The organism is Zavarzinella sp., assembly GCA_041399155.1.
Taxonomy (GTDB): Bacteria; Planctomycetota; Planctomycetia; order Gemmatales; family Gemmataceae; genus JAWKTI01.
Genome location: JAWKTI010000001.1, coordinates 461,374 through 519,044, shown reverse-complemented (window position 1 = coordinate 519,044; position 57,671 = coordinate 461,374). Strand labels below are relative to the sequence as shown.

Annotated in this window: 46 protein-coding genes (1 of these 46 running past the window's edge); 23 read left to right on the top strand and 23 right to left on the bottom strand. The window is 49.4% G+C overall.

Annotated features, from left to right (window positions below):
• The first annotated feature begins 219 nt into the window (after positions 1-219).
• Positions 220-1,326, top strand: a complete 1,107-nt coding sequence (locus tag R3B84_02245) for an HD domain-containing protein (protein ID MEZ6139368.1) — start codon at positions 220-222, stop codon at positions 1,324-1,326.
• A gap of 36 nt (positions 1,327-1,362) precedes the next feature.
• Here the strand turns inward: R3B84_02245 and R3B84_02240 are convergent, their stop codons facing one another.
• Positions 1,363-1,695, bottom strand: coding sequence for a DUF1805 domain-containing protein (locus R3B84_02240; GenBank protein ID MEZ6139367.1), 333 nt, complete (start codon positions 1,693-1,695; stop codon positions 1,363-1,365).
• 97 nt (positions 1,696-1,792) lie between these two features.
• Here R3B84_02240 and R3B84_02235 point away from each other — a divergent pair, with 97 nt between their 5' ends.
• Positions 1,793-2,200, top strand: a complete 408-nt coding sequence (locus R3B84_02235; protein ID MEZ6139366.1) for a polymer-forming cytoskeletal protein — start codon at positions 1,793-1,795, stop codon at positions 2,198-2,200.
• A 98-nt stretch (positions 2,201-2,298) separates the two neighbouring features.
• Here R3B84_02235 and R3B84_02230 read toward each other — a convergent pair whose 3' ends face one another.
• Both R3B84_02230 and R3B84_02225 read right to left on the bottom strand, forming a co-directional pair.
• Entirely contained in the window at positions 2,299-2,856 is a 558-nt protein-coding gene (locus tag R3B84_02230; protein ID MEZ6139365.1) for a hypothetical protein, read from the bottom strand.
• A gap of 216 nt (positions 2,857-3,072) precedes the next feature.
• Complete coding sequence (locus R3B84_02225) at positions 3,073-3,462, bottom strand: DUF4190 domain-containing protein (GenBank protein ID MEZ6139364.1); 390 nt, start codon at positions 3,460-3,462, stop codon at positions 3,073-3,075.
• A gap of 568 nt (positions 3,463-4,030) precedes the next feature.
• Here R3B84_02225 and R3B84_02220 point away from each other — a divergent pair.
• Positions 4,031-5,344: a PQQ-binding-like beta-propeller repeat protein gene (locus R3B84_02220; GenBank protein MEZ6139363.1), complete on the top strand. Its 1,314-nt coding sequence runs from the start codon at positions 4,031-4,033 to the stop codon at positions 5,342-5,344.
• Positions 5,345-5,419: 75 nt separating this feature from the next.
• Positions 5,420-6,106, top strand: coding sequence for a protocatechuate 3,4-dioxygenase (locus R3B84_02215; GenBank protein MEZ6139362.1), 687 nt, complete (start codon positions 5,420-5,422; stop codon positions 6,104-6,106).
• Positions 6,107-6,118: 12 nt separating this feature from the next.
• Here the strand turns inward: R3B84_02215 and R3B84_02210 are convergent, their stop codons facing one another.
• Entirely contained in the window at positions 6,119-7,870 is a 1,752-nt protein-coding gene (locus tag R3B84_02210; GenBank protein ID MEZ6139361.1) for a hypothetical protein, read from the bottom strand.
• Positions 7,855-8,754, bottom strand: coding sequence for a 16S rRNA (cytosine(1402)-N(4))-methyltransferase RsmH (gene rsmH / locus R3B84_02205; GenBank protein MEZ6139360.1), 900 nt, complete (start codon positions 8,752-8,754; stop codon positions 7,855-7,857). Before rsmH ends, R3B84_02210 begins: the two co-directional genes overlap by 16 nt.
• A gap of 156 nt (positions 8,755-8,910) precedes the next feature.
• Here rsmH and R3B84_02200 point away from each other — a divergent pair, with 156 nt between their 5' ends.
• Positions 8,911-9,819, top strand: coding sequence for a sugar phosphate isomerase/epimerase (locus tag R3B84_02200; GenBank protein MEZ6139359.1), 909 nt, complete (start codon positions 8,911-8,913; stop codon positions 9,817-9,819).
• Between the two features lie 39 nt (positions 9,820-9,858).
• Here R3B84_02200 and solA read toward each other — a convergent pair whose 3' ends face one another.
• Both solA and nadD read right to left on the bottom strand, forming a co-directional pair.
• Entirely contained in the window at positions 9,859-10,989 is a 1,131-nt protein-coding gene (solA, locus tag R3B84_02195; protein MEZ6139358.1) for an N-methyl-L-tryptophan oxidase, read from the bottom strand.
• Between the two features lie 205 nt (positions 10,990-11,194).
• On the bottom strand, positions 11,195-11,806 hold the full coding sequence (gene nadD / locus R3B84_02190; protein MEZ6139357.1) for a nicotinate-nucleotide adenylyltransferase: 612 nt from the start codon (positions 11,804-11,806) through the stop codon (positions 11,195-11,197).
• A 209-nt stretch (positions 11,807-12,015) separates the two neighbouring features.
• Here nadD and R3B84_02185 point away from each other — a divergent pair, with 209 nt between their 5' ends.
• On the top strand, positions 12,016-12,516 hold the full coding sequence (locus R3B84_02185) for a hypothetical protein (protein ID MEZ6139356.1): 501 nt from the start codon (positions 12,016-12,018) through the stop codon (positions 12,514-12,516).
• Between the two features lie 547 nt (positions 12,517-13,063).
• Here R3B84_02185 and R3B84_02180 read toward each other — a convergent pair.
• Positions 13,064-13,984 carry a hypothetical protein gene (locus tag R3B84_02180; GenBank protein ID MEZ6139355.1) on the bottom strand — a complete coding sequence of 307 codons (921 nt, stop codon included), beginning with the start codon at positions 13,982-13,984 and terminating at the stop codon, positions 13,064-13,066.
• Positions 13,985-14,210: 226 nt separating this feature from the next.
• A complete protein-coding gene (locus tag R3B84_02175) occupies positions 14,211-15,320 on the bottom strand; it encodes a hypothetical protein (protein ID MEZ6139354.1) in 1,110 nt (369 codons plus the stop codon).
• Between the two features lie 213 nt (positions 15,321-15,533).
• On the opposite strand from R3B84_02175, the gene R3B84_02170 reads away from it, so the two are divergent.
• Together R3B84_02170 and R3B84_02165 are read left to right on the top strand one after the other, a co-directional pair.
• Positions 15,534-17,273, top strand: a complete 1,740-nt coding sequence (locus R3B84_02170) for a CotH kinase family protein (protein ID MEZ6139353.1) — start codon at positions 15,534-15,536, stop codon at positions 17,271-17,273.
• A 97-nt stretch (positions 17,274-17,370) separates the two neighbouring features.
• The gene (locus R3B84_02165) at positions 17,371-18,048 is read left to right on the top strand and encodes a DUF4956 domain-containing protein (protein MEZ6139352.1); all 678 of its coding nucleotides are present in this window, start codon (positions 17,371-17,373) and stop codon (positions 18,046-18,048) included.
• Between the two features lie 112 nt (positions 18,049-18,160).
• Here R3B84_02165 and R3B84_02160 read toward each other — a convergent pair whose 3' ends face one another.
• From R3B84_02160 to tsaB, 4 genes are all read right to left on the bottom strand, one after another.
• On the bottom strand, positions 18,161-18,880 hold the full coding sequence (locus R3B84_02160) for an SMI1/KNR4 family protein (GenBank protein ID MEZ6139351.1): 720 nt from the start codon (positions 18,878-18,880) through the stop codon (positions 18,161-18,163).
• A 136-nt stretch (positions 18,881-19,016) separates the two neighbouring features.
• Positions 19,017-19,322 (bottom strand): hypothetical protein, encoded by a 306-nt coding sequence (locus R3B84_02155; protein MEZ6139350.1) that lies wholly within the window; start codon positions 19,320-19,322, stop codon positions 19,017-19,019.
• 95 nt (positions 19,323-19,417) lie between these two features.
• Positions 19,418-20,113 (bottom strand): metallophosphoesterase family protein, encoded by a 696-nt coding sequence (locus R3B84_02150; GenBank protein MEZ6139349.1) that lies wholly within the window; start codon positions 20,111-20,113, stop codon positions 19,418-19,420.
• Positions 20,114-20,257: 144 nt separating this feature from the next.
• Positions 20,258-20,911, bottom strand: coding sequence for a tRNA (adenosine(37)-N6)-threonylcarbamoyltransferase complex dimerization subunit type 1 TsaB (gene tsaB / locus R3B84_02145; protein ID MEZ6139348.1), 654 nt, complete (start codon positions 20,909-20,911; stop codon positions 20,258-20,260).
• 74 nt (positions 20,912-20,985) lie between these two features.
• Here tsaB and R3B84_02140 point away from each other — a divergent pair, with 74 nt between their 5' ends.
• The 5 genes from R3B84_02140 (at position 20,986) to R3B84_02120 (ending at position 26,954) form a co-directional block, all read left to right on the top strand.
• Positions 20,986-21,609 (top strand): ribonuclease HI family protein, encoded by a 624-nt coding sequence (locus tag R3B84_02140; protein ID MEZ6139347.1) that lies wholly within the window; start codon positions 20,986-20,988, stop codon positions 21,607-21,609.
• Between the two features lie 95 nt (positions 21,610-21,704).
• Entirely contained in the window at positions 21,705-22,577 is an 873-nt protein-coding gene (locus R3B84_02135) for a hypothetical protein (protein MEZ6139346.1), read from the top strand.
• 18 nt (positions 22,578-22,595) lie between these two features.
• On the top strand, positions 22,596-24,704 hold the full coding sequence (locus R3B84_02130; GenBank protein MEZ6139345.1) for a DUF1553 domain-containing protein: 2,109 nt from the start codon (positions 22,596-22,598) through the stop codon (positions 24,702-24,704).
• Positions 24,705-24,726: 22 nt separating this feature from the next.
• Positions 24,727-25,995 (top strand): DUF1501 domain-containing protein, encoded by a 1,269-nt coding sequence (locus tag R3B84_02125; protein ID MEZ6139344.1) that lies wholly within the window; start codon positions 24,727-24,729, stop codon positions 25,993-25,995.
• Complete coding sequence (locus R3B84_02120; protein ID MEZ6139343.1) at positions 25,992-26,954, top strand: hypothetical protein; 963 nt, start codon at positions 25,992-25,994, stop codon at positions 26,952-26,954. Before R3B84_02125 ends, R3B84_02120 begins: the two co-directional genes overlap by 4 nt.
• 91 nt (positions 26,955-27,045) lie before the next feature.
• Here the strand turns inward: R3B84_02120 and R3B84_02115 are convergent, their stop codons facing one another.
• Positions 27,046-28,896, bottom strand: coding sequence for a beta-propeller fold lactonase family protein (locus R3B84_02115; GenBank protein ID MEZ6139342.1), 1,851 nt, complete (start codon positions 28,894-28,896; stop codon positions 27,046-27,048).
• Between the two features lie 343 nt (positions 28,897-29,239).
• Here R3B84_02115 and R3B84_02110 point away from each other — a divergent pair, with 343 nt between their 5' ends.
• From R3B84_02110 to R3B84_02095, 4 genes are all read left to right on the top strand, one after another.
• Positions 29,240-33,439, top strand: coding sequence for a DUF1559 domain-containing protein (locus tag R3B84_02110; GenBank protein ID MEZ6139341.1), 4,200 nt, complete (start codon positions 29,240-29,242; stop codon positions 33,437-33,439).
• A gap of 13 nt (positions 33,440-33,452) precedes the next feature.
• Positions 33,453-33,725, top strand: a complete 273-nt coding sequence (locus R3B84_02105; GenBank protein MEZ6139340.1) for a hypothetical protein — start codon at positions 33,453-33,455, stop codon at positions 33,723-33,725.
• A gap of 109 nt (positions 33,726-33,834) precedes the next feature.
• On the top strand, positions 33,835-35,004 hold the full coding sequence (locus R3B84_02100; GenBank protein ID MEZ6139339.1) for a DUF3293 domain-containing protein: 1,170 nt from the start codon (positions 33,835-33,837) through the stop codon (positions 35,002-35,004).
• A 22-nt stretch (positions 35,005-35,026) separates the two neighbouring features.
• Positions 35,027-35,905: an SMP-30/gluconolactonase/LRE family protein gene (locus R3B84_02095; GenBank protein MEZ6139338.1), complete on the top strand. Its 879-nt coding sequence runs from the start codon at positions 35,027-35,029 to the stop codon at positions 35,903-35,905.
• A 21-nt stretch (positions 35,906-35,926) separates the two neighbouring features.
• Here R3B84_02095 and R3B84_02090 read toward each other — a convergent pair whose 3' ends face one another.
• From R3B84_02090 to R3B84_02070, 5 genes are all read right to left on the bottom strand, one after another.
• On the bottom strand, positions 35,927-38,224 hold the full coding sequence (locus R3B84_02090) for a DUF1592 domain-containing protein (protein ID MEZ6139337.1): 2,298 nt from the start codon (positions 38,222-38,224) through the stop codon (positions 35,927-35,929).
• Between the two features lie 558 nt (positions 38,225-38,782).
• Positions 38,783-40,189: an ATP-binding protein gene (locus R3B84_02085; protein ID MEZ6139336.1), complete on the bottom strand. Its 1,407-nt coding sequence runs from the start codon at positions 40,187-40,189 to the stop codon at positions 38,783-38,785.
• 112 nt (positions 40,190-40,301) lie between these two features.
• Entirely contained in the window at positions 40,302-42,281 is a 1,980-nt protein-coding gene (locus R3B84_02080; protein MEZ6139335.1) for a DUF2075 domain-containing protein, read from the bottom strand.
• 151 nt (positions 42,282-42,432) lie between these two features.
• Positions 42,433-43,305: a hypothetical protein gene (locus R3B84_02075; GenBank protein ID MEZ6139334.1), complete on the bottom strand. Its 873-nt coding sequence runs from the start codon at positions 43,303-43,305 to the stop codon at positions 42,433-42,435.
• A gap of 64 nt (positions 43,306-43,369) precedes the next feature.
• Positions 43,370-43,642 (bottom strand): hypothetical protein, encoded by a 273-nt coding sequence (locus R3B84_02070; protein MEZ6139333.1) that lies wholly within the window; start codon positions 43,640-43,642, stop codon positions 43,370-43,372.
• A 351-nt stretch (positions 43,643-43,993) separates the two neighbouring features.
• On the opposite strand from R3B84_02070, the gene R3B84_02065 reads away from it, so the two are divergent.
• From R3B84_02065 to R3B84_02050, 4 genes are all read left to right on the top strand, one after another.
• Positions 43,994-45,223: a cysteine desulfurase-like protein gene (locus R3B84_02065; protein ID MEZ6139332.1), complete on the top strand. Its 1,230-nt coding sequence runs from the start codon at positions 43,994-43,996 to the stop codon at positions 45,221-45,223.
• Between the two features lie 224 nt (positions 45,224-45,447).
• Entirely contained in the window at positions 45,448-50,757 is a 5,310-nt protein-coding gene (locus R3B84_02060; GenBank protein ID MEZ6139331.1) for a PQQ-binding-like beta-propeller repeat protein, read from the top strand.
• Positions 50,758-50,760: 3 nt separating this feature from the next.
• Positions 50,761-51,204, top strand: coding sequence for a DUF1810 domain-containing protein (locus R3B84_02055; protein ID MEZ6139330.1), 444 nt, complete (start codon positions 50,761-50,763; stop codon positions 51,202-51,204).
• 91 nt (positions 51,205-51,295) lie between these two features.
• Positions 51,296-51,631, top strand: coding sequence for a response regulator (locus tag R3B84_02050; protein ID MEZ6139329.1), 336 nt, complete (start codon positions 51,296-51,298; stop codon positions 51,629-51,631).
• A gap of 108 nt (positions 51,632-51,739) precedes the next feature.
• On the opposite strand, the gene R3B84_02045 is transcribed toward R3B84_02050, so the two are convergent.
• Positions 51,740-52,681 carry a GGDEF domain-containing protein gene (locus R3B84_02045; protein MEZ6139328.1) on the bottom strand — a complete coding sequence of 314 codons (942 nt, stop codon included), beginning with the start codon at positions 52,679-52,681 and terminating at the stop codon, positions 51,740-51,742.
• A gap of 401 nt (positions 52,682-53,082) precedes the next feature.
• Between R3B84_02045 and R3B84_02040 the strand changes: the two genes are divergently transcribed.
• Positions 53,083-53,763, top strand: coding sequence for a YdjY domain-containing protein (locus tag R3B84_02040; GenBank protein MEZ6139327.1), 681 nt, complete (start codon positions 53,083-53,085; stop codon positions 53,761-53,763).
• A gap of 1 nt (position 53,764) precedes the next feature.
• Complete coding sequence (locus tag R3B84_02035) at positions 53,765-54,547, top strand: hypothetical protein (protein MEZ6139326.1); 783 nt, start codon at positions 53,765-53,767, stop codon at positions 54,545-54,547.
• A 12-nt stretch (positions 54,548-54,559) separates the two neighbouring features.
• Here the strand turns inward: R3B84_02035 and R3B84_02030 are convergent, their stop codons facing one another.
• From R3B84_02030 to R3B84_02020, 3 genes are all read right to left on the bottom strand, one after another.
• Positions 54,560-56,053, bottom strand: coding sequence for a hypothetical protein (locus tag R3B84_02030; GenBank protein ID MEZ6139325.1), 1,494 nt, complete (start codon positions 56,051-56,053; stop codon positions 54,560-54,562).
• Between the two features lie 211 nt (positions 56,054-56,264).
• Positions 56,265-57,254, bottom strand: a complete 990-nt coding sequence (locus R3B84_02025) for a hypothetical protein (protein MEZ6139324.1) — start codon at positions 57,252-57,254, stop codon at positions 56,265-56,267.
• On the bottom strand, positions 57,215-57,671 hold the end of the coding sequence (locus R3B84_02020; protein ID MEZ6139323.1) for a hypothetical protein. 488 nt of this gene lie beyond the right edge of the window; the window shows 457 of its 945 coding nt (coding positions 489-945); its start codon lies beyond the right edge, outside the window; it ends in the stop codon at positions 57,215-57,217. The genes R3B84_02025 and R3B84_02020 overlap by 40 nt, the downstream gene beginning before the upstream one ends.

Genomic DNA, 57,671 nt, shown 5'->3' with positions numbered 1-57,671 from the left:
CGATATCGGTACACATTAGGCTTCGCTCCATCTCATTCTGCATTCCTCGCGTTGAAATGCTGCCACAAGAATGTACAGTTGCAATTTTTTCCAAGGTTAAAGTCAAAAGCATCCCTGAATCTGGAGTTCATTGTCCTACATAGCGATGTGTGGTACAATATGATTGAGCTTCGCGTCGGCTCTGGACAGGCTCATTAAAAAATACCGACGCATTCTACTATGGCAGATGCCCGTTTGCGGCATGCAATCGCTTTTGAAGCCGCCAGGCTGATGTACGAGCGAACCGAAACAGAATACTTTAACGCGAAACGCAAGGCAGCCCGAATCATTTGTCGGGGCAACGTCAAACCATCCGATTTACCAAAGAATGCCGAAATTCGGGATTTGATCCTGCATCTGGCCACGCTGCATGAGGGTGAATCGAGACAGGACCGACTTCGCGACATGCGTTTTCACGCACTGCAGATGATGCACCTGTTGCGGTTATTTAAGCCGCGTCTGATCGGCAGCGTCCTGACGGGGCATATCCGAAAAGGATCGGATATTGATCTGCACCTTTTTTCCGATTCCGTTGAAGCAATCACCGCGATTCTAGAAGATCAGTGCCTCCCTTACGAGGTGGAGCGAAAGGAAATTCGCAAGAACAACGAAACGCGAATCTTTACTCACATCCATGTCCGCGATCGCTTTCCGGTGGAACTGACTGTATACGCCGAGGATCTCTGCCACTTTGTCTTTAAAAGCTCGATCACTGGCAAAGCAATCGAACGTGTCAGCATCCGAGAACTTGAGGAGTTTCTAAGTAAGGAATACGAAGGGGTTGATGTGCAGGATGAATTGGAGAATCAGGCACATGAGGTCGATCGGTTTCTGCTGTTCCAGATGCTACTTCAATCGCTGGAAAATGTGAAGCAAAACCCGAAATATCACCCGGAGGGTGATGTTCTGTACCATTCCCAGCAGGTATTTGAACTGGCCCGCCGCGAAAGACCCTGGGATGAAGAGTTCCTGCTGGCAGCCCTGCTGCACGATGTGGGCAAAGGGATCGACCCTGGAGACCACGTTAACGCTGGTCTGGAAGCACTGGACGGGTTGATTACCGAACGGACAGCCTGGTTGATTGCGCACCACATGGACGCACTGGCCATAAAAGATGGGTCACTTGGGATCAAAGCCAGAAAACGGCTCGAAGAACACGACGATTTTGAAGATCTGATGCTCCTCCGCGAATGCGACACTAATGGTCGCATACCCGGGAGACCGGTCGATTCGCTCGAAAATATGCTGAACTGTCTGCGGCAGTTAGAACAGGAATTGGGTGGATAAGCAGCCGCCTTCATTGAGCGGGCACCTGGAATGTTATCATTCATCGGCAAGTAGTTTTTCCAGCGCTTGCAGGCCAGTCATCCCCGTTGTAATCCCACGTTCGTGGGCGTCAGCGCTCACTTCGACAATCACCGACTGAAAAAGGTCCTCTGGTTCTTTCAGTGGCAGTTCTGGAGTACCGCGGGCAATTGCCAGGATCATACCAAAGCGGGTTGCAACGGCACAATCGTACAAGCCACAGGCGATGATTCCTCGATCGGTATGGATGGCACAATATTGCCCACCTGGCCAGCGATAACTGCTACCCAACACTGCCCCATGTGGGGTCTGCAGTACCTGCTGGCGAAACACGAGCCGGGATAAACTCATTAAATCCTCACTAATATTCGGTGCGTTGCCAGAACTAACAGTTGTTATAATGAACCTGATACCAGATCCACATTAATCTCCGGCGGAGACGCACCTGATGTTACCCAAGTTTGCAATATTGACACTGCTTTTGACTACCCCATGCATATTTGGACAAGACCTGCGACTGAATGGGCGGATTATTGGCAAAGTAGAATCGGGTGGGGATATCCGCCTAGATGGGAAGATTGTGGGCAAATTTGAATCGAACGGTTACATCAGGGTGCGTGGCAAGCTCACCGGAAAAATTGAATCGAACGGCTATATCCGGAAGGATGGCCGATTAGTGGGCAAATTAGAAAATAATGGCGACGTTCGAGTGGATGGCAGAATTGTTGGCAAAGTGGAAGATAATGGCGATATCCGGAAAAATGGTCGAATCATCGGTCAGGCGAAAGGTGTGGAAAAGTCCTATGCAGCCGCACTTTTCTTCTTTGGGTTCTTTGAGGGAGTTCTGAACAAGTAATCGCCGGAAATGAAAAAGGCTCCGGAAAATCCGGAGCCAACGTAGTACAGAATTACTTGATGTGTCAGATACTTAACACAAAGAATCTCACAAGTTAATTACTTAACTTCGAGAATCTTGGGGATTTCGCTGACAATCTTTTCGATTGCTTTTTCGTTCAGTTCGCCAGCTTTGAAAGCGTGGTTAGCTTTCACGGTGCGAGCGCGGTACAGAACCACGGTTACATCGCTGTCTTTAGCAACGTTGTAGCCTTTGGGGCCTGCGGGATTGTCAATGCTCAGCACGCACTGTTTCAAGCTGGCTTCTTTGGCTGCTTTCTTCAGTTCGGCTTCCATTTCAGGAGAATCGCTCAGGAACACCACGAAGCTGCCCATGCTGGCTGCTTTGTTGGATTCGGTGGCGGCATCAATTTTCTTGACCAATGCCATCAGCTCAGGGGTGTTTTTGCGAGCAAAAATCATGGCAACAGGTGCATTGCCGTTCTTGCAGAACAGGCATGCTTTTTCGCCAGCGTCTTCACCGTTGATGTTTAAAGGGTGGAAAGGACCGGGGACTTTTTCGCCAACTTGAGGGCCGGACTTCAGTTCGGCTGCGTTCAGGTTGCTTGCTGCGAACAGCACGATAGATGCGGTGATTACGCTCAGAAGCTTCTTCATTCCAACAACTCCTCTAATTTCAAGATATCGCTGGTTGTCGCCACTTCCGCAGTGACTAGAGAGTACATTCAACCAGCCACGATCCTGTGCGGCACTTAATTGCCTACATTTTGTTGTAAGCAGTTAGACGCTCGCACCAATAGTATATTCAGTGGCAAGTTTGAAAATATTACAAAAAATTTGGAAAGCCGAAGGCAATTGATGAGATTGCTTTAATTAATTGGCTGCTTTGTCGAGCAAGATCACGGCTACCACTGCAATGATTACAAGCACATTCATAATCACGCATATACTGCCAAGAATGTAGCCTGCTAGAGTAAGACCCTTACCATCAGGATCCATTCGACCCTGTTTCATTTCAGCAAGATCATTTTTGCCCATAATCCAGGCAGCAATACCAAAAAAACCACAGATTAGAAATCCAAGCAGACCAAATACCAGAATGATCGCTCCACGGTGGGGTTGCAGACTCCTTCGTGGGCGATCATCGTAGTCGTCGTAGTCATCATCATCATAGTCGTCATATCTTCGCCTTCGACGTGGGGGCAAATCGTCATATTCATCGTCGTCGTAATCACCATCACCGTAGCCACGTACTTTTGCCATCGATATCAACCTCCACGTTCTGACTGCGAGTAAACCAGTGAAAGAAGGGACCTACGAATTAATTTTTACTGCCATCCCAAACTATTTCGATGGTACAGCACGCCCATTTTGGTAACAACCGGGTTTTCAGCGAAAAACCATTTTTCATTACAACAACTGTCAAATTGTGTGGTTTGATTGGTTCTAGCTTGTACTCCTGTTGGTGCGTTCTTATAGCACTCACACCAAATTAAACGAATATTAATGGAATTTAGTTCACTTATTTTTGGATATTATTCCGATTTTCTTTTAAAATTCACCAGAAAATTCGTCGTAAGTTCTTATTTTTGAATGACTTAAATAAATTTTCCAATTTGTGAAACTTTGTGCATCAATTGGAAGTATTTCTCTTGTGAGTGGTGTCGCAAAATCACCATTTTGCGTGGGTCAAACGGGTAAACAGGGACCTGAAGAGTCCCAATCAGCCCCACTACCACAGTAAACGCACGTGGGTAGTTTCACCGCATTCTCATGAGTTTACGCATATACTGGTGCGCGTAGTGGTCAATTTTTCACCTTGGAGGTTCAAATGAAACATTTCTGGCTTTTCGCACTCTTCTCCACATTGTGCCTGGGCACCACTTTACCTGCTGCCGACTGGTTGCGTTTTCGTGGACCGAACGGTTCTGGCGTGGCACCCGATGCCACACCCACCCCAAGTAAGTGGAGCCCCACCAGTAACCTGGCCTGGAAGTTGAAATTGCCTGGCCCAGGTTCATCCTGCCCCATCGTGGTGGGCGACAAAGTATTTGTAACCTGTTGGTCGGGTTATGGCACCTCCCGCACGGAAACCGATCAGAAATTGCTGAAACGCCACCTGGTGTGCGTCAACAAATCGACGGGCAAAATCGATTGGGATGTCAGTGAACCTGCCGAACTGCCTGAAGACCGCTACGGTGGGATGTTTGCAGAACATGGTTATGCCTCCCACACACCGGTTTCGGATGGAAAAGCTGTCTACGTGTTTTACGGCAAATCTGGCGTCTTTGCTTACGATTTGGCAGGTAAAAAACTGTGGAACACCAAAGTGGGCTCTGGTCTCGATGGCCGCAATTGGGGTTCTTCTTCCAGTCCTGTGCTGTTCAAAGACCTGGTTATTGTTCCCGCCTGTGCGGAAAGCCAATCTCTCGTGGCACTGGAAAAATCCAACGGCAAGAAAAAGTGGGAAGCCAAAGCAAGTGGTTTTGCCAGCACCTGGGGAACACCAGTGATTGTGGGTGAAGATACCGACAACCCACAGATTGTGATTGGTGTGCCTTACGAAATCTGGGCGTTTAATCCGGAAAATGGCAAGTTACGCTGGTATGCTGGTGGTTTACCCACCGATTCTTACTGTTCCAGCGTGGTTTCCGATGGCACAGTCGTCTATGGCTTTGAAGGCCGCTCTGGTGGTGCCATTGCGATTAAAGCAGGTGGCAAAGGGGATGTTTCTCAAAGTGGGCTTTTATGGAAATCCAGCGACCGAAACCGCATTTGTACCCCTATCGTCGTTGACAAACGCATCTATTATGTTTCCAGCCGCACCGCATATTGCGTGGATGCCAAAACCGGCAAGAATATTTACTCCGAACGTCTCAGTGGTGGTGGCACTGGTGGACGACCCACAGCAGGTGGGCGTGGGGGTCAGGATTATGGTTCACCCGTTGCAGCAGATGGCAAATTGTACTTTATCACCCGCTCTGGCGATGCATACGTGCTGAAACTGGGCGACGATTTCGAACAACTTGCTGTCAACCGTGTTACTACAGATACCGAAGATTTCAGTGCCACACCCGCCATTGCGGATGGTAAAATTTATATTCGTTCCAGTGCCCACCTTTATTGTGTGGCAGAAAAGAAGTAACAGCACTGTAACTATTGGATGGATCGTTCCCCATCTCTCGCTAGGATGAGAAAAGTCATTTAGAAGGACAAATCGATGAACAGTTTTCGTGTATTACAGGATCGTCGTCAGTTGATTCGAAGTGCGGCTGTGCTGGGTGCAGCCTGGTTTGTGCCGGGTGCATTTGCAGAAGAGCTATTACGCACTGCAGCGTTGACGGAGGGGCCGTTTTATCCAGATAAATTACCCCTGGATACGGATAACGACCTGTTGAACATCAACGATGGATCAACACCGGCCTTGGGCACAGTGACCCACCTTACTGGGAAGGTAATGACGCAGGCTGGCACCCCACTGAGAAACGCTGTGGTGGAAATCTGGCAGTGCGACAACAACGGTGCCTACCTGCATAGTGGTTCGGACAATGGCATGAAGCGGGACAAGAACTTCCAGGGCTATGGCCGGTTTCTGACCAACAGTAAGGGGGAATATTACTTCCGCACCATTAAGCCAGTGCCATATCCGGGCCGCACCCCGCACATTCACTTTATTGTGAAGCAGGGAACGAAGCGGCTGTTAACTACGCAGATGCTGATTAAGGGCGATCCCGGAAATGAGCGAGATGGTTTATTCCGCCAGATCCGCGATGCCAAATTACGCGAAACGCTGCTGGTTGATTTTAAACCGATCAAAGAATCGCGAATTGGTGAGTTGGCAGCCAATTTTGATATCGTGGTGGGCGTGACACCAGATGAGAAGAAACTCCCACCGAAGCGTGGGTAGTATTGGAAACCCTTACTCAACCCGCAGTTGCGTTCCTGCAGGTACAGGCAAAGTGGGGTCGAGGCTGGGGTTCAGATCGAGCAGTCTCTTCCAGTAATTCCCATTGCCATAGATTCGTTCGGCAATGCTACGAATACTTTCCCCGCGGGAATCGTTCACTGTGTAGATATTTTTCTGGCTTTTCATCGGCTGGCTGGAACCAATGGGTTCTGGTGCCGGCTTTTCAATCGGTTCAAACTTCGGTGGGGTAATTTCCGGCACCTTGGGCGTTTCTGCCGGTGCTGGCTTTACCGTCGGAACCGTTTCATTGCTGCTGGTGCGGCGAATATCCGGATCGTCGATCAGGCCGCCGAATTTTTCTTCCAGCACCCAGATTGGTGGGATGCGGATGATTCCATCCTGTGCTTTGTTCCCTTCGCGATTGTAAGCCTGCAGTGCAGCAGCATACTTCTCCGTATTGAAATATGTCTTGCTCAGCGACGTATAGTTATCGCCTTTTGCTGGCTTGTGCCAGTCTTCTTCAAAGGTATCTTTCTTAGCACCTATTGTGGGCAACATTGGAGAAACCGCGGGTGTCACAGTTACTTTCGGAATGCCCGTATTGTCCGGCAGCTTGGGTGTTCCCACTTCTGGCAGCATTGGAGAAACCGTTGGTGTTACAGTTACTTTCGGAATGCCCGTGTTGTCCGGCAGTTTGGGTGCTCCCACATCCACTGCGGGGATCTTGGGCTCCAGTTCCGGTACTTTGATCTCCGTACCGGGCAGTTTCGGTTCGGTTGACCCACCACCTGGTAGTGGGGGCAAGCCGGGTACTGTCAATTCAGCAGGCACAGTTGACTTTGGACTACCCCCACCGAGTGAAGGTGGGGTGACATCGATTTTCGGTGCTGCTTCCGGCAACGTGGGCAATTTGGGATCACTAGCTTTACCAGGTTCCGGCAATGTTGGCAGCTTGTTTTCCAGGCTCGGCGGTGTGGGTTCCGGCAGCTTGGGAATGCCCATGCCTGGAGGTGGAGGTAATTCTGGGGCCGGTGTTGCCGTCGGTGGAAGTTTGGTATCGTTATTGAAGCCGGGCAACTTAATTGTTGGTGGTTCCACCTTAATTTCAGGTGGTGTCGGTGCTGCGCCGGTGCCACCTGGTAACGGGGGCATTTCCACTTTCGCCGGTGTCACATCCAGCTTGGGTGGTGCAATCTCGTTCCCACCAGGTAATGGTGGTAAGGAAGGTACTTTTACTTCAGTAGCAGGTGATTTGATCGGTTCTTCTGCACCCGCTGGCAGAATTTTGAATTCTGGAACCTTTGGGACGTTGAAATCAGGTAACTTACCCGGTTCCACTGGTGGGACGCTGGGCATAGTGATCGATGGAATCTCTATTTTAGGTTGGGTCAACGCAGGTGCGGGTCGTAATGCCAGTTCATCCTTGCCGTTGTTGGCGGCTGGGATCACGGGCATTCCGAGATCTTCCGTCAGACTGCCTGGCTTGGGCTTCGTAGCAGGATTTTCTGCTGCTGGTGGGTTTGAAGCAACCGGTTTTGCCACATTCGCTTTCGGTTCGGTGGTACCAACAAATTCTTTGGCAGTATAGACCCCACCCACCAGTGCCACCAGAGAACCACCTACAACAACTGCGAATCGTTGTTTTTCGCTTAACTTCGCCCACCAGTTCTTTTTGGGAGGTGCAGCAACAGGCGTTTCTGCAGGTTTAACAATATGACTATTGACCGGGTTATTCGGTTCCACGGGATTTAAGAGGTCAGACATCCTTTTCTCCTTGCCACCCGCAATTTCGCACTGCGCGAACGTGGGTTGCTACGAACTTCATCCTCAGTTGCACTGATCGGTTTGGGAGTCATTGATTCCCAGAATTCCCGATTTCTGAATGCATGTTTGACCGCACGATCTTCCAGAGAATGAAAACTGATCATTCCCACGCGGCCATTTTCCTTGATCCACTGTGGCAGGCAGGCGAGTAAACGCTCCAGCGAGCCTAATTCATCGTTCACGGCAATCCGCAATGCCTGAAAAGTCCTGGTGGCTGGGTCAAACGACCTGCCAGGTTCTTTGGGCACACAAGTTCGGACTAATTGTGCCAGTTCCAGGGTGGTGCGGATCGGTTTTTGCCGTCGCACCTCCACAATTTTTCTGGCAATTCGCCTGCTTTTCCGCTCTTCGCCATATTCCCACAAAATACGGGCGATTTCCTGTTCATTTTCTTCTGCCACAATATCTGCAGCAGTTTTGCCGATACTTTTATCCAGCCGCATATCCAATGGGCCATCTTTCAAAAAACTCATCCCACGGTTCGGGTCTGCCAGTTGATCCGAACAGAACCCAAGGTCGGCAAATAAACCGTCAATTTCCGTAAGTTCCTGTCGATGCAGGATTTCCGGCAACTGATCGAAGTTTGCCTGCACAAAATGCACCTGTGGGTAGTGTGCCAGGCGTTGTTTTGCCACCATCAGCATGGTGACATCCTGATCCACGGCAATCACTTTTCCGTGCGGGCCAACCCGTTCAGCAAGTGCCATTGTGTGCCCACCGACCCCTGTGGTGGCATCCACCCAGGTTTCACCCAGTTGGAGGTCGAGTAAATCTAACGCTGTTTCGACCATTACCGAAACATGATGGATTCGATCTGGAGACATAATTGAACTAGGGTATTCGGTCAAGGGCGATTTCTGTGGAGTGATTGCATTGGGCAATCTGGCGACTTTCCCATTACATTGGGGGGTTACCCATAAGATACAAAACCAGAGAAGTTGCCGTCCAGAATTGTAACTTACAGCACAGGATACTGCACGATGAAATTAGGTTATGTCACCGCACTTTTCCCGGAATGGACTTTAGAAGAACATCTTTCGTTTGCGGCACGCACTGGCTACCAGTGTGTGGAAGTAATGTGCTGGCCGGTGGGAAAGGCCGAACGACGCTACGCGGGGGTGACCCACATCGATGTAGCAACCCTTTCCGAAGCCAGAATCCGCAGCATCCAACGCTCGTGCATTGCCACGGGGGTTTCGATATCTGGCCTGGGATACTACCCCAACCCACTCGACCCAGACCCCCAGGTGCGTGCGGATGCTGCCCAGCACATCATCAAAGTGATTGAAGCCGCTGCGGCACTGCAAATTGGTGTGGTGAACACCTTCATTGGGCGTGATCCCAGCCGGATGGTGGACGATCAGTGGCAGGAAATGCTCGATCTGTGGGGGCCAATTGTGGATTTTGCCAGCAAGCACCAGGTAAAAATTGGCATCGAAAACTGCCCGATGCTCTTTTCCCGCGATGAATGGCCAGGTGGTAAGAATCTGGCCACCACGCCAGCGATCTGGAGAAAGCTCTTTAACTCCTTTCCTGGTAGAACGTTAGGACTGAATTTTGACCCATCCCACCTGGTGTTTCAGCATATCGATTACCTGCGGTGCATTCGTGAATTCGGCGAACGCTTCTACCACGTGCACGCGAAGGATACCCGCATTGATCCCGACCGGATTTATGAAGTGGGTTCGATGGGGCTGAAGTGGTACACGCCCAAAATCCCTGGTCTGGGCGATGTTCAGTGGGGCCGGTTTTTCAGCGAGTTAACCGATACAGGCTACCAGGGTGCCGTGTGCGTCGAGGTGGAAGACCGGGTGTTTGAAGCTACGCTGGAAAGCAGAAAACAATCGCTGGTACAAAGTTATCGGTACCTGCATCAGTTTTTTGCGTAAATCTAATGAGTTTCCTCTCATTTTCATCATTCCCATCTTTCAACGCCAGCAAAACAGATCACGATCCCACGTTGGGGAACGGTGCTGTACCATTTCCAGCACCATTTTGCCGATCGTGGGTGCGAATTTAAAACCATGTCCTGAAAAGCCACCCGCAACAATCAAGTTGGGCCAGTCCGGATGGTGATCAATCAGAAAATGCCGATCCGGTGTCAGCGTATATAAGCACACCTTACTTAGGTGGGGCTTTCCACTGATCCCCGGCAACCACTGCTGCAAAAAGTTGATCGTTGTGCTGGCATCATCAGGCATTCCATGCCGATCATCAGGTGGTGCCAACAGTTCCGGTGCTCCGTAGTGCTGTGCCACCTTCACACCAAGTTCATCAATCATCGGCATACCATAATAGATTCCCTGTGGGCTATCCACCAGGAAAATCGGAAACTGATCTGGCTGATAATTACCCAAGGGAAAATCCAGAAACCAGTGCATCGTTTGCCGCATTACCGTCAGTGGAAGACTGCTGCCAAGTTGCCGCATCAGTCCCCGCAGCCAGGCACCCGCACACACAACTAGCTGGGGTGAAATGCAGGTGCTGCCATCCTGAAAATGCAGTTCAAACCCATTGTCTGTAGGCAGAATCTGCTTGAGAACTGCGTTTTCGACAAACGTGGCCCCGGCCTGGGTTGCTTTGGCTTGCAGCACATTCAGGCAATTTTCGACATGCAGAATGCCCGCACGGTGCTCCAGTACGCCACAAAAATCATCCGGGATGTGAAATTGTGGGAAACGCTGCATCAAATCCGGTGCTGCAAGCTGTTCTATTGCAAGTTGATGTTGTTTGGCAGAAGCCATGACACCCGCAACCAGGGCACCATCCGATTGGCCAATGTTAATGCATGGACTGTGGGTAAGAAGTAATTGCCCAGTTTCCTGTTGCAGTCTTTCCCACTGCTGAAAAGCGTGCTGCACCATCGGCACGTAGGTGGGGTGTTCAAAGTAGGCAGTTCGAATGACCCTGCTGGCACCGTGAGAGCTGCCCATCTGGTGGCCAGAAGTGTATTGCTCGAAAACTACAGGGCGCAAACCAGCCTGAGCCAGTTGCCAGGCAATGGCACTGCCCATGATGCCCCCACCGACGACCGCAATTTCTGCAACCTGCTTCCCCATTCATCCCACCTGGTATTGCTTTTCGTCTATTCTAATTGCCAGCAGCGAAGTGGGAGTTGCTGGGAACTGCAGATGAGTTGTTTGTTCCTACGTCGTAATCATGAAAGTCTCCTCATTAGTGAAACTATATCCATGCTAATAAGACGCGTGATTTGAGAAAAAGATTGATGAAAATAGATTTTTTTGGAAAAAATATCGTTTCTTGTCACTTCAGATACAGTTTTTTTTCGCGAATATACACCGCGACGGCGTGGGGGGTCTGAAATCGCAACGATTTCCCCAGGCGGGCACGATTTCGCAAGTCGGTGCTCGAAAATTCCACCAATGGCATCTGGATCCACTGAATGCTTCGCTGGCTTTCCGGTGGGAGACCGATTTTGGTCACCAGTTCTTCTGGTGAAATTGTCTCCTGACCCGGACGCGCCACCACCAGCAACTGGGCCATCGTTAAGATTTTGGCAGGTTCCCGCCAAGTAGGGAACTCATTCAGGCTATCCTGACCAATAATCAGGTGCCAGGAATGTTCAGGATGCATCGTACACAGTTTTTCCAACGTGGCGTAAGTATAGCTGGGGCCGGTCATTTCCGCTTCGACCGTGCTGACGCGAAACTGTTTTTCCAGTCCCGCAATCGCAAATTCCAGCATTTCGACCCGCCGATCAAAAGAACTGATCACCGCATCCAGTTTGTGGGGTGGCCTGGCACTGGGCATCAGCCATACCTGATCCAGTTGTGCCTGTTCCAATGCCTGTTCGGCCATCAACAGGTGGCCAAAATGCACCGGATCAAACGTACCACCGAGTATTCCAATTTGCATTCCCTTTCCCCACAGCAAACAACAGCAGATATTCTATTGCTGGGCAGTGAAGGTACAGGAGAACTAACTTTTAGTAGGGTTCTGCGTGTGCAGCGAGGCGTAATGGAATGCCGTATAATGCGACAGTAGAATGAAATTTTTGTTGCGTAGTTGCTTGTGTTAGAAGCAGACAACTGAGTTGATTTCAGGTTAGTGGCGGAGGCAACTTGGTGAGCAAGGTTAAAGAATGGTTCGAAGAGGCTCTTACGATTTCAGATCCTGGTGAACGTTCTCAGGCTATGTGCGATCTCGCGTTCGACGCTGAGCAAATGGTCCGTGACGGTAGCAGACAGGAAGCTATTGAGTTATTCGAGTTACTGATAACCCTCGACCCTCATGACGATTTGATGCACCCCGCGATTGATGCTGCGGAAAAGAACCTTATTGCATTAGGTTATCGTGTATTACCTCCACTTCAGGAGCTAATGACAAAACTACAAGACCGATTCATCCATCAATCTGAACGAGAACAGCTCGTTGCGGTCGCAACCGCACTCGTACGCGAACATGGCACTCGGGCCGAATCATGTGGTGTGGCAGCTGAACTGCTAGCGCGTGCTGATGCGATTCGCCCACTCGCGGGCAAGGAGTTGAGGTTCAGGGCGGAGGTTCTTCGTCAGGTTCAGCAAGACGCCGAACAAAACGCTGAAGCAGAAAGTGGAGAACAATAGTTTTCTGGTAACTCTGTATATGATTTGGTATTAACATAACAACACCGTGAAACGATGGATGAGCACCGCAAAAACGCCTATCGCTACCTAATTTTGAAGGCATTTCTCGAAATTCGGAGTATTGAGTGGCACACTTATCGACCCTTGCGGTTTCTCAACCTCTTTGCAATAAGTCGTACCAGAAAACAGATCTCGCGTGCAGGGGCGTTAGCTGATTGGTTGCACAATTTGGCAGCATTCACATGCAATGACTTCCGCAATTTTGACGAGGAATGGTTCTGGCGAGATTATGAATCGATGGTGAATCGCCATGGCGACCCGTCTAACTATCGTGAAGTTTTCGATCGGCGTCTGCAAGAAATTCGGGCAGACAGCTGACACTTACAATACGCCGCAGATTCAAAAATTCTTTTCACAATTGTATGCAGTTGAGCACAGCTGGTAATAACTAAAAGTGACTTACAGTTTCTCCAGCCCCAAATAAAAAACTCCAATCAATTTACAGATTGGAGTTACATTTTTTTTCACTTCGATGGTCGCTAAGCAATTATCGGCTGACCAGTTTTACCAGTCGTTCATCACCTGCCTGCACCGCGAGTTTGCTGTGGTAAGCCGGTTTGCCATTTTCTGTGGGCAGGTAGAGTTGCCATTGACCTGGGGGAAGTTCCACATCAAAGGTGCCCGCGTGGTCGGTATTGGTTACCACCACTTCGGTGGGGCGTTCTGCATTCACAAAACGCAACACGGTTTTGGCACGTGGGGTAATTCGGTCGTCAAATACAACAGTACCTTCCAGTTTCCCAGCTTGTTTCAGACTGGCCAAACGCTCTACTTTCGGTGCTGCTGGCAGTGGCTTCCGATAACGAATCCCCTGGGGATCAATCCGTGGTGGTTCAGCCGATTGATTGCCACCAGTACCAGGGTTGGTGTTTTCTTCACGTACCCCTGGTGTGGGGCCTGCGCTCGGCGTGTCGCAAGGATTACAGTTGTTGCAAGGATCGGAGTAAGTAACTACCGGCTCCACGTAGTAAGATTTTCGCATTTCGGTGACAGGCACCATGCGACAACGCTGAACATAACTTTGCACGGCGTTACACTGTGAACGAAGGCGGTAGCTGGTGACCGGCTTGGCCACTCGCTGGCAGCACCCTGTGCAGGGATCGTAGTAGCTGGAATAGCGGTAGCTGGTGACTGGTTCCCAATAGAACGAGCGACGGTAGCTGGTGACCGGTTCCTGGTAAGTTTCCATTTTGTAAGTAGTTACGGGCTGATAGTAGCACCGTTGTACGTACTCAATCTTCGCACACCGCGTGGGAGGTGGCGTGGGGGCAAAGTAAGTACTTGTGGAAGATTCTCCCCCACAGCAGCTCGTCTGGAAAGCCTGGTGCCATCCAGCTCGGGCGTCGGAGGCTCCTGCAGTCACCCAGCCAAGGGCGAGCACAAAAGCCATCCCTGTCGTGCGTCGCATGTTTCTATTCTCCTTGATGTTCGTTCTTTAGCGATTGACACAATTACTCGTATCTACAGCATAATGCGGCCAAGCTGAATTCCGGGCACAATCCACCAAATCTGCACCAAGTGGCACAAATATTTTTCTTCCTAATCCGAAAAGTCGTCACAATCGGTTCAATTTACCTGGATTATTGCCCACGAGGGAAAGTAATTTCAATCACATATTAGTGGGCGCGACAAATTTATGAGTTTTCATTCATGATTTTACTCAGACGATCGTACAACTCTTCATCTGCAGCATCATTCCAGGTGAAATCCGCATCAAAGATGGTACTGAAGCCACCTTCTGCATCGAATTTGACCACAGGTGCTGATGTGGGTGTCAATTCGGTAATCTGTCTGCCTTCGATCAACAACCAATAGCGATGATCACCACGGAACTGATCCACGGTAAGTTCTGTTCCGCGAATCACCAGCAAACCATTTTCCATGGTGCACTGGCCAGTCTGTGGCACCGGAGGCATTTCTTTTGAAGCCTGAAAAATAAGCTCGTAGCCGAATTTCCCTGTCCCACGTGGGCTGGTAGATCCAAGTAGAAAAACTGGATACTGAGAGTGCGTGCCCACCATCACCTGCGAAATGAGTCGTAAATTCGCCACAAACTGTTTTGCCGTAAGAAGTTGTAGCCTTTGACTGTGCCGCACGTCGCCTGCGACAGACCAGGTGGCATGATAGTTAATCGCTTTTTTAGGCAACCTGGGCAAAAATATCGGAACCTGGGCTGATTTTCCACGCAGCAGGTGCTTTGGCAGCACCAAATCCCAGTGGTGCGGCACATCAGCTTCATGAGAAAGCTCTAATACAATCGGCAGTTCTGAAAGCCCATACAACCCCACACGGTGCTGGATGGTGGTGTGAATGATCCAGCCATGATTCTGGCCAGAAATGAAGGTGCCACCCATGTTCGTAGTGCCATTTTCCCAAATTTGCGAAAAAGCCCCGTCTAGCTGAAGGTGCTGGCTGTACTCCTCTTTGGAAACAACGGGCAATTCAATGGTACCAACTTCGTGTTGACGCCAACGCACCACTGCAGAAGTAGTATTTGCAGGTGGGGGCAGGCGAAAAATCAGGCGAAACCGCTCTGAATTGTCAATTTGCTTCAGGTGCGTTGCCTGCACTTGCTTACCATCGGCGAGATGCAGGCGATATTCCGCTTTGTTACGAGCCCCCACAGGCAGTTTCAGTGTACCTTCGATCCAAATAGTATCCGCACACCACAAAATGGGCACATTTTCGTACAACAGGCCATCTTGTTGGACACGCAGGTGCAATAATCGCTGCTTAGATAACATAATTGTTATTATTCTGCCGCCCCACAAGGATTGCAAGGACGGACAAAGCAGATTCCAGTATGAAATATCGATCTGCGATATTTCTCTGGGGGCTATTAAAATTGTTTCATTCTTGAAATTTGTTCAGATCGCGGACCACAGTGAGTCCGAAAAGTCAATGAGTATTCAGTAAACTTCATGAAGTCTTTACATTTCTGGGCGATGGGATTTTTCATGAAGATATGGTTCCTTTCTTGTGGTGCTTTAGCACTTTTTGGAATTTCAGTTGTTGCTCAACCACCCGGATTCGGGCCCCAGGCGGGGGATCGCCCACTGGTGAAACAGTTTGACAAGGATGGCAACGACTGGCTGAATGATGAAGAACGTCGTGAGGCCCGACGAGTTGCCGCCACCAATCCCGGACGTGGTGGTTTTGGACCGGGTGGTCGAGGTGGGATGGTTGCAAATCCCCCACAGGAAGGGAAGAAGATAACTCCTGATCAGGTGAAAAAATCAACCAGCAAGGATCTTTACGATCCTGAAACCGTGCGAACAATTTTTATTAATTTCAACAGCCCCGATTGGGAAAAAGAATTAAGCGATTTCGTTCGCACAGATGTGGAAGTACCCGCCACCGTAACGGTGGATGGCAAGAAATACGAAAATGTCGGTATCAGCTACCGTGGGATGACCTCGCTGATGATGGTGCCATCAGGCTACAAAAAATCGCTGAACCTTTCTGTGGATATGGCGTTAGAGAAACAGGACATTCTTGGTTATCGCACGCTGAACCTGTTGAATGCCCACACCGATGCTTCGATGATGCACACATTCCTATATTCGCATATTGCAAGAAAGCATATTGCCGCACCCAAAAGCAATTTTGTGCGGGTCGTCATCAATGGCGAAGACTGGGGCTTGTTTGTCAATACACAACAGTTTAACAAAGATTTTCTGAAGGATTTCTACGGCTCCACTAAAGGTGCCCGCTGGAAAGTGAAGGGAAGCCCCAACGGCAATGGTGGGCTGGAATACACGGGCGACAACATTCAGGATTATCAGCGACGCTTCCAGATCAAATCGAAAGATCGTGAAGAAGACTGGAAGGCACTAATCGAATTGTGCAAAGTGTTGAATACTACCCCACCAGAACAGTTGGAGGAGAAGTTGCGACACATACTGGACATAGAATCCACGCTCTGGTTTATTGCTTTAGATGTTGCTACTTCCAATGAAGATGGCTACTGGACCCGTGCCAGCGATTTCAGCATTGCCCGCGATGAGAAGGGGGTTTTTCACATCATTCCCCACGATATGAACGAAACCTTCCGGTCTGGCCGCAGTGGGCCAGGTGGTTTTGGTCCGGGTGGTCTCGGAAGACCCGGTTTTGGCCCAGGCGGGCCTGGTGGTTTCACCCCACCCCGGCCAACCGAGGTGATGCCAGGGTTTGTACAGGAAATGCTTGGGCTGGATGCTAAACAGCGTGCATCGCTGAAAGATCTTCAGGAGGAAATTGATCGTTCCATGGCGAAAATCCTCACCAAAGATCAACAGCAACAAATGGAAGGGATGTTGCCTGGTTTTGGTCCCGGCGGCCCTGGGCGAGGTCCGGGAGGCCCCGGTGGCATGGGTGGGGTGCAACTTGATCCGCTGGTGGGCATAACAGACAGTCGTAAACCATTACGCAGTAAGCTGTTAGCGGTTCCTGCTTTGCGGGAAAAATATCTCCGCTTCATCTACCAGATAGCCCACGACGACTTTGATTGGAAAAATCTGCAACCAGTGGTACAACGTTCCCGCGATCTGGTGAAAGATATCGTCAAAGACGATGTGAAAAAGCTCTCTACCTATGAAAATTTCCTCACAGAAACCGATCCAAATTCTACTTCTTCAAGCAGTTTGAAAGGATTTTTTGATGCCCGGCGTAGTTATCTACTGAACCACGCAGAAGTGAAAAAAGCTGTCGGCAAATAATCTGTGCCAGGGCATGCTGTTATGCCGGTAACAGTTCGTAGGATGTAAGTAGCAGAATCCCTCCCTGGTCCGTACCCCACCTGAAAAGAGTTTGTTGATGCTGGATTGGTTAAAAGAGCCACTGTTAAACAGTGAAGGGCTGAATTCGACCACAATTGCGTTACGCATATCGATTTCGTTTATTTTTGGTGGCGTGGTTGCAGCTATTTTTCGTGCCACACGAGTTTCCAGGCAGCCAGATACCAACAATATCATCCCCACGCTGGTATTACTGACGGGACTAATCACAATGGTTACCATGGCCATTGGCAACAGCCCCGCCCGGGCTTTCAGCCTGGTGGGTGCATTATCGATTGTCCGCTTCCGCACCGTTGTGGCCGATACCCGCGATACCGCATTTGTGATCTTTGCAGTGGCCGTGGGGATGGCACTGGGGGCAGGTTTTCTGAATGTCGCTCTGATTGGCTTGCCGCTAGGTGGAATTGCCGCCTGGATTGTGCGGCCAGTGACATCTGACCCGGAAATTACTACGGTTTGCATCTTAACAGTAAAAATCGAACTCGGTGTTGCCCACCAGGAAGTACTTGCACCAATATTCGAAAAATATTGTTCAAAAGCGGTGGTGCAGGAAGTAGGCACGGTCAGCAAGGGTCCCGCGATTGAACTGAAATATCTGGTGCACATGAATGACGACCGCCAGCTCCTAGACTGCGTAGGAGAAATCAACACCCTCCACGGTGTGCAAGGGGTGGAATTGAAAGTCAAGCAGGATTAGGAGATGATCACCAGAAAGTAGTGAATATCCGGGATTATCATCTTCTTTGTGAGTCGACGGCTTAGCTACGCTTCGCCTTTTCTTTCATCGCTCGCAGGTTCGATTCAATTTGTTAATCTTCAAGTTTAAAGGCTTTAAGGCGGTTTAGGAATTCGGCAAAAGTAGGTGCTACCGGTACGAAATAAGTTCGACTGAGTTCAAACCTGCATTCTTCGGATAAATCGAGTGAATCATCGTCGTGAATATGATCACTATATACGCCGTCGTTCGAACAGACGTCTTCTTTGTTGACTTTGTATTTCTCTAATATTTTTCCAATTTTCTGGTTGTAATAACAATCGCCAATTTTCTCTATGGAACGGATTCTCCCAACAATCGAATACATGTACTGATCATAATAATAGTACACAACACCATAGTCTCTTTCGGCCACAGAAACCGCAAATAAACTGCCTGTATCAATGTGTTCAAACGCAAATGACATCATTTTGTCTGGCAGGACATCGAAATTTTCTTTGGAATTCTCATTGGAGGCAAACAACTCCGGATAATCCCTATCGAGATTTTGCACATCATCAAATCGGTCTTGCCAGATGCCAAAGATACCCGCTACGGGTGCATATTCCAAAAATGGCAAATTGACCTTAATGCCTGTTTCGGAATCTTTTTTTGATGATTGAAACTTGCAACCATTATGTTCCAATAGAAACTGCTTGAGTTCTGGTGGAATAGATGGGTAACCAAACCGTTTCTTTAGTAGTTTTTCAATTTTCGCAAGTTCTTTTGAAGTCAATGCAGGGAATTGATCTTCAAAGCGCAGATTCTTGTTCATGATCTCTTTACCGGATATGTTGCTGGGCGAAATCTGCAGAATTTCGCAAGGCTTCAAGACAACTGTGTTTTCCAACTCAGTACACGAGACAATTATTTTCTACAAGGAACTGCGTGACAATCAATAAACCCATTGACTATGTCTCTTCATTCATCTCTTGCCAATTGTCAAAGGCACGTTGTGGGTCAACATCTTCATACCCACGGTCTTCTACCAATGCCGCAGCTTGCTCAGACGTGACTGCAATCGCTGGTGCACTATCTTTGATTCGATTCACTTCCGTTTTCGTGAGCGGTTTCCGTTTTTCTCGTTCTGCGATTGACAACAATGCAGCCAAACTTGGTGAAAATACCAGCACGAGACCATCTGGATTTGCCCGCAACGATAACTCTGCATATTTCCCAGTGTCTTCATGGCGGAGGGCGGGTTTTCGTTTTGGCATTTGAAATATCCTGTGAATGTCCCGTGTAATTGAAACTTGTAGTCGATGTATGCTCCGTAATAATGCGAAGCTACAGAGAATTACGGGATTTATTTTCAATTGTCGTAGTTATATTCCTGGAGAATGTACACCCGAGTGTCGCCATTTTCGTTTGATTGCCAAACTTTCCCTGTTCCGACATCAAGGCAAGTAAGCCAACCACTTCCATAAACATATGTATCAATACAGACAGCATTGCCGTTCAACTTTGGACGACCGGATTTTTGGGAATTATGGCCGCACACCATGATTTTCCCACTTTCATGTCCTGAGTTATCATCAAAATCCTGCCAATAAAGGTAGTATTCCGGCTGTTCGGACATCGGCAGATCCGGCAATAGATTTGCATGAACAAATATGTGGGTGTCTGTTTCATAGTATGGCAGCAAATGGTTTTCCAGAAAGTCCCAGTGAGTTTCTGGGATGTCTACCATTGAGCCAGGGTCATGATCAAAAGGAGAATAAGATCGTAAAGTAGCTTCTCCACCTGCTGCCATCCAATCATGCTTCCATTTTCTATCTGTGCTTGCTTTCAGCATCATCAGATCATGATTTCCACGAAGTGGGATCAGCTTTCGTTTTTGATTCGTAAAGATTAGCCAATCGATCACCGCGCAGGAATTCGGCCCACGGTCTACGTAATCACCTAAAGTGATAATCGTATCTGATTCCTGAAAGCCGACAAATTTCTCCAATGTCAGCAACGCATTGATGCAACCATGAATATCGCCTATTGCAAGTGTGCGTGCCATGCTGATCTACCACTGTTTGGTGCCAACTGAGTGCGGTGGGGACACCAGGAGTAATTGTCTGAATTTGCCCGTACGATAATTCTACATCACTACCAGTATCTTCGTGGCGGAGAGTGGCACTTTCTATGTGTCAAAGTGCAAAAATTAAGCTTTCTTCACATTCTCTTCAGCACTGCTCCCACGCAGATACAGTGGTTCTGCCAGCCAGACGTCCGTATGCACCAACTGTGGGTAAATCCTGGTGGCCGCTACCAGTGCTTTCAGCCGGTCAATCGATGGTACGGGGTTGGATTTTTGCCTGCGAATTGCTTCCGGTCCGGTAATCCAATCTGCGTGGGAAAGCCTCAAGGCACTCTCTTCACCGGTAATAATCTCTAAGTCATTATCCAGTAACCAGTTACCTTCAGAATTCCGCAGATAATTCCGGTAAAACAGTTTTTCTTTCAGTGCGGAATCAATGACTGCCACGTGGTGGGGGTCGGGATGCTGAAAAGGAATCCAACTGACAAAACTTTCGATGCCGGCAAATCGTGCACCAGTAGCGTAAACCATTGCCTTGACAGCACTTAGCGTCACTCGCAGGCCTGTGTAACTGCCCGGGCCCAAGCCACAGATCACTTCACTGCACTGGGAGTAAGTTGCCCCCACGGTGCGGAACAGTTGCTGGATCGCAATGACCAGATCGCTGGATCGTTGTTTGTGGGAATCAAGCTCAATAACCTGAACGACTTCTTCCCCACGAGAAATCCCCACGATGGCTGGTAGGCACGAACCTTCGATAATCAGTCTGATATCCATGCAAATCTTTAAGTAATCCCCACCATTACTCATTTGTTATAGACTTTTCTTGCACGCAATTCAGAGGAAGAATCTTGAAAAAAGCTACCGTTTACGTGGATGGTGCGTCTCGTGGGAACCCTGGCCCAGCTGCCTACGCCTATGTGATTCAGGAAGCAGGCGAACCACCGATCGAAAAATCGGAATACCTGGGAGATCAGACGAATAACATTGCTGAATACTCCGCACTGCGGCAGATGCTGCACGATGCCGTTGCCATGGGCTTCACCGATCTGCATGTCTACAGCGATTCAGAATTGATGGTGAAGCAGGTACGTGGGGAATTCAAAGTAAAAAACCCACAAATATTCGAAATCTGGCAGGAAGTTCGCAAGACAATCAACAAATTAGACCACTTTCAGATTGACCATGTGCTGCGCGGCAACAACAAGCGTGCTGATGAGCTGTGCAACATCGAACTGGATCGCGTTCTCAAAAAACCAGGTTCGAGTGCTGCGAAACCAAAGCCTGCCACAAAAACAAGCAGTTCGAAACAGGTATCGCCCGAAAAAGAAGCCTATGCCCGCGAAGAGTGCCTGATCTGTATTGAACAGGCAATGCACAACTGGAACCGTGGGGAAGCTGTTCCCACGCCGGAACAATTGTGGGATCAACTCTGGAGCATTCTTGACGATGCCAACATATTAAAGAAAAGTTAATGTTTGCATTATCTGATGGCAAACTGTTAGGATGATATGAAAACACTCGTCCACATTAATTAATCAAAAATCTATCGATTGATGAGAATACACTCATGAAATTGTCGCTGTCTATTGCATGTAGTTTGGTGCTGGGCTGTACCACAATGTTTGCCCAGGAACCAGAAGAGAAGAAGTTTTCCGGCCCCCAGGTGGGCGAAAAGCTCCCCGCCTTTAAGGTTCGTGGCGTTTATGGCGAACAGGCAGGCAAAGAATTGGATTTTGTCACAGCTGCCGGCAAAAAGCCAATTGTGCTGGTGTTCGTGCACGATTTCAACCGCCTCTCTGCCAGCATGACACGCACCCTGACCGAATATACGGCCAGCAGGGCGAAAGATGGTTTGCATACAGGGATTGTTTGGTTAACGGCAGATGCCACCGAAGCGGAAGCGACCTTAAAGCGGGTGCAGCACGCCATGGCCAAAGAGGCACCGATTGGCATTTATACCGAAGGTATTGAAGGCCCAGGCAATTATGGACTGAATCGAAACGTGATGCTCACCATTCTGGTGGGCAATGAAGGGAAGGTAACTGCGAACTTTGCACTGGTTCAGCCCAGCATTCAGGCGGATTTGCCAAAAATCCTGGAAGCAGTGGTGAAACAAGCTGGCGGGAAAGTTCCTGATTTAAAAACCTTGACCGCCATGCCCAAGAAAGACCCAGCCAGACCAATGCAGGACCCGAACTTACGTGGTTTGCTGGTGCCGGTGATTAGCAAAACTGCCACCCCGGAAGACGTGGCCAAAGCGGCCAAAAAAGTTGAAGAATATGCCGAGAAAAACCCTGCCACCCGTGCAGAAATTGGCCGCATTGCCAACACCATTATTGATGCAGGCAAGCTGGAAAATTATGGCACCCCTGCTGCTCAGGAAGTGCTGAAAAAGTGGGCGAAAGAGTTTGTGAAACCATCACCAAAATCTCCCCGCTAGTAATCAGGAACTTTACTCGTGCGAACGATCTTCTTGGCAGTTCTGGTGATTGCAAGTCTCCCACGGTGGGGGTGGGCAGCCGATTTCCGCACTGATGTTGTTCCGATGCTGACGAGGTTAGGCTGCAATTCCGGTGCCTGCCACGGTGCTGCCGCTGGACGAGGTGGTTTTCATCTGTCGTTGTTCGGATCCAATCCGAAAGCTGATTTCAAAGCCATTGTCCACGATCTGGAAGGCCGGCGGATTCACCATCTGAAGCCCGAAGAAAGCTTGATTCTGAAAAAGCCAACAGGCGACTTGCCCCACGAAGGTGGGGAGTTGATCAAAGCAGACTCGTTTGAAGAAAAATTGCTCCTGCAATGGCTTGCAGATGGGGCGAGCTATCCGAAAACCGAAGCAAATCTGAAGAAAATCTCATTAAATCTATCTCATGAAACGATTTCATTGCCAAACCAGGCGATTTCATTCGACGTGATTGCCCACTTTGCAGATGGGAAAACGAAAAATGTTTCGTCACTGGTGCAACTGACTGCCGACCAGGCACTTGTGAAAATTGACCTCAAGCAACGAACAATTACCCCACAGCGACGTGGGGTGCATCTGGTTGTCGCACGTTATCTCGATCTACTAGCCGTTGTGCAAATTGTGGTGCCATACTCCGATCAACAAATTGTCGTGCCCAAAACAGAAAAAACCCACTGGATAGACGATGAGATATATAAGCAACTGGTTAAATTAGGCATCCCACCAAACGGTCAGACGGGGAATCATCGTTTAGTTCGTCGAATTTACCTCGATCTGACCGGAACGTTGCCCACTACAGAAGAAATTGAGCAGTTTGTGTCCTCGAAAGATACAGCAAAGCGGAAAAAATTGATTGATCGATTGCTGCAATCGCCGGAATATGTCGATTTCTGGACTTACAAGTGGGCGACATGGCTGCAGATCAGGCCGTTTCCCAACGATGAACAATGTGCAATTACCTACCACCAGTGGTTGCGGGAGCAAATTCGTTCCCACCGTGGCTGGGATCGTGTTGCCCGGGATCTCATGCTGGCAACAGGTGACTCCCATGTTCAGGGGCCGGCAAACTTTACGCGAATGGCTCGTGATGCACGCACCCACGCAGAACAGGTGGGGCGAGTCTTTATGGGAGTGAGGCTGGAATGTGCGAACTGCCACGACCACCCACTGGATCGCTGGACGCAGGACGATTACCACGGACTGGCAGCAGTTTTTGCGAAAATGGAACGTGGGCAGACCGTCCGTGTTGCCACGCGGGGCGAAGTAACCAATCTTCGCACAGGAATGCCAGCAATACCCAAATTGCCAGGTGCTGAGTTTCTGGCCTCGGCCCGCGATCCCAGAGAACCGTTGGCAACATGGCTGTTGGCAGCGGACAATCCCTATTTTGCCAAATCGATCGTCAACCGTATCTGGAAAGAACTGATGGGACGTGGTTTAGTGGAGCCAGTCGACGACCTGCGGGCAACGAACCCCGCAACCCACCCGGAACTGCTGACTCGGCTGGCCTCGGAGTTTCAGCAGGACGGTTATCAGCTCCCCCACCTGATTCGAAAAATCATGCTGTCACAGGCATATTCCCGCAGTAGCGAAATTTCAACAGACAATCGCTTGGATGATCGCTTTTATTCTCGCTATTTCAGTAAGCCACTCTGGGCCGAAACTTATTTGGATTGCGTTCAACAGGCAACGCAAACCCTGGACGGCAAAGCACCGACCAAACGGCAGATTCAGACGATTAACGTAACGGTACCAGATCGCTCGCTCGATATTCTTGGTCGTTGTAACCGGGCAGACAGTTGCACCGAAGGTGCGGTCAGTACGGGCTTAACCACAAACCTGCATTTGATCAATGGGAAAGCAATCAATGCCAGAATTTCTGATCCCAACGGCTTTCTTCAGCAACAATTTGCCACGAAAACGCCTACGCTAGAAATTGTGAAAGCACTTTATTTGCGAACACTCTGTCGCCCACCAACTGAAACAGAACAGGCTTTTTGGCAACAGCAATTACCACAGGAAAATCAGAAGTTGATGCAGGAGATTTTGGAAGATCTGTTCTGGAGCCTGCTTTGCAGCCGCGAATTCCGAAATAATAGTTAGCCCAAAGCTGGGAGAAATATAGATGAAAGCAATCGCACGCAGAACGTTCTTGCGAATGGGTGCCACATTGCCATGTCTGGCAGGATCTCAAGCAAGCGTACGTGCTGAAGATCTCCGCCCCACTGCAAAATCGGTAATTCTCATCTGGCTGGACGGTGGGCCAAGTCATCTGGAAACGTTTGACATCAAGCCGGACGCACCTGCAGAAGTGCGTGGGCCTGCAAAGGCGATTGAAACCACGGTCCCAGGGATTCGCATCTCAGAATGGTTGCCACGCACCGCACAGGTGATGAAGCACCTCACGCTGGTGCGGTCGCTGACTTCACCTTTAGGCGAACATGGGATCGCCAACCAGTACCTGATGACTGGCTACCAGCCTAGCCCCGCGTTAACTTATCCCAGCTTCGGCTCTATCACTGCATGGGCTCAGAAAACTCCTCAGGTGCTGCCACCTTACGTGGCGATACCAGAATACCGCCCATATGCGGGTGCCGGCTTTCTGGGCAAACAATATCAACCGTTTGCCACCGGTGGGGATCCGGCAAAAGCCGATTTTGAAGTGGCTGACCTGGACTTTTACCCCGGCTTGAATGATGTGCGGGTGAAAAGACGACAAAGCTTCCTGGAAAGATTAGATAACTCTCATAAATCAGATGTTTCGCCACATGATTTTGCCAGAGCGTTTGAACTGAGCAGCAACCGCGAAGTGAAGAAAGCGTTCGATTTGCATCAGGAAAATCAGAAAACACGGACGGAATATGGCTCCCGAACCATTGGCCAAAGCTGTTTGCTGGCCCGTCGGCTGGTGGAACATCAGGTGCCATTTGTGTTAATTCACCACCCTGGGTGGGATACACACAACAATCTCTTATTGCGGCTGAAAGAGGGGTATACCGGAGCCAAAGTGGGTGTGGGTCTGGTGCCGCTGCTGGATCAGGCCTATGCCACCTTGATTACCGATCTGCATCAGCGTGGGCTGCTTGCAAGCACGCTCGTAGTCATGATGGGCGAGTTTGGCCGCACACCCAAGCTGAACACGGCAGGTGGGCGGGATCACTGGCCACGTGTGTTTTCCGCAGTGCTTGCAGGTGGGGGACTGCCTGCAGGGTGCGTCATTGGGGCTAGCGATGCCATGGGCGAAAGCCCCAAAGAACGCCCGGTAACTCCTGCAGATTTGCTCAGCACACTCTTCACCCGCCTGGGGATTGCACCGCACACAGAGTTGCAGACGCCAGACGGTCGCCCCATCATGGTGAATCAACACGGCAAACCGATCAAGGAACTGTTGTGAGAAACTTGTGCCTGACCGTTCTGTGTTCCGTTTTCATTTGGTGGTCGGTCGTTCCCAAAGCTTCCTGTCAATCGAAGCCACCGCTAACAGCGGGCGCCATCAGCAACTATGGCAAATGGGCCATTGTGGGCTCCCAGGCAGGGCTCGATATGTACGATTGGCCCGGTTTACAGCACCAGAAGCGGATAAAAACGAAAATGCCCACCATCCACGATCTGAAGTTTTCACCCGATGGGAAGACTCTAGCAGTCGTCGGTGGGGACCCAGGTAAACGAGGCAGTATCGAATTGTACCAATTGCCTGCACAGAACCTGTTATCTCACAAGCACTTACAGCGAGATACCTTGTATTGCGTTGACTGGTCTGACGATGGGAAATACCTGGCGGTTGCTGGTTTGGAAAAAATCACTCAAGTGATTGAAGCAAATGACTTGAAGGTTGCAAAATCGTTTGAAGGTCATTCCAAAGGGGTGCTCGCCTGTCATTTTGTGAATAATTCCTCATTTTTAGCCACTGCGGGTCTTGATCAATCGTTACGAATCTGGGATATATCTTCCAGAAAACTAGCACGTAGTTTTTCGAATCATACGCAGGCAATTGTCGCGATAGCAGTTCGACCTGAACTTCCCGATGCCGAAAAAATACTCCCCACAATGGTGACGGCAAGCACAGACCGGACCGTACGACTTTGGCAACCCACGATTGGAAGAATGGTGCGATTTGCCCGGCTGAAAGAAACGCCCGTTGGCTTGTGTTGGCTTGCAAATGCAACGCTCGTGGCAGTGGTGACTGATGGCGGTAATTGCCTGATCATCGATCCTGATTCGATGGAAATCAAAGAAACGCATCTCACCATCGAAGGCCGGCCTTGCTTACTTTCCCCTGCACGTGACGGATCGTTGCTGGTAGCGGGGGAAGATGGAAAACTCTGCCGCATCGTGCCAAAGTTGGGCAAATAACCTGTAAACTTGCAGCCCAACATTCCAATATTCAATTGAGCATTGAGTGTTCCACGTGGAACGGTCAATATTCATTTTGATATCAGAATGTCTATTTGCCCCCACCTGCATCGCTGGGTTCTTTCTGGGTAGTAGTTTTCTCTGGTCGTTGCAATATCACGCGGTGCGGCACGGTATTGGGTGTGTTGTCCGGTGGGGTTTCATAAGGCAGCGACTTCATGAAAGCCACCAGGTCTTCCAATTGTTCTGGTTTCAGGTGACTGGTTTTGCCGTGGGCATCATTTTTATTGTGCACCGTCAGCACTTCCAGTAGCGATTTTGCCCGCCCATCGTGCAGGAAAGTATCGTTACGATACACCCCAATTAATGTGGGGGTGTCATATTTCGATCCCATTTTTTCCCGTTCATCCCCACCTGTTCCAACATCGTGAAGCTTGAATGGCTTCTGTAAGGTGCTGTCCGTGTAATAACTGCCCGAATGGCAGGTGGCACACGCGACTTCCTTGCTGAAGAACAATTCCTTCCCACGCAGGGCACTTTCGGATAGTTTCCCGGGTTCTGGAATGTGGGGCGACAATTTCGGCTGAAATGAGTTCGTATAAATCGCAAGTGCGTCCAGATCCTTTGAACGACCAGACAATTTTTCTTCCAACTCGCTAGGTTTCAGAAATTCTGTGCGAGGTTTAATGGCTCCAAGCGCTAAGCCCCTGCCAGCCATCAACTTACCACGAATGGTGTATTCAAAATCCTGGACTTCATCGCGATCAGCCGACCAATGCAACGGGTGGGTATGAGCCAGGCCAAATAAAGGCGGTGTGCGACGATCCCCTTCTGGATTCTGCCAGATTCTGCCATCCTGCGCCCCATCGGGGTGGCAGGAAGAGCAGGAAATCCACTTTGCACGGGTCAGTGGTGGATTTGCTGTTTGAAAAAGGATTTTTCCACGCACCCATTCTGGTGTGTGGGGTGGATCGCAGACAGTAATCGTTTGCAAGGTGCGTGGTCGACTGCCGGTTGTATCCAGCACCTGCACCTGAAAATCCATTGTGTTGTAAACATAAGCACGCTTGCTGTCCGGGCTGAAAATCACCGCACGCGGGTGTTTTCCGACACGAATGACGCCCGCCTGTTCCACTTCACGGTAATCATCATCTACTACGGTGCAATAATTCATATCGTCTGTGCCGGAATATACGATGAAAAACTGCTTCCCATCTGGGCTGATTGCCGCTTCCCACGGATTGGCAACGACGTAAACGCCGTTGAAGGTATCCAGTGACAGCGAACCACGGCGTTTTTCTTCCTTGTTATCGTGGGTAGATACCACGCTCAGTTCGGGAATAATCGACCCACGGGCATCGAAGACGTGCACCCGACTGCGGATGTGGGGCAGATAGGCTTTCGGTCGACTCGGGTGCACCACCACATTGCGGGCCAGATTATCAATCGATTTTCCTGGCCAACTATCTTTGATCTTGCCTGATCCCACATCCAGTGCAGTAAGATCGGCAGTGAAAAAATTGCTGCAGTATAAAGTTTTTTCATCCGGGCTGATGGCCAGCCCACGTGCCCACTTGCCTGCAGACATGGTGCGTACCACTTTCTGGCTGGCAACGTCAATCTCACTAATCACCCCTGGGTAATCGTGGGATACATAGGCCTTGCTGCCATTTTTTGTGGTTACAACACCGTATGGTTCTGCTTCCGTCTTAATGGTGGCGGTTACTTTGCCTGTTTCAGCGTCAAGGAGAAGGACTTTGTCATCTCGATAGACCGTAACAATCGCACTTTTGCTGCTTCCCAGCCAGGAAACGGCTTCGGGATGGTCTCCCACCACAATTTCGCGAAGCACCTTGCTGGTAATTAAATCTACCACAGAGACGGTGCCATTATCCGTATTGGCCACCAGCAACATTTTGCCATCAGAAGAAACGTCTAACAAACTGTTGCTGGTTCTAGCGAATGTAACGGTTGGAAGAATAAACAGGATTGTGCAATAAAATATCTGTTTGAACATTTGAATCATGGTAGGGTGGTATCACTTATCGGGATTGTACCACTTTCTTTGCGTGATGTTAAGCAGATAACCTGCAAACTTTTACCCACATTGGGTGGTTCAAGGTATTGTCCGGGATATTCCGGCGACCACCGTGAGCAATTTTTGAGATAAAGGAATAATTTCTCATGAATCGTTCATTTTTTCTGTCTGCACTTGTGGAACAGTCTTGCTATGATGTACACTGAAAGATTATGTTTGAACCCTTCTCGTTTCGCGGAGATCGGCAATGGCCGCAACAACCGCTTTTAAGGTAGATTGTCCCAGTTGTGGGGCATCAATTACCATTCGGAATCCTGGCCTGGTTGGCAGGAAAGTGGATTGCCCCAAATGCAAGTTCCGCTTCAAAATTGAAGAACCCGCACCAGAAGGCGCGAAAAAAGACGCCAAGCTGAAGTCTAAACTAGACACGATGCAGGGCAGTAAACAGGACAAAAAGAAGCAAAAATCGAATTCCATGCTGTACGCTGGGATTGGAATTGCTGCAGTCATTATTGGTTTACTGGCCTTCGGCTTCACCCAGGGATGGTTCGGTGAAGATTCTGAAACCAACAATCAGGCGAACAATTCTGGTCGAGGTGGCACCCCACAGCCAAATCCCGGACCAGGTGGGCCTGGAAATGGCAATAATCCGGGAAATGGCAACAATCCCGGCCAGAATCAGTCCACGGGTGCTGGCCTGCCAAACTTGAAGAGAGACATTACTAATCTTCTCCCCAATTCGGCCGAATGGGTGGCAGAACTAGACCTGCGTGCAGTTCTGCGCACACCCGCAGGTGCGGTGATGTTTGATTCCACCAAACCCACTTCTGACCTGATCCACAATAATCTTGGCTTTTCTCACAACGATATTGAGCGAGTGGTTGCTTCCGGTGGGGACACTGGTGGCTGGACCTTCAGCGTCATTCGCACTCGAAGCCCGAAAAAGCTGGACGATATGAAAGACGCTGTCGGTATTGAAGGCGATGCCACGGTGGTCAACAAATTCAAATATTACCGCGTCAAGGAAAACGAATTATTCAATGCAGTAGGCAACTTTTTTGCCTTCCGTTTGAAAGACATGGGTTTCCTGCTGACACCGCCGGATAAACGCCAGATTACTTTTGCTCAATTGGATGACAAAACATTTGCTGTTGCAGATGAAAAGATCATGCAGGAAATTTTGACAGCCAATTGTGAACCAGCTTTCCTGTCGAAATTAACTACTGCCGCACCATCACCCGGCATTCCAGGTAATCCTGGTTCGCCAGGTTCACCCCCGGGTCCCGGTGGGCCGACAACCGGTATTCCTGGTGGCCCTGGTGTACCAGCACCGATGCCGATTACTCCAGGCGTGCCCCCGCGGGGTGCAGGCAGCCGGCAGTCAACTGATGGTAAATCCTTAAAAGATAACCAGTTATATCAAGTTGCTGGTGGCTCAGGTGGGGCACCTCCCAGTGTTGGTGCACCTGCACCGATTACTCCTGGTGTTCCCGGACCAACCCCGATTGTTCCGGGGCAACCTGGGCCGGGTGTGGGACAGCCGGGAAATCCCAGTGGATCTGGTAATCCCACCCCACCGCCTGTGTATACATCCCTGCCCACTTATCGAACGGTCAATCCTGGCCTGAAGTCGATGATGAATGGCCTGGTCGCACCTGGTGACAAACCGGTGATGGCATTCGCAATCCGAGTGGAAGATTCCAGCCGGATCACCAAAGTTATCTTCGATGTGGGTCTAGATTTCGGTGGCGATTCCAAGTTTAAGCCCCAGCTACCGGGTGGCGTGGCAGCGAACTTTTTATTGCCAAAACGACCAGTGATCGGCTTCGTATTAAAAGATTTTAATGAGAGTAACTTTAACTGCGATGTTGCTGTTGATTGCGAAAATGACAACCAGTCAAAACTGTTAGGTCAGGTAGTGAAGGTAATGCTACCCATTTTTGCAGCAGAAATTGGCTCCTTAATCGAACAAACAGTGAATGTGGGTCCTCTGAACAACCAGAACAATCCTAATAATCCTGGATTTCCTGGTGGTCCTGGTGGAGAAGGCCCTGGTTTCCCTGGCAGCCCACCTATGGGACCTGGCTTCCCTGGACCCGGCAGCCCTGGTAGTCCGGGAGGCCCAGGTGGTAGCCCACCGATTGCTCCGATTGCACCAGGCATCCGATCGGATCGCAGATCAAACGAATCATTCCAGTTTCCAAGGCCTGGAGTTCCCGGCATCCCTCCAATGCCAGGCGGTCCCGGAGGCCCCGGAATGCCTTCACCTGGTTTCCCTGGTGGCCCTGGCGAGGGACCTGGTTTTCCTGGCCCAGGCGGCGAAGGACCTGGTTTCCCAGGTCAGCCTGGCTTCCCAGGCACCGGCCAGAATCGCCCACGTTCATCCGTCGATTCCTCCGTTTCCGACTTGCGAGTCAAATTTGAACTCCGAATCGACTGGAAAGCAGATTATTCTGACAAAGTAGCCGGAAATCTCCGCAACTACTTTGATGGTATTGCTGGCCAGACAGTGATGCTTGCATCCAGCTATCCCTGGGGCAAGTTGACAGGTATGGCTGCGAAGTTCAACGAACAGAAAACGTTTCCACTGGGTACTTTCCCACGTCCGGGAACACCCGCACGGATGAACCTGCCATTTAATCCAGAACAACGGATCAGTTGGATGGCGAACTTGCTGCCGTATATGGGTCATAGCAACGTCTTCGCGAGCATTCGCCCAACTGAAGCGTGGAACCATCCTGATAACCTGCAGGCAGGTCGTGCCTGGATCCCAGAATTCATCGATTCCTCGCAAGATCCAGCCACTTGGCGGGTAAAATTGCCATCCGTCAATGTGGAACTTGGTGCCACCCACTTTGTGGGTATTGCTGGTATCGGTAATGGAGTGGCCAGTTTGGAAGCGACTCCAGAAAACGAATCCCGCCTGGGGGTGTTTGGTTATGATCGCCAGACGCCAATCAGTGAAATTTCAGCAAATGACGGATTGTCGAACACAATGTGGGCGGCTCAAGTACCCAAAACTATTCCACGCCCCTGGATTCGTGGTGGTGGTGCGACAATTGCAGCAGTACCAATGACCAACTCGGTGGAACCGTTCCTCACGAATCACATTAATGACCCCAAACGGCCTGACTTCGGCACGTATGTTCTGATGGCTGACGGTTCAGTGCGGTTCGTGAGCGGCCGTGTTTCTGATGATGTTTTCAAAGCGATGGCCACCTATAAAGGCAAAGAAACGATCGAGTTTGATGACACGGCCAAAATTGTTGATATTAACGAATCTCGCCTGAAAACTCCTAATCTTCCTGGTGGCACGCCGAATGTTCCAGTCGTGGCTTTGCCTCCTAACTGGCAGGCGACAGCAATGGGTGTCTTATCCGCATCATTTTCTGCAGGTGTCCCATTAGGTGTATCTACTACAGAAATTGATCTGCCAGAAGAAAAGTTGACCGTTTGCAAAGTGGATGATACCAAACTACGTTACTCGTTGTATGCACGCTACAACCCCACTTTGCCGAAGGACGATGCCACAGGAAGTGCAGCACAGCGGGAAATTGCCGTGTATGCCGCATCACGTGGCTTTACTGTTTTTGGCAATGTTTCGGATGCACCAAAACTGAATGGAAACACAGGCAAAGAGTTTCGAGCCAGAAATGCCGATAACAAACCGGGTATTTTCCGCATTTATGTGATCAATCACACTCGTTTTGTGGCAGGTGTGATTGGTGAAAGCGACCCGATACAGGAAGCTACAGAACCGTTTTTCAAATCGGTGCAAGTGTTACGAGCTGCTCCTGTTACACCCACCAAGTATGAATGGAACCCAGTTTCCAATCCAGGAATTGGATTGGCAATGTTGTTGCCAAAGGGCGATTTTTCATTGTTGCCTGGTGGGCAGGAAGGTGAGCACACCGTTACATGGCCAAAGGATGCAGCAGGAAGCCCGATATTTATGCTTGAGCTTCTTGTGGCAGACTTCAAAGGCGCGAAAACGGCTGCAGATCAATACAAGATCCTCAGCGATATGGTGAATAAGGGCGATTTTGGAGAGGCCCCAAGTCTGATCAAACGACGCGACAAAGGCTTACACGCCGGGATCGCTTTCAGCTTTAATCGTAATGATACCCCCTTTGCCCGATGGGTGGTCCACCTGAATGATACTGCACTGGTAGTGATGACTGTTCGAGACAACACGGGTGTTTCCAAGTCGGATCAAAACCGCTTTTTCTCTTCACTGCGTTATATTGCTGAAGATAGCAAGCAGAATCCTAACAATCCTGGTACGGGACCTGGCGTTCCCCCGGGTGGCAATCCCGGAGGCACCCCTGGATCGCCGGGTGTACCTCCGATTCCACCCCCACCAAAAGGTGGGCCAGGCTCACCCGGTGCACCGCCTGGTTCTCCCAGTGCTCCTTCGATCCCTCCCCCACCACCTGGAAAACGATAATCGGAGTTGTTTAGTGGATATCAAGTGGGATGATCATGACCCGGTTTCCGGGGATCGGCGCTGGATCAAAGCAGATCATTTCGCTGGAAAATGGCTTTTTTACCTGCGTGTAACACGGCGTTCCCAGTGGATGCTGATCGACAATCCAGAACTGGATCTGTGGGACACCCTCCTGGAAGCTCTTAGCCGCCGTTATCCACGACAGGAAGTTGATATGCCTGCGATTCAATTAGTTAAGAAACAGATCTCACTTTTGAAATCCCGCCCCACCGCCAAAGATGTCTGACAACTTCCGTGTCTGACTTGTGATGATGACTTTGGTCAAACAAATTCGTTATCGCCTTATCCACTGGCCATCATAGTTTAATGGTACACAACAGTCGGAGTAACCCTGCATGCAAGTAGGTCGTGGGCAGATTCTCGTTTCCATTGCCACTTACAATGAACGAGAGAATATACAACCACTGATTGAACGCATCCACGCTCACGCACCGTGGGCTGATATCCTGGTGGTGGATGACAATTCTCCCGATGGCACAGGAACGCTGGTTGACCAGTTGGCTGCGGCAGATGCTCGAGTGAAATGCCTCCACAGGAGTGGAAAATTGGGCCTGGGGACCGCTATTCTGGCAGCGATGCGTTACGCACAGGAAAACCAGTACGAATTTTTCCTGAACATGGATGCCGATTTCAGCCATCCTGCCGAAGCAATTCCCAACCTGGTTGACGGTATGGCCAATCATGATGTGATGATTGGTTCTCGCTACGTTCCGGGTGGGGGCACCCAGGACTGGCCGTGGCTGCGGGAATGGATCAGCAAAAATGTCAACCGCCTGGTTCGGGTGCTGTTTCGGATGCCCGTGCGGGATGCCAGTGGGGGATTTCGCTGTTACCGTGTCAGCATGTTACGGCGGGTTGCCTTCGATAAACTTTCTTCGCGTGGCTATTCGTTCCAGCAGGAAATGCTCTACCGCTGCTACCGCGTGGGGGCCAGAATTGGCGAATTTCCCATTATTTTTGTGAATCGTCGCGAAGGCACCTCTAAAGTGAATCTGAAAGAAACTGTCCGCTCGCTGGCAATGCTGCTATTGCTGGGAATTCGGTCGTGGTTCAAACTTGATCGCCCACGGAACCTGCCGGTGGGCCAATTGGCGAAAGCCTATAAGGAAACCATCTATTGGGTGGATGAAATCCCTGGTGGGGCTTTCCCGCTACAGGTGGGGCAGCATTCCCCACGATTAGACGCCTTGCTGCAACTTTGCAGCAAGGATGAGTGGGCGTTTGTTACCGCATTTAATCCTCTGTCCAAACAGCTCAGCCCTCAGGAAAATCAAGCAAATCAGGTGAGGTTGGAAAACACCATCAAGACGCGTGGCTGGCAATATTTTCGTGGGCGTGGGGGGAATCGTTCCAGTAAATGGCCACCCGAGCCCAGCTTTTTGATTGTTGGGATTTCTGCTTCAGAAGCTGCCGATCTGGGTCGTGAATTTGCCCAGCAGGCAATTCTGGTGGGATCTACAGACTCGGCAGTAGAATTACTCTGGCTCGAATCGAACGTTAAATAACCAACTTGTGATGGACACGAAAATGAAGCACCTTCTCCCGCTCATGTTACTTTTCAGTGGCATTCCCACCCTCGATAGTGCGGAAGTGACCGCACCTGGGGCAAAAATGGTTCAGGTGGGCACCGGATATTCCTTCACCGAAGGCCCCGCCGTGGACAAAGATGGCAATGTCTACTTTACTGATCAACCAGGTAACGTTATCTGGGTATGGACCACCGATGGCAAGCTAAACGTCTTTCTGGAAAACGCAGGCCGTTCCAATGGTCTCTACGTAGACGCCAACAACTACCTCTGGGCCTGTGCCGATGCCAAAAACGAGCTTTGGAAGATTGACCTGAAAACCAAAAAAATCGAAGTGTTGGTGCGTGAATTTGAAGGAAAATTGCTCAATGGTCCCAATGATGTGTGGGTGCACCCGAAGGGATTCGCTTATTTTACCGATCCGTTATATAAGCGACCGTATTGGAATCGTGGGCCGCAGGAACAAAAAAATCGTGGACTCTACCTGTTCTCTACCGACAAGAAATTAGCCCAGGTGGATGGAGACTTTGTTCAACCCAACGGTGTTGTCGGAAGTGCTGATGGCAAAACACTTTACGTCGCAGATATCAATGCCGGCAAAACTTATTCCTACCCCATCGGTGCGGATGGCACAGTGGGCAAACGCTCGTTGTTCTGCACTTCTGGTTCCGATGGCATGACGGTCGATTCGGAAGGGAATGTCTACTTAACCAGCGCCAAGGTGTTGGTGTTTGATAAGTCTGGCAAAAAGATTCAGGAAATCGCAGTACCAGAAAGACCAGCGAACGTCTGTTTTGGTGGGAAAGATCGCAAAACGCTCTTTATTACTGCAAGGAAAGGATTTTATTCCATCGAAATGGCTGTCAGTGGGGCCAAATAACACTCATTTCTGAAAATAATCTCATTTCTTGTGCATGGCCGCATCCACTGCGATGGTCAGCACCAGGTGCTGCATATTAAAGTCCTGTTTGGTGAACTCTGCCTGATAATGGCTTAATTTATCCGCACCGAAAGCCCGAATCGGCTGCTGCACTACGTGGTGAAACATTTTTTCGCAGAATGCCGCATGAGCTTCCGGATTGTTGGCCACAAACTGCCCCACATCGCGTGCGTTCTGGAAAGTAACTTCCTTGCCCGCTTTGGTGATGTAAGAACCTTTCGTATCCACTGGTTTCGCACGGTCGACGGTGCGGAACTTCCCATCAGAATCGAAGTTTTCCAGCGTAAAACCCAACTGGTTGATAATGCCGTGGCACGTCATGCAGTTTGCCGACTTCGTCTGCAAAATCACCCGTTCCCGCGTGTTCAACGATGGATGAAGATCCGGTGGCAGCGGCGTCACTGCTTCCGGCGGAGGACGCAACATCACACCCAGCAACCCACGTGCGATAAATACCCCACGGTGGATGGGCGAACTTTCATTGTGGTGGGCAAAACTGGACATCATGTACGGGTGCGTCAACACGCCTGCTGCATATTTTTCATGAAATGCCACCGGCTGAAAGTCTTTCACCACAGGGAAGCCATAATACTTACTAAGTTTATCATTCAAGTAAACTTTATCGGCTGAAAGCAGCGTCTTATAGTTCGATTCGTTTGACCAGAATGTATCCCGCAGAAACAATTCCAGGCTGGTACGCAGGTCGTCCCCAATCTGGGCGTTAAAGTTGGGATACAACTTGGCATCTTTGGTCAGATCGTGGGGCTGGTCCAGGTTCAGCCAGGCCAGCAAAAAGCCTTCCACTTTCTCTTTCGCTCGCAGGTGGTTCAACATGCGACGCGCCTGTGCTGTCACCTGTTCGCGAGTGACCAAACGACCTGCTGCCGCTTCAGTCCATAACTGCTGGTCCGGAATTGAATCCCAGAGTGCGTACGACAGACGTTCGGCAGCCTGAAAGCTGGGGCTGACCTTTTCCAGATCCCGATAGAGGAAGCGGGGTGATTTTAAAGAGAATAGCAGCACTCGTTTCAACGCCACCGTGGGGTCGCTTTGCTGTTCGAAAATTGAAGCAATCAGTGCCTTCCATTCTGGTTTCAACGGTTCGCGGAACGCACGCTGCAACCACTGTTCACTGAAAGTGATCAGTTTCTGGCGTGCGTCTGGCTGGCCCGGGCTGGTATTGGCCAATTGCCGCAGGTGGCTCAGCACAAAATCGGCCGTTTCAATCGCACCTTCTGTGGTGGCAGCATCCCATTCCCGCGTTACTGCGGTGCCACGCTCCCACCCCAACGATCGGTCATCTGGCGGGAATGGTACGGAACTGGCAAATCCAATCGGAGAATCACAGGTACAGAGCAGGCGATTCGGAATTACCTGCAATGTTCGCTGCGGAGGCTGCCATAACAGCGTCATCATCGCCGGAATCTTCGGCGGTGGCTTATTTTTGGTCTTGTCAGAATCGTCTACGCCCTGTTTCGCCTTCGAAAAATCAACTTTCAGAGGATAAACCTGACCCGCAATCAGAAAAATCCGACCACGGTATTCAGTATCGTTGCCCGATTTCACCCACGCATCAATCAGGGGGGTGTTGGGGTCGTTCAGATACACTCGCACCGCATGTTCGGTGCGTGCCACAATTTCGTACATACCGGTTTCAGGTGCCAGCACACTGCCCCGCCACCAGATCGAAAATTCGTGCGGTTCCGTTTTGCCCGGAACCGGACTTTCGGTGCCAAATTGAAAATCAATCTGAGGATCGATCCGCTGTGCCACCCGATCCGTGGCCCGCGTGCGACGATTCTTGAAATATTCCGCCCGCAAACCAGGCTCTTTGCCCCAATTGGGCTGATAGGTGAAACTATTGACCAGATCCGCCAGCGAATTCCGATACTGCTTCACCGTGAGGCGGGAAAGCTGAATCCGAGCGGGGCGATTGCGTTCCTGTGCCACCGGCGAGTAGAAGGCATCGTGCACATAATCTGATATGGCACTGGCGTCCGACTTCGACAGCGACCCGGGGCTATCTTCCGGCATTGTCTTCTGAATCACATCGGCCAGTTGAGCCACGGAAAGCCCACCGGTCAGTGCTGGTTCGTACTTTTTGGTGCCTTCGCCATTCGCTCCATGACAAAACGCGCATTTCTTGGCATAGAGCAGTTTGCCCATTTCGTTGGCGGCAAGCTGAGAATCCAGCAGCCCCACCCCGAAAGCTGCAAGACAGAGGACAATCTTGCAGGAAATAAGTGAAAATTTACTCATCAACACCCCACCGCGAGCAACATTTTGGATGTGGATATTATAGCAGGAAAACACCCCACGGAGGCACGGGGGAAAGATGATTGGTGAATAGTTGATTAGTAAAATGGTGATATAAAAATGGGACTTTGCCCTAAATCAAAACTGGCCTATTTTTACAGCGTTTCTTTGAAAAAACCACTCAATGGCATTTTGTGCCTAAATGAAAATTTGAACTTTCTTACATTATTTCGTTTGGACACTCTACCCCCGGTGGGATTTTGCGCCTAAATGAAAAAACCCCTATTTTTACAGCGTTTCTTTGAAAAAACCACTCAATGGCATTTTGCGCCTAAATGAAAATTTGAACTTTCTTACATTATTTCGTTTGGACACTCTACCCCGGTGGGATTTTGCGCCTAAATGAAAAAACCCCTATTTTTACAGCGTTTCTTTGAAAAAACCACTCAATGGCATTTTGCGCCTAAATGAAAATTTGAACTTTCCTACATTATTTCGTTTGGACACTCTACCCCCGGTGGGATTTTGCGCCTAAATGAAAAATTTACCTCTTAATGCCACTTACGCCCAAAAAGGGATGTAATAACGGTAACGCAGTGAAGTTTGGTCAGGGTTTCCCGATTTTATTTTACCAGCATCAACAGTATCACGAATAGCCCGCGAGACAGACTCGACCTTTTTACGAGACAATCGAAAACGCTCGCGAAGGCTTTGATTAGTCATTTTTTCATTGAAGACGTATCTAAGACAACAATGCTGGTAGGTGGCACGGATACGGTCTTCTCGCTCCATTTCCTCAAATTCTTTGTGCATAAATAACACGACAGAAGTACGTCTCTCTCCCACTCGAAAATCAGGTGCTGGCAACTGATAGGCTTCAACTTCTTGAATTACTTTGTCGATACCACTGCCTTTCTCTTCACAGATACCAAGCCGCCGCATCAGATCTGCAAGTCGTTCGTTGCGTGATTGGTACTCATCAATAAATCTATCAGGTGAAATGAACGGTTTGCCCGGGTTTGAAATCTCCATTCGGTCCGTATAGATCTCCACCATAACCGAACTGCCAGTTAATGAAAAATCCTGATGAATCAGTGCATTTGCCACAAGCTCACGTACCGCAATCTCAGGAAACATTTTTACTTCACGGCGAAGTGCTTGTTCAATCACTTCATTTGTCGGTACAAGTCCATTGACATACTCCACCAAGCCCTGGAAGCCCGATGCATAACCCTTTGTAAACTGCCTGTCGAGTTTAGTATGTAATTTGTTGGTATTCTCATAAACAATCACCCGGGACGCTTTGCGGCCTAATTTGTCAAAATCGTCCAATTTTTTCGCAAATAAAACTGCGCCAAGATTGGTGATGGACCAGAAAGGATTGTGCCTCTGGATAAGCTTTTCACTCTCGAACCGCTCTAAAACCCCTGCACGCTGACTTGGGTAGGGCAAATGAAGCAAATCGAAATAACTCTGAGTATCTAAAAGCTGGATGATTTTATCATCATCACAATCATTCTTTGCAGCTAGAAATAACCAATCAGGTTGACCTTCGGCAAAAATCAATCGCAGTCGGTCTTCACTCATTGGAACAAGTTCTTCACCTGCCCGCATGAGATAGGAGCCTTCAAAATCATACACCGTTCCTAAAGGGCGGCTAGGAATGTGAAAGACAAGCACACGGCCGTCTGGATGAGCTACCTCTTCGATATCAACGCGAAAACCCAGAGTTCGAAATAGCTTTGAAGCCATTTCCACTGGATTATTGAATGCGAGGGTACCCACTACTTTCCGTGGCGGTGCATCCTCGATCCCCAAAAGCAAATACCCACCACCTTCATTCGCAATCGCAACACAGTATTTAAACAGTTTTCGATTATCAAACTGTGTCTTTGCTTCCTTGAATTCCAGATGTTGGTGTTCAGAAGGTGCATTTCGCCAATAGTCAATTTGTTGAATCGTAGTCATAAAATAAGTGTGAAGTAAATATAATTTAGCAGTGTTCGTATGCCTATAAAAATAGATACAATTTAGGTCAAATCTACAAAATTAAATACGGTTATTAATGGCATATTAAAGCTCAGATACGCTCAAATCCAATTTCTTGCAAATACGACCAGATGGGGTCATAGAAAGCAGATGAACGAGTCGGATCGCGTTCATCCCCTTCAGGCACTACGATTACCATCCCTTGCCGGGCACGGGTTAACAGAACGCGGTACGCATTTTTGAGATACATCTGTCGATCGGGCTTTCTAATTCTTTGCCACCGATCTCCACGAAATTCGTGGTGATCCCAGCCCGATGGGGCGTATCGGAAGTCGCCATCCCAAACGACACAAGTCCAATCCAGTTCAAGCCCTTGAACATGAAACTCTGTGGCAGCATCTTCAAGGTAATAGCTGGAACGTACATCTTCTTTGCCGTGCAGGAACCAGTGTATCGGATCGATTGGATAACGGATATCGATCGCATGTGGTTTGAGTCGTTGTGCTTGCGAGGAAACGACGATACCATACCGTTCCGTACCGCGGGCGTGGTGTTGCAACCATGCTTTTGCAGAATTGAGACTACGGGTAACTCGGATTGGGTATCGATCAGATATCTGTCGAAGTGTGTATTTTGCTGCATTTGCGTCAAGATCAAGCAGTTGTTTGACCAGCAAGGATACGTTCTCGGCTCGAAAGCTTCGCATTGAGACGCCTAAATGTAGCTCATCACAAAATTTTGCATTCTGAAAATTTCTGACATGTTCCACAATGCGACCAGCCGCATATTCACTATCTGTTAATTTTGAGGAAAGTCGTAGCTGCCATTCTGGAAACCGACGTTGCACCGATTCAATCCACTCACGAATCCCACCCTCGCCTGTGTTAATTTCCTGGCCACCACCAACAAGACATACAATGACTGCCCAGTCTGGGTGTCTATCCAAACAACTAATGAGAAATTCCGGCTCACTCATTGAGAAATGGGGCCGATTTTTCTTGGCTTTCATGAACTTGGCAGTCTGTTCCAAGTTCCATGCTCGTTGGGCTTCATCAAAAATCGCAACATGTTCGACAGGCGGACGGGATTCATCAATCAAGCAATCGTCGCGGAAATGATGAACATTTTGCACAAATGCTTTAACTTCACTGCGTGCTTGCCCGATTTTTGATTTTCTTCCTTCTTCGATATCACGGCGGACTTTGTCTCTTGCGAGTGCTTCCCGCAAAATCGCAACCAACGGACCATTACCAGAAAGAAAGACGCTATACAAATCATCTTCAGGGGTGAAATGTTGCGTTGCAATGTTTAGCCCAACAAGTGTTTTGCCCGCACCCGGAACTCCCGTAACAAAACAAATTACCTTTTCGCTTAAATCACGTGCCTGTTGAATGATCGTTGATAACGTTTGCGACGTCAGGCTCAAATTGGTAGCACTTGCATCAGTTCGCGAAATTTCCTGGACATCATGACCAGCATACAACGCCAATGCCGCTTCAACAATTGTTGGAGTTGGGCAATATCGTCCATGTTCCCAGGATATTGCTTCGATGATCGGTCCATCTGTTGTAGCTAATACCGATCGAATTATGACTTCCAGTTGGGCAGGTGTACAGGAAATAGGTTCAAATAATTTGTCGTTATGTTGTGTTTGTCGGATAATTGTCTCAGCACTGGTGGCTTCTGTTGCGATCAAGATCGGTGCAATATAGAGATCATGCGAAGTTTCGTGAAAATGCTTCAGATCCAGCGCATAGTCGTAAACTTGGTCAATTGCATTTGCATTAAATCCCGTTTCTCCGACTTTAAACTCCATTACGAAGACGACCGATCCTGTAATTACGACGGTGTCAATCCGTTTCCCAAGACGTGGCACACTGTATTCGAAAAACACACTTCCTGATGGATATGACTTCAGGACATTCTGCAAAATTTTGATTTCGGTCATCCAGGCATCGCGTTGAGTAGCCTCAATTGCATGTGCACTATTTTGAACCAGAATACCAAGAATTTTTGCGTCATCTTCGCTTAGAAAGTTTGAAATTGTTGCTTGGTAATGTGCGCGACTCATTCAGAACTACCTGGTACCATCAATGAACTAAAATTGTACCAAAAATTCGATATCCAAAATCAGCATTTCCAGAAGTTGAGAATAGCAGAAGTAAAATTGATTAAAGATTCTTAATTTTTGAAAGCCGGAAAATGGTGGGCTGAACGGCAATTTATTTCACCGGATACAGCGTGGGTGCTGCCGGAATTGTATCACTGATGGGCCCGGTGGGCTTTGGAAGATCGATCGGAGACGATTTACTACCTGTTTTCCCCTGGTGTGAAGGGAAACCGGGCAGTGGCGAAGTCACTCGATCTGGCGATGGGATCATCGCACCGACGGGCTTCACATCGTTTTTCCCACTGTAGGTGGGGCGTGGCAGGTCGGGTAAGCCCACAGGGGTGGTGCTTTCCGGCATCGGCAATTTGGAAATCGGCAGCATTTCCGGTTCTTTCAGTTCTGGTTCCTGCACCGGGGCTGTTTCGGGCTGCACAATTCCCGTGCTGGGCAAACCGGGTGAAAATCCCCCTAGCTCGGTAGTGGGAATCATCGTTGGCTGTGTAGGACTGGCCACAGGTGGCTGATTCATCGGAACCAGCATCATCTGTCCAGGATTACCAGGCACAGGCTGCAACGTAAACATTGTCCCTGCAGGTAGTTGCGGAGTATTGGCTACTACAGGTTGCTGCACCTGGGGTGCGGGGTAACCTGTCTGGTAAATGGGCTGTTGAGGCACCATAGCTGGTTGAGGCACCATCTGCGGCTGTTGTACGATCGCCCGATTGGCATTCATGGGATAAACCATGCCGCCGGAGCCCACAATTGGCTGACCATTCATCGGTGCGTTGGTAGGCATACCAACTGGCAGGTTCTGCCCGGCAGCTACTTTGGCAAATGCCGGCGACTGCACCCGCATGTTTTCTGGTTCGGAAAACATGTATTGACTGAGAGAAGTATTCCCTTCAATCAAACTGTTGCGTTCCGAGGTACAACCAGTTAAGAAACTGGTGACACCAAGAATCGATGGAATCAGCAAACGCTTCATAATAATAGCCCACATAGAAAATTGGTGCCTGGTATTCCCCACCTTTGCTCACCGGAAAATCCCGTTAGCGAGGTGCCGGTGCCACAGCCGGAATTGGTGCCACACCCAGAGGTGCATCTTCATTCCGTGGGTTCAGTAAACCCATTGTTTCCATCTGGTATGCCTGCTCACGCTGAAGCGGGAATGCTGGCTCCTTCGGAAAATACTGTGGGGGGTGCTTCAAGTAATGTGGGCTGGGTAAGGTCATACCACCTTCCCAGGTTTGACAGCCGGTTAAACCGCACACCGCAGTGAACGCAATTGTCAGCACTTTTGAAATTCGTTTCCAAATGAACATGCCTAGTATCCCCACTCGCAATTGTTGCGACAGTCACAATCGATCTCGTTAACTGGTCTATCGGCAAGATCGGCAAGCTGGTTCAATCGAATTAACTGATTCAATCGAACTAATTTGGAAATTTCGCTGCACTGCACCCTGGGTGTTGGGCAAGTTGAAAAACTAGGCAAGCTGGAAAAATGCAACTTGAGTCTTCAACAGACTCAAATGATTTACATATAAAATAATCACTAATGCATTAATGATCAAAAAGGTATTTGCTGTACCGGCGGGGCTATATTTTCAATGGAAAAGTAGCGTCTGGCCATATCATGAAGATGAGAACCAACCAGCTTTTGCCAAGGTGAGACGATGTTTCCTGTGGATGCCATCCGTGCCCGGTTTCCTGCACTCCAGCGTGAAATGAACGGGCGTAAAGCGGTATTCTTCGATGGTCCCGCTGGCAGCCAGGTTCCGTCAGTGGTCATTGAATCGATCAAACACTATTACGAGCATCATAACGCCAACCACGGTGGGAGCTTCCTTACCAGTCGCGAAAGCGATGCCGTTGTTGATGGTGCACGCACCAAAGTGGCCAGTTTTCTGAACGCACGCAGCGACCAGGAGATTGTGTTTGGTGCGAACATGACCACGCTGACATTTGCTTTTTCGCGTGCTCTGGCAGCCACCTGGCAGCCGGGTGATGAAATTCTGGTTTCTCAAGCCGACCACGATGCCAACGTTTCTCCATGGGTGCGTGCTGCCGCCGATCGTGGGGTAACGGTGAAGCATATTCCCCTGATTTCCCCCTCATGCCGGCTGGACCTGGAGGCTTTTCAGCAACTGTTAAGCCCCAAAACCAAACTGGTTGCCGTGTCCTGTGCTTCCAACGCCGTGGGGACGATTCAGCCATTTCAACAGATGATTCCGCTGGCACATGCTGTGGGAGCGGAAGTATTTCTGGATGCAGTTCACTTTGCCCCCCACCAGTTAGTTGATGTGCAGGCGTGGGATTGCGATTATCTCTGTTGCTCAGCGTATAAGTTTTTCGGGCCCCACGTGGGGATCTTGTACGCGAAACAGCACCGACTGGAAGAATTGCAACCATATAAAGTACGCCCCAGCCCGGAAACCAATCCAGATCGCTGGATGACAGGCACTCAGAACTTTGCCGCCATCGCTGGGGTGGGTGCTGCAATCGATTACCTTGCCAGCATCGCACCCAGCACTGGGCCGGTTCGCACGCAGTTAGAAACCAGTTTTCAGCAGATAAATGCTTACGAACAGCAACTTTGTGAATATTTTCTCACAAAATTGGCATCTATCCCAGGTTCAAAAGTATGGGGCGTAACCAAACAAGACAATTTGTCTGATCGCGTGGCAACATTTGGAATCACGTTTGATCGTCACACCCCACGTCAGGTGGCAGACGCACTTGCAGAATATGGCATTTTCAGTTGGGCAGGCAATTTTTACGCACTGCCACTGACAGAAGCCTTGAATCTGGAGCCAGAAGGGATGCTGCGGATTGGCTTGTTACACTACAACACCACAGAAGAGATAGATTATTTGGTAAGCTGTTTGCAGCAAATATTAGAATAAAATGAAAAAATTGCCCGCACCGGGCAGTTCAATCGTTATTACCATGGACGAAAATCGTCTACTATAATGAACATTGCTGCATATTGCCCACATACTGTGGCATAGTTCAGTGGAATATTGTCGAAACCCGCTTGTGGCTATGGTCGATTTTCTGCAATAATGTGCTAGGTCTGGTGGCAATGGAAATTGCCGCCCTGCGATACCTTGGATTGAAGGTGGATTTCATGAAAGCATCCTATGTCCGGCAATTGAGCTTATTCTGCACGCTTGTCGTGGGTCTGATCCTGTTTACCTATTCCTTGCAGGCACAACAGCAAATTATTCAGCAGCCCGGTGGTGGGGTGGTCATCATTGGGCCAGGTGGCGTAGTCAAACCTGGGCAGCCCAAAAATCAGGACCGCGACACGCAGGAATTGTTCTACCTGCCTGTCGACGAAAAAGCAGGCCCCAAAATTGAAGCGGTGCTGAAATACCTGACTGGCAGCGAACCAATTACCCCACGTTTGTGGGAAGACCTGATTGCGGTTCTGCAGGGGATGCTGGATACACCAGACGACAAACTTGTAGAAGTGAAGGACAAAGATGGGCGATTGAGCAAAATCAGCACCCGCATTGAAGCCAACCGCATTATTGGCATGTTCCCCGATGAAGGGATGGATTTCTACCAGCGGGTGGTGGGCCCGGATGCTGCAGGCAAACTGGAACTGGCTCTGACCGATGGCAATTTTGCCGCACTGGGCGAGATTTCATCCCGCTATTTGCACACAAAAGCGGGTGGCACCGCCACCGCACTTGCCGCAATTCAGGCAATGGACCGTGGGGAATATCAATTAGCCACCAAATTGTTCGAGCGACTGCAATCCCGCAGTCCGAAGAATGAACTGGCGTCTGATATTCTGTTCTGGACCGCACTGGCATTAAAACGGCATTCGCTGGATCCCAAGAATGCCAAGATGGCCGATGAATACTGGACACGTTTTGCCAAAACCGTGAATAACGGTCAGGTAACCCTGGGCACCAAAACATTTACGTACGATCAGTTACGCAAAGAGTACGACAAAGTCAGCGTTTCCACAACTCGTGAAACCAACGACTGGGTATCGATCCGTGGTGCAAACGATAATAACGGTCGTGGGATTGGTAATCGCCCATTCCTGGAACCATTATTTGAGCTGAGTTTCTTCCCACCGAACGTGGAACCGGAGAAACGAGCAGCCGGGGAACCTGAAGACAAAAACACTCCTGAAGCGAAAGAGTATCTAAAGAAAAGTATCGAAGAATCGATGAAATCGCTGTCACTGAAAAATCAGCCATTTCTTCCCACCTTTTATCCAGTGGCAACCGCAGGGAAAATTCTGTTTCGTACTTACGAAGGTGTTTATGCGGTGACCGCGCGAGATGACCCAGCACGCAACCTGAAAGCGGGTGAAATGGAATGGGTTTCCCGTGATAGTTATGGTCTGTGGCAGATGGTCAGTAACGAAACCAGGCGAAAAAGCTTTGATTCCCTGCTCTTCGGGCCGCACAAAACGTTCAATAGTGCTGGGATGCTGTTGCAGAACACCACCACAGGCATGATCAGCCATGATGGGCGGTATTGTTACTATGTGGATGACATTGCCCTGCCCCCACACCCGAACATGTTTAACAACATTAACAGGAATATTGGTATTGGGATTCGCAACCAGGGCCCTTCATACAACTTTGGTGTGTTTAACGATTTAGTTACCCACAGTCGATTGATTGCAGTTGAAATTGAGACTGGTAAAATTGCCTGGAGCATCGGCTACACGAGTGATGATGATGCCGCTTCGGGAACAACGAGACCTGTTACCCCCACAACAGGAAGACTTCAGCCTGGAATCCAGGATCCTCTAGTACCTGTTGCTCCAGAAGCTCCCGCGAATGGCGGTGGCAATAATCCGAAACTGAATCAGATCGAATACCTGATGGAAGGTGCAATTATTCTTAGTTCGCCTCTATCTATCGGTGGTAATTTGTACTTCATCATCGAAAAAGACGGTGATATGCGGCTGGTCTGTATTGATCCACTGAAAATGCAGCCGAACAAACAGAAAAGCTCGCCTGGAAGCAGTTCCACTGCAAAGTTCAAACCCCACACAACGAAAAACATTCCCACCCTGCTCTGGCAGCAATCGCTGGGACAGCCGAATGCCAAATTACCAGACGACAGCATCCGTCGAATGCACGGCATTCAATTAGCCTATTCCGATGGAATTATTGTTTGCCCCACCAATTCAGGTGCATTACTGGGGATTGACCTGCTTGACCACAGCTATGTGTGGGCCATTAACTACCGCAGCACCAAACAATCGGGCGACTCTGGTGCCGGCGGTGAAGAAAACTTTGGTGCAGTGCCATTTAACAAAACTGGCTCCCAGGTTGTGAATTACGATATGCGAGATCGCTGGCATGCTTGTGCCCCGATTATTGCTGACGGCAAAGTCGTCTTCACTGCTTATGATTCCGAAACCGTGGATTGTGTCGACTTGCAAACGGGTAGACCAATCTGGTCGAATGCCATCAGCCGACAGGAAGGGGTGTATCTGGCTGGCGTTTACAACGAACGAGTTTTAATTGCTGGTAAAGGTTATGTTCGCTTTTATTCCCTTGCGACGGGCAATTTAATTAAGGAAATTGCCACTGGTGGCATGCCTACCGGTTTGGGAACAGCTTCACGCGATATCTATTATCTCCCACTGAAGCCAAATGATCCACTGGCAGAACCAGGGATCGTGGCAATTGATTTAAAATCGATGAATACTAACGGCATGATCCGATCCCGCAAAAAAGAAGCGGTGGGCAATCTGCTGTTTTATGATGGCGATGTTTACTCAGTCACACACACGAATATTAAAGCATTTCCACAGTTGGAAAAACGGATTCAGGAAACGGAAATACGCCTTGCGAAGAATCCCAAAGATCCCATCGGCTTGTTAGATCTTGGGATGTTGCAGATGGATTCCGGTCGGCTGACGGTGGCAATCGAAACCCTGCGAAGCTGCCTGAGCAATAACCCCGATGCCCCCACCCGCAGCAAGGGACGGGAAAAACTGTTCGACTGCATGACCGAACTTCTGTTAACCGATTACACTTCCGGTGAAAAAATCCTGGATGAATACGCTCAACTGTGCACGGTGGAAATACCCGCCACTGCCACAGAACAGGAACGCAAACAACTCGAACACGAAGAGTTGCAACGCAAAGCCAACATGTACTGCCTGATGGCGAAAGGGAAAGAAAGCCAGGGCAAACTGCTGGAAGCGTTCGAAAATTACATGGCCTTCGGTACGCTGGTGGGCGATCAGGATAATATCAGCATCATTGATGAGCCTTCCGCAAATGTGCGGCCCGATGTGTGGGCACGCAGTCGGATTCTGGCAATGATTAAGAAATCGAAACCAGAAGACTTGATCCCACTTGAAGCACGCGTCAACAAAGAATGGGCTGCTATTCAGGCAACGGATAGTCTGGATCGTTTACGAAGTTTCGTCCGCGTATTCGGTGGTATGTTCGATGCTGGCAATGAATCTCGAATCGTGCTTGCTCGAAAACTCGCAACGACTGGCGATGCCGCCGACTTGCGGGAGGCAGAATATAGTCTGCTGGGAATCCGTGCCGAAAGCGATAAACTTGCCGCAGCGAAAGCCACTGAAGCACTTGCAGGCCTCTATATTCGAAAAGGTCTGCTCGATGATGCGGTGGGCATGTATTCGGAACTGGGGGTCAAGTTCAAAGACATTACAGTTCGTGATGCGAAGACTGGCGATGACTATTACAACGAACTGGTTACCGATAAACGGTTTTTATCTTACCTGGAACCAGCCACCCGAGAGTGGGCTTACCCTCGCCTGAAAGCGGAAGAATCACGTGGTGGCCCCACCGGTGCCTATCGTGGCAACACCATTAACATTCAGACATTTGGTGAGCAACTGCCTTATCTTCAACGCAACCGTTTGACGCTGGATACCACAGGACGCGCCAGTGGTGGGCGTGGTGGCTGGTCACTGCGACTGGTTGATCGCGTCACTGGTGAAGAAGCAAAAAACAACACTCCTGGTGTTGGATACGACAACCTGCAATACCAGTATCAACAGTATCAGATCCCGTACCAACCAGTACAGGTGAAAGGGCATATTGCGATTGTGACCATCAATGGGAATTCACCAAACGGTACTCCCAATATGGTGGCAACTGCATTTGATCTCGCAGACAATACCCGCCTTTGGGAAGAAGAACTTCGTGGTGGGTCCAACCAGGCGATTGTCGCACAGATTCAACGGTATGCACCAGATATTGATGGCATTCGACTGTACATGAACGATGGCTCATCATTTAAAGCTGGGCAACGCTGGCTGGTTGAGCATACATTTACTGTCCTGCTCTCAAAAGATGGCCTGATTGCCAAGGACAATGCTCGCGGTACCACTCTCTGGACGAAGCCGAACGTATCCAACCGAACGGAAATTACAGGCAACTCCGAGTACGTGTTCACTTACGAGATGTCTACTGATGGCACTGTATCTTCCGTGCGGTGTTACCGCGCTGGAGATGGTGCCGAAGTTTCAATTCCAGACTCGGGCCAGGTATTTACGAACATCAAAAAAGCGACATTGCTTGGCAGAGAAGTATTGGTCATGGATGAAGCCCGCAAAATGTTGCGGCGATATGACCTGTTAACCGGCAAAGATATCTGGACAGTTCCAGTTCCAGAGAAAGGAATGATGTTGAATGCCTACTCGCAGCGATTCACGGGCTATGTAACGCCGGAAGGTGATGTCCGCGTGATGTCGATTGATGATGGCAAAGTCATTTTCGAAGCGAAGATGGATGAAAACATGTTGGCAACCCACTTTGAAAAAGTGAAGAAAGTGGAACTGTTCGATGATGCCCAACGCTTTTACGTGATGCTCAACGGTGAGAGTGTGAATAACGCCCGCCGGTTTGGCAATCAGGCGTTCAGTTTCTCCATCAACTCCACGCCAGTGAATGGTCACATGTACTGTTTTGAACGTGCTACTGGTAAACGACTGTGGTACACCGATCAGCAATTACAGAACCAGTTGATGATTACTGATCATTTTGAAGATATGCCTGTGATTATTGCAGCAAACTTCGATCAGAAGCTGAATCAGGCGGGTGGGTTCATTGCAATGGAACGAAAGTTTGTCGCCATTGACAAACAGACCGGCCGCAGTCTGATCAAGAATACGAAGCAGAATTCTGGTAACCAGTACTACGTGCTGCAACTCGATCCGAAGCTGGGAGTTATTGAGGTGGTCAGTAACGATGGTACCAAAGTGCGATTTTCGCCGGATACCAAAGATGGCCCACGATCAGATGCTAAACCAGTTGAAAAACCGGATACCACAGCAACCACGGTTCCACCTCCAGGAAATATCATTCGCCCACCCGTTCGTATTGGTGGGGGAATTCGGATACAACCAGGAATCAGAGTACCGCTTCCTGCCCCTGTCCCGCTTCCGGCACCAGTGCCCGCTCCGAAGAAATAGTCAATGGACGATCCTTTTCAGTTGAGCCGATTTCTGGAAGCTCAGTCAGATCAGTATTCGATTGCATTCTCAGAGATTCGGTCTGGTCGAAAGCGTTCCCACTGGATGTGGTACGTTTTTCCCCAATTTGTCGGTTTAGGCACCAGCCCCACCGCACAGTTATATGCAATTAAAAGTCATGCGGAAGCAGAAGCATATCTGCACCACCCAGTTCTGGGTGTTCGATTACAGGAATGCTTTGCAGCAGTGTTGGAGCATCCGGAGAAATCGGCCTACGACATCTTTGGTACGCCGGATGATTTGAAGTTGCATTCCTCTGCCACCCTTTTTGGTGCGATATCATCCAGTGGTTCAGTCTATGCCCAGGTACTGGAGCTATTTTTCGGCGGGAAGGCTGATTTGAAAACCTTGAAGTACCTGCAAATTGGCCAGAAGGACGTTGGCTGAACAAGGATTTACGCACCATCCACCAGTTTCAGAGATCTCAGAATATGATGTGCGAATGAACTAATTTTTATTTATATAAAAGAGGTTTTTTGTGCGAATTCTCTGGGTTGAAAACCATCTGATCTTCGCCCACGTTGCTGGAAGACAATTCCTCGCGTCACATGAGGTATTGATTGTGCCTACAATTGCAGAAGCCAGAAAAGTTTTGAAAACAGAAATGTTCGATGTAGTCTTATTGGATTATGATTTGGATGACGGGAAAGGAACTGAACTGGTTAAGGAGATCAAGCAATTTCAAAATGTCGCATTGATCGCGGTATCGTCCCACACAGAAGGGAACAATTTACTGAAATCCGCAGGCGCAGATCATTCCTGCACCAAGTTACACTTTCATGAAATAGCAAAAGTCATTTCTTCAGTCACATAAGGGCTATTTGATTTCCACAAGATTCTGGCGAAGCATCGGGCTACTGCCAATCTGTGCGATCGATCGACAGAATGAATCAAGCCAAACCATCTTTGCAGTTTGGCCACTTCAATTCGGAGTAGTGTCCGCTTCTTCTTCCTGTGGGGGTTTATACGGTTCATATACAACACGGTTACGGCCCAGTTCTTTCGCCCGATACATGCACGCATCCGCAGCAGCAATCAGTGCTTTTTCTTCGGCTTCACCATTTAATGGTGCGGCGGCAATTCCCATGCTCACGGTAATCGGGATTACTTTCCCTTCAAAGCGAAATACCTTTTCTTCAATCCGTTTGCGAACCCGTTCTGCCACATCCAGAGCCTGCGGAGCTTCTGTTTCCACCAGTACCAGTGCAAACTCCTCCCCACCGGTGCGTGCAAACAGGTCTTCACGGCGGACAAATTCGCGAACAGCCTGTGCCAATTCCCTCAGCACATAGTCGCCGGCCAGGTGGCCGTAAGTATCATTCACCTTCTTGAAATGGTCGATATCGAACAGGCACAAGGTCAGAGAACGGTGGTGCCGATTGGTTCGCTGGATTTCCCGCTCCAGAAAATCTTCAAAATAGCGAACATTGGCAATCTGGGTAAGAGCATCCTGAATCGTCAGCTTGTAGATTTCTTCGTGGTAGTCGACTTCGACATTCCCCCCACAGAGATAACGGAACATCGTGCTGCCCAATCGAAGATAATCACCATCGTTCAGGCGGATCGGTTCCCCACTGCGGGCCATTTTTTCGTTGACATACGTGCCATTGGTGCTGTTCATATCCAGCACAAAGTAGTCGTTTTTTATCGGTTCCAGGCGTGCGTGCCGACGGGATATCGAGGCATCGGCAATGACGATGTCGCATGCCTCATCTCGCCCAAGGATATAGGGCTTTGTGGTCAAAGTGAAGCGTTTCCCGAGTGATTTCCCATGGGGGTAAATCATCACAAGGCAGAATTCGTCGAATGCTGACTCTGGCTTATCCCGATTCTGAATAACGGTATCGTAAAGCTTTTTGGCCATCCCAGACTCTGTTAGCAGACCCAGCCACTCGGTCTGGGTCGACCTTCACCAATAGCATAATTCATCAACTGGGCAATTAGGAGAAATTTTACCGATTATTGTCAGTTTTGATGCGAAAAATGAATCACTTTATCGCATGAGTAAAAATTATCCGGCTTAAAGCGCCTTTCGTATTGCAAGCAGACCCTCTCGCAGCCGGATAAAATGAGAGTTTCTCATTTTTTATCTGCAATTGTGCTTCCACTGAAATAACGTTTTAATCAATTTCTTCGTTTTCTTGGGAATCATTGTTACAACGTTGCATCACCCACCTGGATCGGTTATGCTGACCTGTGAAACGCCGCGAAGCCAAAGCGAATCAACCCTGATCTGCCCGACAAGGGTGCTAGAGGGAAAATGCGATGAAGCGATATGTGAGCTGGGGCACCTTCTGGATTTTCTGGATGATCTTTTTGATTGCACCTGCGGGTGCGGCAGATGTGAAAGGGATCACCATTAATGAAACTGCAAAAGAAGTGCTGGTCGATGCCGTGGTAGCGCCTCGCAAATTGCCCACATTTGAACAGGTTTATCCCATTGAAGTGGTGGCCTGCTGGCCCCACCCTAAAGGCAAAAAAGCCCACGAAACCGTGGTGACGATTGATGTCAAACCCAGTCAAGTTCATGCAGCACTGGAAAAAATTGGCCTGAAGCCCGGCAAGCCGGCACGTGGGGAAGAAAAACCAGTAGCGGAAGGCACCGAAATCAAAGTGTTACTGGAAATACCCCAAGGTACGGGAACTCGTCGGTTGTCGATTCATCGTTTTTTAATCGATCCCAAGACAAAGCAGCCATTTCCGAGAGAGGTGAAATTCCTGTTCACAGGGTCAGTGCTGTCGAAGCCAGATCCTACAAAGCCTGAAATGGTCTACGGTGCGGATCTTACAGGCACCCTGATTGCAATATATCCGGTCACCGATGAAACAGTCTGCCAGACTTCTTTAACGATGAAAGAAGAAAAATACCTTAAACTGGATGTCAACAGTACACTACTACCTAAGGAGGGGACTGCGGTAAAATTGGTGTTTACTGCGGCAAAATAAGATGCAGGACCGCTTTTTCTTATTACTGACGCCATTACTGGTGGGCCTGATTGGGTGCGGCAAACCTGCGCCAGTGGCTCAGGTTGCAGTGTTGGATCAGCCGACAGTCGTAAATCACGCGCCTGAAAATACCACTCCAGAATCTCCCCAAAAACCCGATGTACCAGACAAACCGGACACCACAAAGACCGGTTTTGAGTTTTCCGAAGACGATTCTGGGCAGAGATTGGCACAACTTCTGGTTCCTGCGGTGGATCTGGACCAGACAAGGAAACCCCGTCAGCCACAGCAACCGTATCTTTCAGGTCCTAAATTACCAACACCAGACGTGCTCTCTGGGATCAAGGTGGGGGAATTGGCACGCCCCAAACCACCAGTCGTGGCGATGATGTTGCCACAGGCACTGCCGGAATCACTGGAAACCAATCCGTTCGTGTGGCCTCACCCTCAAGAGTTGGAAATTGAGATTTCTGCGGCACCGCTGCACCGCGAACCTCGATTGGATCCCCCACCTGGCAGTGGGTATCCTGCACTGGGCAGTCAGTTACCACCAAAATTACCCACAGGTGACCCAACGCGGGAGTATACACGTGAAGAATCACTATTACGCAATATGCCGATTCGGCAATTGATGTTACCTTTCACCCCACTGGTAGTGCCACAACCACTGCAATTGGGTCCGAAAGGTGATGAGAAATCTATGAGAAAACTGCCTGAAGGCGCACCATTGCCGATGGTGTTGCCACTGCCCGGTCTGCCAGACGTGGAAACGATGAAAAAATGATGAGGAAATCAATTACTTGGGTTTGCCAGGCACGATACTGATTCCACCAGGACCAGACGGGAATGAACCAGGCATCTCCTGACGTGGGTTCACGCCAGTGATATTCACTTCCGGCACAGTCAAATCAATATTTACCGGATCTTTCACAACATATTCGGTTTCATTATTGGCACGATCACGGCATCGCATTCGAATATTAAACAAGTAGCCTTTATCTGTGGGGGGATACCAGCTGTACTGTCCCACATTTTCTATCCAGTCAGACGTTATTTCAGTCCATTTAACGTCTTTATCGGTACCGATTGAATATTCCAGACGAATTGGAGAAGCTGCCAGATTGGCATCGACCGCTTTCCAGCGAATATCCACAATGGGCCCACGATCAGACGCACTGACACGGACACCTTCATCAACCAGTTCAGGCTTTTTGGTATCGACCATGATGGCAAAATCACCCTGTTCGCCATCGACAGGAGCTCGTCGAGATGGTCCTTTGTGATTGTGGGCAATCACAATGTAGCTGTAAACGCCATCCTCTTCCACCTCGTTGCTCAAACTGATTGGAATGGGACCTTCTTTGTTACCTGGAGGCTTTTGAAGTTTCGCATCCGTGGACACTAATTGCCATTTCAGTTTATCATCAGCCCGATACAGTTCTGATTTAACAATCCCCGAAGGGCCAGACATGATGGTGCTGTTAATCGTAAAATTTTTCGTCGCAACAAAATGCAGCGATGGAGATGAAGCCCGATTAGAAGTAACCGGGCTGAGTTCCATATTGTTGCCTGGATTGCCCACGGGATTTAAGGCGGGGTTACGTGGCTGTTCCATCGCAATGCCAGTGCTCGGTCGGCAACCCGCACGAGAAGACACCAACTGTGGGGTGCTTTCAACTACATTTCCAGCCTTATCGCGAGCAATCAGCCGCACCTGCATGCGGTCTTCGGGCTTCATTTTCCAGAATCGCTGGTGGCGTGGGCCAAAAAGCATTCCCTTGTCCAGTTCCTGGTAGGTACCCACACCATCCCACCGGTATTCCAACTTTACTGCGTTCTGGTTCAGCATGTTGGTATCGGCAATGTCCCACTCTAAACCGGGGAAGCCATCCTGATCCACCACCGGACGGACAGACCGGATTTCCGGCTTCGTGCGATCGGCAACATAAACACGTTCCGCACGCAGATCGGCAGTAGATGCCGGCACTTTGACACCATCGGAATAGATAGTCATCAGTGCGAAATTGTGGGTGCCTTCTTTCAAAAAGCGATATGTAAACGCAGATCGGCCAGCTCGGGCACGGTCCGCTTCTACCCAGGGGCCATTTTCAATCTGTACGTACAGCACCACCTGTGTGGCTTCCGCATTGTTGATGCGGAACGGCAATTCAACCGTTGAATTGCTGGTGTAAGTCACCCGCCCTTCAGTAATCCCTTCTGCACCATACGAAACACTGCCTGTGGCAAGCAGACCGCCCAGCAGGAAACGCTTTATCGCTCTTCGAATCACGGCATGTCTCCTTACTTCCAGGCCCTCAGAACGTTGTTTACTCTGGTTGCATTGAAAAGTCAGATCCTTTGACTTCCCAGATTCATTTGCATCAATGTTGAACAGACCGCGATGTCTTGATACAGCCGCGGCAGATACTCATTACTTTATCAGAGAGATTGGTGGGGGTTCTTGAGTGTTACCCACGATAGCTGCAAATTCAGGATGATTTTCATCGGCAAAACCTGAACTTTACGCAGAACCAGACACCAGGCACCTTGCGAATCCATGCAATCGGTTTAACCAGATCCAGTGTCGAAAATGCCGATTGAAACAATTCTTCGCCTTGTAGCAGTCGGCCATCTGGTTCCCGCAACTGGATTTCGTCTGTCAATTCATCCGTTCGCTCCACAAGTTGATATCTGCCAGAAAGGTCTAACATTTGGATAAGTGCTGCCCGCCGAACACTCCTTGGCGAGCCTGGGTGGTACAAAATTGTTTCTTTCGGCCCAGTCCATGGTGCCGGTGCCAGTCTAGCACGGATCAGCGACGCTGGAAAATACACCAGCAGAAACGTCATCATGTATAAGCCAAAGACCGTCAAGCCCATGAAGAAACCGATCCCCAGGTGAAACGTGGTAGCAAGAGTTAAATAGACCGGTCGCAATCGAGTCCAGATCACGATTGGCAGACCCAATTCCAGCAGGAGTGTACCAATACAGATGGCCGCAAACAGAAACGCAGATACAACTTGTGATGAAACGGCAGCACGCAATAGTGTTTCGTACTCACCAAAACGCATTGGGCCAAATTCTGGAGTTGCCAAAGCCCGCCAGCCCGCTTCATGGTTCCACCAGCTACTCCCTTTTAACTTGGACATTCCTGCCGACATGTAAATAAAGCAATAGTGGATTTGCAACATTCGTATGGCAAAGTTTGCCTGCCAACTGGAAACAGGCCCCGCAAGAGCAGCACTTGCCCACGCAGGTGGGTGTTTGCCTCCACCTAGTACTGCTTTTGCCGCCCGGTAGCGAAGTCTTAGAGCATCCAGAGAAAATGCCGCACCACATGGGGAAATCATCAGGTAAAACAGCAGAATTGTCTGCATGGTATCCTGCCCAAACACATGCAGTGGGGAACGGTGGATATACCAGAGCGAGGCAAACCATACCAGTACCGAGGTCACTCGTGTAAACAGGCCCACGGTGAACAGAAAAGCCACCACAATAACACCAATATGTACCCACCGGATTGTGGTGGGGTCGTGCAGGTGGAAAAAGGTGGAAAGATCCCACGGCCATGCACGTACGCATCACGAGGATCCACCCCCCACTCCAGCAGGTATTGCAGCACATCTTCCCGTAAGGTGGGGTCGGTGGGCAGGTTACTGGGCAAGTCATAATTGTTGGTCAGGGTACCATCCAGATAAAACAACAATCTTCGTCGTTCTTCCACTGGATAAAAACTGAACCAGTCCAGGACAAATCGCTGTTTGGTGGAATCCGGGGGCAACGCTTCGAGAAACTCGCCCGCATCTTCGAGGTAGGCCACCCGCTCCTGAGGAGTCAGATTCGAAAAGAAGATGGGCAGTTGTTTGAGCGCAGGATCATCATCCTTAATAACTGGATTATTCAGTGCC

Bases quoted from the DNA above. Each gene is read 5' to 3' on its own strand.
- R3B84_02245 (MEZ6139368.1), top strand. From the start codon at position 220: ATGGCAGATGCCCGTTTGCGGCATGCAATCGCTTTTGAAGCCGCCAGG.
- R3B84_02240 (MEZ6139367.1), bottom strand. From the start codon at position 1,695: ATGAGTTTATCCCGGCTCGTGTTTCGCCAGCAGGTACTGCAGACCCCA.
- R3B84_02235 (MEZ6139366.1), top strand. From the start codon at position 1,793: ATGTTACCCAAGTTTGCAATATTGACACTGCTTTTGACTACCCCATGC.
- R3B84_02230 (MEZ6139365.1), bottom strand. From the start codon at position 2,856: ATGAAGAAGCTTCTGAGCGTAATCACCGCATCTATCGTGCTGTTCGCA.
- R3B84_02225 (MEZ6139364.1), bottom strand. From the start codon at position 3,462: ATGGCAAAAGTACGTGGCTACGGTGATGGTGATTACGACGACGATGAA.
- R3B84_02220 (MEZ6139363.1), top strand. From the start codon at position 4,031: ATGAAACATTTCTGGCTTTTCGCACTCTTCTCCACATTGTGCCTGGGC.
- R3B84_02215 (MEZ6139362.1), top strand. From the start codon at position 5,420: ATGAACAGTTTTCGTGTATTACAGGATCGTCGTCAGTTGATTCGAAGT.
- R3B84_02210 (MEZ6139361.1), bottom strand. From the start codon at position 7,870: ATGTCTGACCTCTTAAATCCCGTGGAACCGAATAACCCGGTCAATAGT.
- rsmH (MEZ6139360.1), bottom strand. From the start codon at position 8,754: ATGTCTCCAGATCGAATCCATCATGTTTCGGTAATGGTCGAAACAGCG.
- R3B84_02200 (MEZ6139359.1), top strand. From the start codon at position 8,911: ATGAAATTAGGTTATGTCACCGCACTTTTCCCGGAATGGACTTTAGAA.
- solA (MEZ6139358.1), bottom strand. From the start codon at position 10,989: ATGGGGAAGCAGGTTGCAGAAATTGCGGTCGTCGGTGGGGGCATCATG.
- nadD (MEZ6139357.1), bottom strand. From the start codon at position 11,806: ATGCAAATTGGAATACTCGGTGGTACGTTTGATCCGGTGCATTTTGGC.
- R3B84_02180 (MEZ6139355.1), bottom strand. From the start codon at position 13,984: ATGCGACGCACGACAGGGATGGCTTTTGTGCTCGCCCTTGGCTGGGTG.
- R3B84_02175 (MEZ6139354.1), bottom strand. From the start codon at position 15,320: ATGTTATCTAAGCAGCGATTATTGCACCTGCGTGTCCAACAAGATGGC.
- R3B84_02170 (MEZ6139353.1), top strand. From the start codon at position 15,534: ATGAAGATATGGTTCCTTTCTTGTGGTGCTTTAGCACTTTTTGGAATT.
- R3B84_02165 (MEZ6139352.1), top strand. From the start codon at position 17,371: ATGCTGGATTGGTTAAAAGAGCCACTGTTAAACAGTGAAGGGCTGAAT.
- R3B84_02160 (MEZ6139351.1), bottom strand. From the start codon at position 18,880: ATGAACAAGAATCTGCGCTTTGAAGATCAATTCCCTGCATTGACTTCA.
- R3B84_02155 (MEZ6139350.1), bottom strand. From the start codon at position 19,322: ATGCCAAAACGAAAACCCGCCCTCCGCCATGAAGACACTGGGAAATAT.
- R3B84_02150 (MEZ6139349.1), bottom strand. From the start codon at position 20,113: ATGGCACGCACACTTGCAATAGGCGATATTCATGGTTGCATCAATGCG.
- tsaB (MEZ6139348.1), bottom strand. From the start codon at position 20,911: ATGGATATCAGACTGATTATCGAAGGTTCGTGCCTACCAGCCATCGTG.
- R3B84_02135 (MEZ6139346.1), top strand. From the start codon at position 21,705: ATGAAATTGTCGCTGTCTATTGCATGTAGTTTGGTGCTGGGCTGTACC.
- R3B84_02125 (MEZ6139344.1), top strand. From the start codon at position 24,727: ATGAAAGCAATCGCACGCAGAACGTTCTTGCGAATGGGTGCCACATTG.
- R3B84_02110 (MEZ6139341.1), top strand. From the start codon at position 29,240: ATGGCCGCAACAACCGCTTTTAAGGTAGATTGTCCCAGTTGTGGGGCA.
- R3B84_02100 (MEZ6139339.1), top strand. From the start codon at position 33,835: ATGCAAGTAGGTCGTGGGCAGATTCTCGTTTCCATTGCCACTTACAAT.
- R3B84_02095 (MEZ6139338.1), top strand. From the start codon at position 35,027: ATGAAGCACCTTCTCCCGCTCATGTTACTTTTCAGTGGCATTCCCACC.
- R3B84_02090 (MEZ6139337.1), bottom strand. From the start codon at position 38,224: ATGAGTAAATTTTCACTTATTTCCTGCAAGATTGTCCTCTGTCTTGCA.
- R3B84_02085 (MEZ6139336.1), bottom strand. From the start codon at position 40,189: ATGACTACGATTCAACAAATTGACTATTGGCGAAATGCACCTTCTGAA.
- R3B84_02080 (MEZ6139335.1), bottom strand. From the start codon at position 42,281: ATGAGTCGCGCACATTACCAAGCAACAATTTCAAACTTTCTAAGCGAA.
- R3B84_02075 (MEZ6139334.1), bottom strand. From the start codon at position 43,305: ATGAAGCGTTTGCTGATTCCATCGATTCTTGGTGTCACCAGTTTCTTA.
- R3B84_02070 (MEZ6139333.1), bottom strand. From the start codon at position 43,642: ATGTTCATTTGGAAACGAATTTCAAAAGTGCTGACAATTGCGTTCACT.
- R3B84_02065 (MEZ6139332.1), top strand. From the start codon at position 43,994: ATGTTTCCTGTGGATGCCATCCGTGCCCGGTTTCCTGCACTCCAGCGT.
- R3B84_02060 (MEZ6139331.1), top strand. From the start codon at position 45,448: ATGAAAGCATCCTATGTCCGGCAATTGAGCTTATTCTGCACGCTTGTC.
- R3B84_02055 (MEZ6139330.1), top strand. From the start codon at position 50,761: ATGGACGATCCTTTTCAGTTGAGCCGATTTCTGGAAGCTCAGTCAGAT.
- R3B84_02045 (MEZ6139328.1), bottom strand. From the start codon at position 52,681: ATGGCCAAAAAGCTTTACGATACCGTTATTCAGAATCGGGATAAGCCA.
- R3B84_02040 (MEZ6139327.1), top strand. From the start codon at position 53,083: ATGAAGCGATATGTGAGCTGGGGCACCTTCTGGATTTTCTGGATGATC.
- R3B84_02035 (MEZ6139326.1), top strand. From the start codon at position 53,765: ATGCAGGACCGCTTTTTCTTATTACTGACGCCATTACTGGTGGGCCTG.